Below are 54,262 nucleotides of genomic sequence, written 5' to 3' on the forward strand. Positions count from 1 at the left end.
ATAAGTCTATTCATTTTCTAGCATATTAGATGAAGTTTATGCATAGAAATGCATATCAGGTAGTGCGACCACCTAGCTGCCTGGCTATCTTGATTAAGAGCTAGTCGATTCTTCGGCAGAACCTACCAAAGCTGCGCTATTTTGTGCGCCAGGCCTAAAAGCCGACGCTAACACGCTGCAGAATCATAATCACCTGCATATGAACTGCCTCCCATTTCTTATGTCCAAGAAATGGGAGGCAGTTCACAGCGCTCGTAAAGGATAACTATCCCAGCAACGAAAGCACTTCTCGCTTAGCAGCCAAAAACTCTTCGCTTAGGTCAAACGATGCCAGTTCGGCGTCTTGACCAGCGTCTTTGCCAGAGCCTACCGCCGCCGTATCTGCGCAGCCCTGTGGCTCAACAACGCCCACAATCTTGGTTACCACACCCTGCGCGGGACTTCCCGCCATCACGTAAATGCACGAAGCCATGGCAACTGCCTCGTCAACGTCGTGCGTGATCACCAGTACGGAGAGACCAAACTCTTTTACAGAAGACATGAGCCACGCACGCATTTCTCGCCGTGTGAGGGCGTCAAGCGCCGAGAAGGGCTCGTCCAGCAGCATTATATCTGAGCCGATGAGTGCCGTGCGCAGAAACGCAACCCGCTGTCTCATGCCACCTGAGAGCTCGTGAGGCCAGCTTTGTGCCACGCGCTCAAGTCCACCGCGTTCCAGCATCTCCTGGGCCCGTGCGCGTGCCTCAGAGCGCGAGATTCCCTTCAACTCAAGCGGAAGCGCTACGTTGTCGACGATGCGCTTGCTTGGGATAAGCAAATCCTTCTGGAGCATGTAGCCAATGTGTCCCGGATGCCCTGTGACGTCAGAGCCATGCAGCAGTACCTTGCCCTCCTGCGGCTTCAAAAGTCCCGCAAGTGCGTGGAGCAGTGTTGTCTTGCCGCAGCCCGAGCGACCAACCAGGCAGGTGATTGTGCCCGGCTGCAGCTTAATTGAAATGTCCTTGGCAACTACCTGGCCGTTTCCCCAAACCAGCGTAAGGTTGCGTGCTTCAAGCGCTGGAGCAGTCTGTTGCGACTCGCATGCAGCTGCAGCTACAAGGTCCTTCTCGCCAGGATCTTCTACGGTTGCACCTTCTGTTATGTCAGTAGTTTGCTTATCCAAGGTACTCACTAGTAAATCCTGCAGATGGATCAATCTTATTCTCTAGCAGCTGCTGGTTATTGAGCCAGGTATAGAAACGCTGCCAGCGAGCGGAGTCAATAACGCCCCACTTCTCAGCGTCGTCAATATACTTAGCAGCCAAGAACTTCTGAGAGGCTTTAACCAAATCAGCGTCAAGTTCTGGAACAGCTTTGAGCAGAATCTCTGCCGCCTCATCAGGGTTAGAAACGCAGAACTCGTAACCCTTTCTTGCGGCGCTCAAGAAGGTCTTAACAGCATCTGGATTCTCTTTTGCAAAGCCGTCATTTACCGCAATAACTGGCGTGTAGTAGTCAAAGTTCTGGTCAATAGCTGCAAAGGCAAAGTAGTTGTACGCAAAGTTCTGAACACGAGCGTTTTGAACAGCCCACTGCTCGTACACCCAAACAGCATCAAACATCTTTGCTTTTAAGCCAGATACCTCGTCATCTACCTCGTAAGGTACCATCTTAAGCGTTGAAGGATCTCCGCCATCAGATTCCATAACAGACCTGATAGTAGCCTGTTCAACAGGGAGATTCCACGTTGCGTAAGTGCGGTCATTAAGGTCTCGCGGACGAACAATGTGATCTTCTTCACGGCTCATAATGCCCGAAAGATTGTGCTGAATAATAGCGGCCACCGCGGTATATGGCAGCGGATTAGATGACGAGAGGCTGTTAGCAATATAGTCCTGGTAGGTAACGCCCATCTGAGCGCCGCCTGCACCAATCAGCGCGTCCGCACCGTCAGCAGGTGGCTGCTGAATGGTTACCTTGAGACCAGCTTCGTCAAAGTAGCCTTTCTCCTGAGCCACATAAATGCCGGTGTGGTTGGTATTTGGGGTGTAGTCCAGGGCAAACGTAATCTCTGTAGCTCCACCGTTTTTCTCGCCACCGCCCTTGTTGCTGTTGGACGGAGCGGATGGCTGCTCAAGCGAGCAACCTGAGCAAAGTCCAGCTGTCGAGAAACCCATCGCAGCTAGAAAGCCTTTTCTTGTCAAACCCTTGCAATCAGATACGTTCATGCGGTTAATCACTTCTTTCTTTGAACCAATTGAGATTAGTGCGTGGATTCTCCACTGTCTTGAGAGGTGTCCCAAGGAAGCGCACGCTTTTGGACAAGTTCTACGAACTTCATCAACACCAGCGACAATGCAGAAACCACCACGATTGCTGCAAACATCCTGTCGTACGCAAATGCTTTTCTGACGCGCGTCATGTACACGCCAAGGCCAGCATCACCACCCAGCCACTCTGCAATTACTGCACCAATTACGGCGTAGGTCACACTCATTTTGAGTCCCGAGAAGAACTGCGGTGCAGCAGCAGCCAACTTAACATGCCAGAAAATCTGTGCACGACTAGCTCCCATAGTGATCATTAGATCAACCATGTCGGGGTCAATCGATTTAAATGCCGAGTTCAGCGCCACGGTAATGGGAAAAAACGTTGAAATAGCCACAAGAACGATCTTGGGCAAGAAGCCATAACCCAGCCAAAGCACCAAAAGCGGAGCAATGGTCACAATAGGGATAGTCTGTGAGATGGTGACAAGTGGAGAAAGCAGCTTATCCAGCGTTTTGAAGAAGTCCATAAGAACCGCAAGCGCAAAGCCAATAAGAACTCCTATGGCCAGGCCAACAAGGGATTCTAAAAGCGTAATCCCTGTATGCGTCATAAGAAGCTGAAAGTCTTTAACCAGCGCAAAGACAACCTGAATAGGAGTTGGAACAAGGTAATTTGGGATAATTCCTACAACAATAACAAGCTGCCAAAGCACAAGAAAAGAAGTAAGGGATATGGCTTGCAGTGCAAACTGAGAAAGCTTTTTCATATGCCCTCCTTCTTGTAGTGCGTAAGGACGGCATCGACTCCCTACGCTGGCATTACCCAGATCAGGTTAATGGGTCGCAACATACGGTGCTGCCTCTCAGCCGGGCCATTTCCCAGCTCCCCGTTACAGATATTATAGCGCGGACGCCTCTAACATCAAATAAATAGTTAAACAATCCCCTAAAGCCGCGTGTTCCTGCCCAACAAAACTAACCCAAGAGCTCCTTAAGTCCCAGCTTATCAGCCTCAGTAATTTTTCGCACAACCTTTGCTGGAGAACCAACCGCAAGAGAATTATCAGGGATATCTTTAGTGACCAGGCTGTTCGCGCCAATAACGCAGTTGTTGCCAATAGTTACACCAGGAAGCACCGTTACATTTCCACCAAACCAGCAGTTATCCCCTACCGTAATAGGTAAAGCTCGCTCATACCAAGCGTTTCTCTCCTCAGCGTCTAAAGGATGCTGAACGGTGTATGCCTTAAATTGAGGTCCCACAAAACTATGAGCACCAAAGGTAATAGGCGCACAATCCATCAGGTATGCACCGTGGTTGATAAAGCTGTGCGGGCCAATCTTGATGTTGAAGCCATAGTCAACATGAAAAGGAGAAACTGCTGCGCTTCCCTCTCCCAATTCGCCGAGAAGTTCGGTCAAAATCTGACGACACTTTTCTTTATCGCTTGGGCGAGTTTGATTGAACTCCCAGGCTAGATCCTTAGCACGCCAAAAAGCTGCGTTTTGTTCTGCGTCAGCTTCACCACCGCACCATTCACCTGCACTCATACGCTCAAGCTTTGATTTCTTACTTTCTGAATTTGCGGTGGTCTGCTTTGGATCAATATCGTACATAGCTAACTCCTTGTGCTTCTTTATGTAACAACAAGAAGTGTAATAAAAGAAGAGCCCCTGACGAGGCTCTTCTCGGCTAGTTTAAAGTTCTTGTAACCAACTACATTGCATCAAAAACATTTACCCACTTAAGCAGGAACTCTGTTTCTTTTACACGACCGCGCGCAAGCTCTGCTGCAGCAATAATGCCAAGCCATTCGTTTACATACTGACGTGTGCAGCCCTGCTTGGTGCAATAAAGATTGATGTATTTCTCGGCAAGCTCCTCATCACCATGGAGAAGCAGGTGCAGATAAGTTGTAGCGCAGTCTGCAGCGCCGTTGCCCTGTGTTGCGTGGGCCCAGTCAAGAATTACTGGAGTGCCATCCTCGGCGAGAATAACGTTGGAAGGAACAAAGTCACCGTGGCAGACCTTAGTGTGAGGCTTCATACCGTCAAGCTTAAGCAGAAGCTCATACCTTGTAGCCTCATCAAGAATGTCTGGAATGCTATTAATCATTCGAGTGAACTTGTCTTTTTGACGAGTCAGAAGCGGCGCCTTATGAGCGTGAATGGCCAGCTCAATATCGACAAACTTATTGAGATATTCGTCCTCTTTTTCTGGATGCTCTTCAATAAGCTGCCTTATTGTTTTACCTTCAACTTTTCTGGTTGAAATGGCCCAGCAATTACCAACTTTACTGATCTCTACAAGAGATGGAACGTTGATGCCGGCCTGCTCAGCACGAGTGAGGTTTAAAGCCTCATTCAAGATATCGGCAGAAGGTTTGCTGCCGCTGAACACTTTAACGACTGTGTCACCGTTATCGTACACAACCTTGTTATTACGCTCGACAATTACCTTTTTATCAGCTTTGAGCTCCATAACAACCTCCAATAAGGTACTCATGCAGATACTCACTATCCACCTAGTAGTATTGTCGTTCTTCTCTAACCTTCCCTGGCGAGAAGAACGCTCTTATTGGTTAAACGGTTGGCAAATTCGGTGAACGTAAACATCCCCAGCTAAAACAAGAAATTGTCCAGCTGACAAAAATCCCTCGCTTTCTATGAAAGCGAGGGATTTGCATACTAGGGGTGTATATGTAGCTTACTGATCTTTACGAGTACGAGCATATGCTCCAACACCAACAAAGCCAGCACCAACTGTTGCAAACGAAACCATAGCTACAACACTTGCATCACCTGTATAAGGTGTACGGTGCTTACGCTTCTTACCAGGCTTCTCTGGAGTTGGAGTTGGGGTTACAGGAGCGTCAGCCTTGTTAGTGAGAGTTGTAACATTGCCGTTAACCTCAGGAGTCTGAGCAGTCCAACCAGTTGGAGCAGACTCCTCGAAGGTCAGAGTTACATTATCAGGAAGTCCAGTAAAGGTGTGCTCCCAGTTATTAGCTGCAGAAAGCTCAACAGAGTCAACACGGTAGCCATCAGCAACAAGGTAAACAGTAAGCTTCTCTGGAATAACTGCATCTGGATTTGCAGAAGTATCCCAAACCTTCTTAACAGTTACATCCTGAGTACCCTCTTCACCAGTAATAACGGTACCGTTAGAACCAATACCGCCACCACGCTGTGCAGTGTTGCCATAAATGAGCAACTTAGCCTTATTCTGTGCAGCATTAATTGACTCATGGCGTGGGTTGGATTCAAGTGCAAGCAAATCAGTATTGTTAACGATACTGCTTACTTCTTCAGTAGTGTGACGTGCAGCAGCTGGATCTGCATCACCAAGGATCGAAGGAAGGTTGATAGTAACCGCGCCATCCTTAGTCCAATGTGCAGAGGCACCACCAAGCATATAATCAGAAATAGTAGCACCGGCAGATTCACCTGCACCACGAACGGTTGCAATCTCATCACCAGCACCATTTGCGGTGTTGTTGAAGAATGCTACGCCATTTTTGGAGTGGAACTCAGCTACACCGGTTGGACAGAACCAAGCGCCGCCGCCAATAACTGTTGCAGTGTTGTCCTTAATAAGTGCGTTATTGATATGAAGGACATACGGAACTGAAGCAACGTAAACTGCGCCACCCTGATCATTTGCTGTGTTATTGATAATTTCGCCAGCATTAAGAGTTACATTGGCAGATGCAATATAAACACCAGCGCCAACGCCCTTATCGCCAAGCTTGTTAGTACCGTTACTAGTAGCCTTATTCTGTTCAATAGAACCACCGTTCATGGTAAAACCAGCGCGGTAAATATTTGGCCAGTTATTCCATGGAGCACCAACCCTGGAGTAAGGAACCTTCTGTCCTTTAACAACGCCTACAAATTGATCGTATGTTGCTACACCGCCACCGGCAATACCAGCGGTGTTGTTCTTGATAATACCGTTGTTCATTACAACGTTGCCATTCCAGGTTACGTAGATGCCGCCACCGGATTCAGAAGCAACATTATTAGTAATAGAGCCACCATTGAACGTAAAGTCTGCCTTAGACTTAGAATCATCAAAGTTAGGATTGCCTGCGTAAACGTGGACGCCCGCACCGTCAACAGCCTTGTTGTTAGTGATATAACCACCGTTCATGGTAGCTGTTGTTGTCTCGCCCTTAGGATCACGAGCATACAACATCAAACCGCCAGAAGAGCTAATAGAAGAAGCATCGCCACCAGTGATGGTACCGCCAGTCATAGTGAAATCAGCATTTCTTACCATAACGCTGCCGGAGTACTGATTGGTAAGAGTAGTGTTCTGAATAGTGCCATCACGGAGCTCACCTGTTGCGCCATTTGCAACAGTAACTGCGCCACCAAGAGCACTGTCAACCGTGCTGTCCTGAATGGTGCCGCCAGCCATAACAAACTTTGCACCAGCACCAATGGTGAGAACTACGCCGTTATTTCCAAAATCAGGTTTGGCCTTGCCATTTTTAATAACGCCGCGAAGCAAGGTAAAGCTACCACGGTTCTCAACGGCAAATGCAGTGTTGTTGCCATCAATAGTGGCACCATCAAGAGTAACTGCACCGCCAGAAGCAATCTTGAACATATAGAAGAGATGCTTAGGGTCGGTCATGGCGCTGGTAATAGTTCCACTACCCATCAACCTAATGTTCTTATTAGCTGGAACCTGGACTGGAGCAGTAATAGTAAAGTCCGCATTTACCTGAACGATAGTCTGCGAACCATCTGTTGGAGCAGTAGCAATAGCAGCCAGCAGCTCAGTCTCTGAGGTAACAGGGGTGGTGTCTGCGAGTGCTTGCTTTGCAAGTCCTCCAATGAGCGAGAGTGCTAGCACAAACGTAGCAACAATCGCCATGCTCCAACGTGAAAGCCTTTTCATGGCAAAATTCCTTGCGCTTAGGGAGCCTGTAGTGACAAAACAATAAAATAATTAATATAAAAGAGTAAAACAGTACAACTTTAGCGTACTTTACTCTTCTTTATCTAGCTGTTCAGGCTCTTCTGGGCGATGTTTTAGGCGATCGTATTCCTCTTCGGTCAAAACATCTTCAATTCGCAGGTTAACACCAGAAACTTCAAGGCCTGTCATACCCGTGATTTTCTCGACAATCGTACGTTTAACGTCTTCAAAAATCTGAGGAGCGTAAGAGCCATATTTAATAAGAACGGAAACGGTAACATTTAGCGAGCTATCAGGCAGCACCTCAACAGTAACACCTTTGGCTGTATCAGATGCACCAAGTACATCCTGAACTCTGTTAAGCCAGTTTCCGCGAGCGCCCACCACGTTGGGGACATCGCGAAGAGCCAACGAGACGATCTTCTCGACAACTCCACCAGAAAACGTTAGAGAATCTGCATCCTCAAGATCTGCATCGGAGGGAACATCTGTTGTTTCTTCTGCAGGAACAATTTCTTCAGAGGCGGTCTCTTGCGAATTAGTAAGCTCTTCTGCCACAGCTCTCTCCTATCTAATTTCTGTCCGTAAATAAGGAACGAACCTTTGTCAAAATTGTTGCCTTTCCGTCAAAGATCTGACCAATGGCAACTCCTACCAGTACAAACAATGCGACAACTAGCATTTTAAAAAGGCCAAACGTAAACAAAAGAATTGCAAACAAAAGGCCTAAAAATCCACCAATAATGGCACCCGGATGGCCAACGACATATTTTTTGCACTGTTCTTGCATCTTTTGGAAAAAGCTTTTATCCATTGTCTTTGACCTCCTTTGCATCTGGCTCTGAAATGCTCAATCGAATGTCTTGACCAGCCTGCTGCGTAGCAGCTTGATTGGAAGACTGTTCATACGTTTGCTCTTCAACAATCTCTGGCTCTGACACAACCTCTTTTGCCTGGGATAAAGACGAGCTTTCTTCATCTTTTGGCGAGAAGGAACTTGGTTTGATAAAAGAAAGATTGATGCTAGAAACACAAGGTCCGCACACGATAGCAAGACCAGACTGAAGTGCGTTGTAAAACTCAGAGCCCTTTGCAGTAACATCAACAGGCTCTTTAGGGAGAATATCAATCTGTATAGCTACAGAATTATTTTTAGAAATCTGCACGTTAACACGGTGGGCCAAGCACGTTCCGTCTTCTTCAATGATATGTGCTGCCTGAGAAGAAATAGCATCTTTTGTGACGGAGATTGTTCCGCCCTCAACAGTGGCAACCGTGAGCTTGACCGTTTTTCTAATAAAGAAAGCTCTAAACAAAACCACTACAAGGCCAAAGATGCTAATTGCTGCACAAGCGTTAAGCGCAATAAGATAGGGCTTGGTGAACAAGAGGTTAGTTGCCTGATGTGTCCAAGGACCAAACCACGTTAAGGCAAGAGCTAAAAATACAAAGGCACTTGCAAGAACATAAAGTATGTAGCAAAAACGCTTGAAGCCGCTCATGGCACCTCCACTTTCTTGTATATAAACAGTTTAACCCCAATACCGGACAAAAAGAGAATATAAAAACTGCCTCCCGGCGGAAGGCAGTTTTTAGTCTTTATTTACCGTTTACAAGAAACAAACTTAAGCGTTCTTCATAACAACAGAGCGGACAACTCCTGCTGCATCGTCGCAGGAATCCAAGACGGTCTCCATGCGGTCAAAAATACGAAGCCAAGCAACGGTGTGACGGCCAGGCATCTCGTCACGGAACAAGCGAGAGAGTGCGTTGTGGTAGATAAGATCGCCCTCGTCCTCAACGTGTCCAACAGCAATGGCCTTCTCCATAACGGTAGGGTCTTTTTTGTAGTCGCTCAGAACGCTCAGCATCTCCTGAACTGTCTTGCATGCGCGAAGGGTAAGCTCAGCAAGTTGCATGGCCTCTTTACGAGTATCGTCAACATTGAAGAGGTCAAGACGCTCTGCAACAGAGTTCATTCCGTCAACAATGTCATCAAGACGAAGCGCCAAATCGGAGATGTCCTCGCGCTCAAATGGAGTGACAAAGGAAGCGTAAAGCTCCTTCATAATGTGCTGGACCTTCTCGTCACACTCACGCTCATAGACCTTCATCTGAGGAATACGGGCAGCAGTCTCGGGATAGCCTTTCATAATGACTGCATACTCTTCAGCGGTTTCTACAATTTTGTCGCCAAACTCACGGAACATGGTGTAGAAGACGTCCTCTTTTGGCTTACCTAGCATGAATCCTCCAATAAATTAAGTGGTTCAATAGAACTCGTAAAAGACAGTAAAACGTGCTTAGAAAATCATCAGGAACAGTTTTGCAAAAAGAAAACCAATGAATCCGCAGCCAGGGAAGGTAAATACCCATGCTGCAACCATTTCTTTTGCAACGCCCCAGTTAACTGAACGAATATTTTTTGCAGCACCCGCGCCCATCATGGCGGTCATTTTTGTATGAGTTGTTGAAACAGGAAGACCGGTCAGTGTGGAAAGCAGCAAAGATGCAGATGCCGAGAAGGACGCGGCAAAGCCCTGATAACGCTCAAGCTTTACCATTTCCATTCCGACTTTTTTAATAATCTTTCTTCCGCCAATTGCAGTGCCGATAGACATAAGAGCAGCGCAGAGCACCTGCAGCCAAAGTGGAAACACATCTGCTCCAGCAGCTCCATGACCAGCAGAAAGCGCAATTGCAAGCATGGCAATGGACATGAACTTCTGGCCATCTTGTGCGCCATGCATAGCCGCAACAAATGCTGAGCCAACAACCTGCAAGTGACCAAACATTTCGTCGGCACGCTGTCGATCAACATTTACGCAAAGCTTATTAATTGCCTTAACAATGACCCAACCTGCGGCAAAACCCAGTGTGGTCGAGAAGAACAGTCCAATAAGAACCTTGCTCCACTCTGCCCAGTTGACAGCATTAAAGTCACCATGAATAGCAAGAGCAGCACCAGTAAGTCCTGCAATAAGGGCGTGTGACTCAGAAGTTGGAATACCTAAAGCCCAAGCTCCTACTGCCCAGGTAACAATACCAACGCAGCCTGCGGCCAGAGCAACAAGAGCCTCATGGTTGTTGCTACCAAAGTCAACCATGCCCAAGATAGTGTCTGCAACTGCAGTTGAAATGAGGCACATGGCCACCAAACCAACAAAATTGCATACAACGCTCATGATAATTGCATTGTTTACTTTGATTGAACGAGTTCCAACAGCCTCTGCAATAGCATTTGCTGCATCAGTTGCACCGTTTACAAAGATGCATCCAAAAACAAGGACAATGACGAGGGCCAAAAAAGGATTGGCGACCATCATCTCAAAAAAGTGTCCGAGGGTTATCATTCGGTACCTTTCAAACCACTTTCATAACGGGACAATGATAATCGAAATATCGTTCAATTATGTTTAAAACATTCGAATAGCTAAATCAGCGTAAGTTGTTTCTTACGCAATCCACTCCCACTTATGAAAATTACAAGCTGACCCAGGAGAGCTACCTAGTTGTCCCAAATGAGTTACTCAAAAATGCGCGCCTCATTACTAGGCAAGCTTTTTGATAATAGCTGCAGTAATACGAGCAGAACGCTCAGAAGCCTCGCGCTCAAACGTCAAATAATCAACGCTTGAAGTAGTGCCGGGCTTATCGGACATAAGTCTAATCACCACAAAAGGCGTGTGGTTAAGCCAAGCAACCTGAGCAATCGAAGCGCCCTCCATCTCGCAACAATCCGCACCAAACGTTGTGTAAATATGATCTGCGAGCTCTGATGAGCTGACAAACTGATCTCCTGAAGCAACACGTCCAGAAATAACCTGCAGTTCAGGAGCTACTTCTTTAGCTGATGCAAGAGCGTGTTCAACAAGACCCTCATCTGCTGTAAACGAGAAGACCGGAAGACCTGGAATTTGACCAGCGGCAAAATTGAGAGGACCAACGTTCATATCGTGCTGAACTAAATCAGAAGAGATAACAATATCCCCTACCTGCAGCTCAGGACTAAGAAGTCCTGCAATACCAGTATTAATCATATGCGTTACCGCAAATGTATCAATCAGAATCTGTGTGCATGCTGCGGCATTGACTTTGCCAATTCCTGACTGAACAACAACTACAGGAACTTCTCCCAAAAGACCTTCGACAAACTGCATACGAGCCTGCTCATAGGTGCGCTCAATGGTCATCTGCTCTTTTAACAGAGCAACCTCGGGCTCCATGGCACCAATAATTCCAATTTTCATGTTAGGCTCCTACTCCTGCAAGCCAACTGGAACCAGCCAGGGCTCGTACAATTTTGTCTCGCACACTCATATCATTCGCATCATCTTTAATGTGTGCGTGAATTACAACGGTAATGCCAGCATCAACAATGCTTGCGGCCTCGACTTCAATAGGGAACGTTCTATCAAGCTGAGATGCAACAGTTTCTTGGATTGTCTCAATAATTTCTTGAGTGACTGCCTCTAAATCTGCTGATGGTTTAAGCACAATAGTTACAGGAACCTCGGTTACATCCCACCTTGTCCTATGCACCAGTGCCGTTTTATTGAGCACCGAGTTAGGGATGATATCCACTTTACCGCCGCGGTCACGCACAATGGTGGAGCGCCAGTTCATGTCAATGACCTCGCCAGAAATATTGCCAATGCTTACCTGGTCTCCTGGCTTAACCACGCCTCCCAGCATAAGACCTAAGCCGCCTACCAGGTTAGAAATAGTGTCCTGAAGACCAAAAGACAAGGCGATGGAGGTAACTCCCAAGGCGGTCACAAATGCTGTCGGCTGAATACCAAAAACAGGCTGCAACACCGCGAGAATAGCAAACGCCCAGATGATTCCTCGGATTATGTTGACAAAGATAGATGCCGACGGCAGTTTAGATGAATCCAAAGCCTTTCTTGAGAGCTTTATTGCAAAATGCTCAATCAAGAATGCAATGAAAAACACAACTACAAAGGTAACTACCCTAAAAATAAAATCTTGTGGAGTGAGGCCCAAAATCAAGCCGTCATGCATCAACACCATGGCTATCCCTCAATTTTGACTATCGGAGCAAAGCCCTTCATAAGCTTCTTTGTCTTATTAGTACGCGTAAACTTGACCTCAATGGTATCGCCCTGAACTGCTAAAACAACGCCTGGACCAAAGGTCTTGTGAGACACCTGATCTCCCACGGCAAAACTTGCAGAAGCGCGCGCTGGGTCCTTTTGAATAGGAGCTGGACGTGGGGCTGGAGCGCCACCAGTAGAGCGCGTACGAGAACCAAAAACGTTTCCACCATAGACTTCTGGACCACGGCCAGAGCCAAAGGTGCCATGACGGTCTCCGCGCTTTGCCCAGCCAACACCAGAAAAGCCCGCGGAACCAACACCAATAGCTTTAACGTGCTCCTGAGGAATTTCCCCCACAAAACGTGACACTGGATTTGCCTGAACAGAGCCATAGGTTCTTCTGGTAGACGCATACGTCAAATACAAGCGTTTGCGCGCACGCGTAATAGCAACGTAAGCAAGCCTGCGCTCTTCTTCTAACTGAGCTGCTTCTGCCTCGTAATTTGCATGAGGGAAGATTCCCTCCTCCATGCCAGCAACAAATACTGCTGGGAACTCCAGACCCTTTGCAGCGTGAATGGTCATGAGTGTTACCGCAGAGGTAGAACCATCCAAACTGTCAAGGTCAGAGCGAAGCGCCAGCCATTCCATAAATGCCGGGAGCTTCTCGGCAGCAACCTGCGGATGTAGAGCTTCTTCCTGAGGTGCAGAATCTGGCTCAACAGCAACACCAGCAAGCGCGCCGGTAGCAGCATCAAAGCCTGCCGCACTCAGCGAGGCAGCATCTTGTGCGTCAAGCGCTCCTGCTTCCCTTAGCTGCTGCAGGCTCTCAAGCGTTTCTTCAACGTCATCGTGAGACTCGTCAAACTCTGCCGCAACGCCAAAGAACTCTCGAATGTTCTCGATACGTCCATCAGCCTCAATAGTATGCTCAGCCTCAAGTGCACGAATAAGACCTGAGCGGTCAATAATTGCCTCAACTACCTCATCAAGCTCACCGTCAATATGACGGCCGTGCTCAATAGCAGACGTGAACTCTACCAGCGCATTTCTCACCTTTGCGGTAAGAAGGCTCTCCTCCATCACACATGCTTCACATGCCGAGAAGAACGACAGGCCGTTATACAGTGCGTACGTCTGAATCTTCTGAATGCTTGTTGCACCAATACCGCGGCGAGGCGTGTTGATAACGCGCAGCGCAGCCATATCATCATCGGGGTTTACAACAACCTTAAGGTAAGCCATAACGTCTCTGATCTCTGCACGATCAAAGAATCGAGTGCCGCCCACAATCTTGTAAGGAACACCTGCTCTGAGCAACATATCTTCAAGAATACGAGACTGCGCGTTGGTTCGATAGAACACAGCAATATTGTCGTATGACGTGCCCTTATCGTGCAGCTTTTCTATCTCAGAACCAATCCAGGCACCCTCATCACGCTCATCAGATGCCTGATATACCTGGATCTTCTCGCCATCTCCTTCATCAGTGAAGAGGCGCTTTGGCTTGCGGTGAGAGTTGTGCGCAACAACTGCGTTAGCAGCAGCCAAAATATGTCCTGTTGAGCGGTAGTTTTGCTCTAGCTTAACTACAACTGCTTCCTCATAGTCTTTCTCGAACGCCAAGATGTTTTTGATGTCTGCTCCGCGCCACGAATAAATGGACTGGTCATCATCGCCAACAACCATAAGATTGCGATACTTGGATGCCAAAAGCTTGGTAATTGCGTACTGGACGCCGTTGGTATCCTGATACTCGTCAACGTTGATATAACGGAAACGCTCCTGGTACTTAGCAAGCACGTCTGGATACTTGGAGAGCAACTCAAATGCCTTAACCAGAAGGTCGTCAAAATCCATAGCGTTGGCTTTATCTAAGCGAGTCTGAAGCGCACGGTACACGCGAGCTACCACGTGATCCATAGGACTAGCTGCTTGAGCCTCTACATCATCAGGATACAGAAGCGCATTCTTAGCAGCAGAAATCTTAGAGCGGATGGAGTTGAGTGGGAACTGACGAACATCAATATCTAAATCAGACAGAATGGTCTTTACCAGGCGCTTTGAATCGTCATCATCATAGATGGCAAAATTGGAGCTATAACCAAGACGCTCGCCATCTTCTCTGAGCAGGCGAACACACATAGCGTGGAACGTGCAGACCCACATTCCGCGAATATTGTTAGGAAGCAGCGCCTCAAGACGCTCGCGCATCTCCGCTGCAGCCTTGTTGGTAAACGTGATAGCCAGAATCTGCCAAGGACGAACTCCCTCGTCAGCAATCATGTGTGCAATTCTAAACGTCAAAACACGCGTCTTACCCGAGCCAGCTCCTGCAAGAACCAACAGAGGTCCCTGAGTTGTCATAACCGCCTGATGCTGGGCAGGATTTAAACCTTCAAGATCAATCTGCATTACGCCGTCCTTGTGTCAATCATTCTTAGATTAAAAGTGTACCCCGATAACCGGACATTAATTGCGCCACTTTGCCCTCACTCCACAATTAAAAAACCGGTCCTCAAAAGAAGACCGGTTTATCTGCAAGAACGTGCCTATCAGATCCATGCTCGCGTATAGCGAGAAGATCTTCTAGCCCAAACGCTTGCCTTAGTTCATGGAGTTTGTCTGACGGCTCTTTGCGCGAGCAACAACAGCCAGTGCAATCACACCACCTGCGACACATGCCATAACAATAGCGCTAAGCGAGTGATTCTCATCACCAGTGTATGGAAGCACAGAGCCTCCATAATACGGGATAACTGCAGGATTTGGAGCTCCTGGGAAGCTTGGTGTCAAAGGACCACCAGGGTTGCCTGGGATGCTTGGAGTACCAGGATTCTCTGGAGTTACAGGGTTTTCTGGGGTAACAGGAGCAACTGGCTCTGGCTCCCACTCTGCAACAAGAACAACCTTAGGAGTGGCGGTGGTAAGGGTTACCTGATCTCCTGCCTGGTAGGTAGTACCGTCAAGCTTCCAACCCTTGAAGATATAGCCATCACGAGTTGGGACGGTTGCAGAAACAGTCTCGTTCTTAGGATCAGTAAGAGAATCAGCGGTGTTGCTATCAATACCAAAATAACCGCTCTGTGCTGCAGGAGCACCAGTACCACCGTTTGCGTCGTAGCTCAGTTCATACTCCTGGTTCCAAACGGCAGTCAGGGTATAAGGGCTTCTCATGTTAAAGACCGTAGTCTCAGAAACATAGCGCTTATCGCCAGCTGGGTTGTTGTTTACATCTGCAGGAACAGCAGAAGCACCAACATAGCGGAAGTGGTTATCAACGTAAGAACGCTTCCAGAACTCAAACTTATAGCCATCGCGGACAGGCAGGTCCTCAATGATGTTGTACTCAGCGAAGCCGTAGGTGCGAGGGTTATTTGGAGTCTTGGATTCTGTATAAGTTGCGTTGCCATAGATGGTGCCGCCATTTGCGTCATAAATGAGCTGATTAACTGCAGATGGTGTTGGAGAAGGCGTAGGAGTTGGGGTGGTCTCTGCAGGAATAACGTGGATGTGATAACCAACCCACATGAGGCGAGTGGTGTTACCACCAACGTTAGCAGGGTCCGTTGAATCTCCCTGCATGGTAACAAGGAAGAAAACGGTAGCAGGCTGGTTAGCAGGGGTTACTTGACGGCCAGTGAACTCAAAATAGAACTGACCACCATTATTGGTAACAGTATTGCTGTTTCCATAGAATGCATATGTAAAGTCATTATCAGTAGCTGGAAGCTCTGGATAAGGAGCGGCGGTAACCAGCGTAGTAGTTACGCCAAAAGGTGCAAAACCGGGACGAGTAGTGGTGTAGTGAGAATACGCACCGGTGTCTCTAATGGTCTGACCAACGCGAACGACAATCTCGCCATACTGACCAGGAACAGGGGTCTGGTGGCCAGAATGCTGAGGGTTGTCTGTAAGGACTCTGGATGTATCGGCATTACCGTCAGCCGAGAAAACAGAAACCTTTACACCTGGTGTAGATGTATCAATACTGTCTGCAAATGCAAGTTTTGGTGCAGAAACTGCAAGAACTGCAACAAGCACAAGCGCAAGCGTGCATGCAATTCTCTGAAGCGTCTTAATGTGGCGCATAAATCCTCCTGAAACTATTACAAGTAATTACTTACTCTTACGACCAAAAATCAGCCGTAAGAGCATAGAGGACAAGGCAATTCTTAGTAAATGAGCCAAGAGAGATTACATATATCTTTCATAGGTTTTCCACGCTTTTTCCATATGTTTTGCGCATAAAAAAGCGCGGCGAGAAACTCACCGCGCGTAAATGCATAGGTAGTAATGCTTGTAAGTCAAAAACTACTTAACAAGCAGGAAGTATGCAATAACAGCAATACCCAAAATAATACGGTACACACCAAAAGGCTTGAAATCATGCTTGCGGACATAACCCATAAGCGCACGAACCATAACCAGCGAAACAATAAAGGCTACCAGGCATCCTACACCCAGAATAACTGCCTCGGGAATGGTAAAGGTATTGCCCTTCATAAAGTAGCGTACAAGTCTCAACGCAGAAGCGCCGGCCATAGTAGGAATAGCCAGGAAGAACGTAAACTCAGCAGCCACTGCCCTCGAGCAACCAAGTGCTAAACCGCCCAGGATGGTTGCACCAGATCTTGAAGTACCTGGAACAATTGCAAGTACCTGGAAAACGCCAATTCCAAGCGCGGTCTTCCAGTCCAGGTTATCAATGTCTTGTACGCGGGCCAGGTTGTCGGCAGAGGGGGCCTTAAGGGATGCTGCAGCATCTGGGCTCATGTGCTTGCCTCGAGGCACCTCAACCTTTACTGCTGCAGCGACCTTCTCGCGATGGAGCTCAAGCAGGATGAAGATGATGCCGTAGAAAATAAGAGTTGCAGCAATAACAAAAGGGCTTCCAAGATGCTCTTCAATGAAGTCGTTGAGCGGCAGGCCAATTGCCGCAGCAGGAACGCAGCTGACCACCACTTTTGCCCAGAGTTTCCAGGTAGAGCGCTTCTCGTCTTTGGATTTCTTTGGCGAGAAGGGATTGAGCTTGTGGAAAAATCCCACACATACTGCAAGAATTGCGCCAAGCTGAATAACTACTAGGAACATATTCCAAAAGTCTTCAGAGACATTGAGTGGTAAAAACTGATTGAGCAGCAGCATATGGCCTGTTGATGAGATAGGTAGCCACTCGGTAATACCTTCAACCACGCCAAATAACGCTGATTTAAGCGCTTCAATCCACAAAATTGCCGACTCCACTAAAACCTCCTTGGGGACTGATTACGAACCTATTGTACGCAATCCGTTCGCCCTTTCTTTTCCTACCGTTCACGGTTTTACCTAACGACTTTACTACTTTAAAAGTGCCTTGTTTTCTGCAAAGTTGGCATTTGGAGCCAAAAACAAGTAGAATTGACACCCTCGCACGAGCGGAGAGAAGCGATTATGCGTATTTTTAAGGTCAAGTGTTATCTGACCTTGCGCTTGAAGCCAGAAATGAGCGGATGGCACTAACTGCGCACTAATCGGAAGCCCCCAATCGCGGAGGTCGATTTGAACAAATATATGCGTCACAGACGCTTACCTTCATGCTCTACCCTTATGACAGCACTCCTTGCAGCAGTGCTTGTTGTTAATACCTTTTTGTTTGGCGTCTCAAGAGCTCAGGCAGAGACTCTTGAAGAGCTCCAGGCCAAGGTAGAGCAGACCAATTCTGATTACGATGCCGCCAATCAGCGTGTGGCCGAACTGCAAAAACAGATTGCAGATAATGAGGCGCGTATTGCAGAGATTGAACAGCAACTCCCAGAGCAGCGCCTAAAAGCTGCAGAGTCTATTAGAGCAATGTATCGCATGCAGCAGGGCTCTATGGGAATTATTGATCTGCTTTTATCGGCAGATAACTTTAATGATTTGATTGCTGTTATTCAGTATCTTGAGATTATCCAGAACAAAAATTCAGATGCTATCAACCACCTGGTTGATCTTAGCAAAGAGCTTTCTGAGACCCAGTCATCTTTAAATGCACAGATGGCAGAAGCAGAGGAGCAGAAGAAGGCTGCTGAGGATGCTATGAATGCAGCAATTGCAACAAGAGAGCAACTGCAGGCAGAACAGGCTCAACAGGCAGCAGCAGAAGCAGCAGCCGCAGAAGAAGCTCTAAAAGAAGCTTCTACTGAGACCACCTTTACCAACGCTTCTGGTAATACCACTGAAGTCACCACCCCATCAACTCCTTCAGCTCAAAATGTTGATTGGTCAAGCGATAAGACCAACTTTGTAAGCAGCTGGGGCGCTCGAATTGACGCCTATCTTGCTGGCTCCCCTCTTGCTGGCTACGGCTCAACCTTTGCCGAGGCTGCATGGGCCTACGGCGTTGATCCGCGTTTATCGCCTGCTATTTCTGCAGTTGAGAGTACAAAGGGTAGGTATAACTTCCTCCCCTACAACGCATGGGGCTGGGGCTCTTCAAGCTGGGGTAGCTGGGAAGAGGCTATCTGGGATCACACAGCTGGTCTTGCTGCTGGTTACGGCGGAAGGCTTTCTGTTTCTGGAGCTGCAAAGTACAACCCAGCAAATCCAAACGGCTGGTACTCGGCAGTTCTCACGCAGATGGAACTCATCTAAGCCTCTGGCCACACAACCTTTAGAGAACGTTAAAACCCCGCAGCTTGCCTGCGGGGTTTTTGTTGTTGGGCACGGTTAGGCGGTGAGCACGACCATCGCTAGGATGAGGGCAAAGCCGATGAGGTCGGCAACGCTAAAGGTAGTTCCAAGAACCAGTGCGGTGGTGATGGTTGCCATAACGGGCTCGATAGTACCCAGCAGGACCGCTCTAAGTGAGCCTGCGTCCTTAACGCCCTGCAGGTAGAGACCGTACGCCAAGAAGGTTCCCACCAGCACACCAATAACTACCAGCAAAACACCAAAGGCATCCAGCTGAGGCATATGGTTCCAGGGCTGATAGAACACGGCAATCAGCGTGCCTGAGAACAGAAAAGCTAGGCCGTTAACGGTAAAGCTTCCCCACTTTTCCATCAGAGGCTTTGGCAAAATCGAAAGAGCTGCCTGAGCAAACGCGCACATAACGCCCCAGAAAATACCTGCTGTTGGCAGGCTAAGCGTGCCTGGATTTCCTCCTGTTACCAAGAGATAGGTGCCAATGAGCGCCAAAACAATACCAAGAATCTCTCGACGACGAGGCCAGCGCTTGCCAACCACACAGACAAAGGCTAAAACGCCCAGCATGCCCAACGACTGCATGATTGTTGCAGTTCCAGAATTAGTAGCATTAACTGCATAAATATAAGCAACTTGCGAGAAAAGAATGGCAAACAAGCTAACCACAAATATTTTTGCCAGCTCTTTTGGCTTCCTGATGACAGTTGTGAGATTTTTTCTATCAAACGCAAAAGCAGTTCCTAAGAATAACCAGCAGGCACAAAGCTCACGAATATCAATCAACCACATCGGATCAACGTGATAGGTATCAAGCAGGTATTTTGCAGCGGTTCCAAATGCGCCCCAGGAAGCTCCACCAATCAAGACAAAGAGCATTCCTCGATAGATTTTCTTCTTGTTATCAGGGGTTATTTCAGCATCATCGCTGCCAAGTGCTTCCTCTTCTGCAGAAGCCTCTAAAGCGTCTGCAGCCTTAGAAGACTCCACATCGCTCTCATGAGAAATGAAATCATTCATCTGGGTATAAATCTTTCATTACAAAATACGGATACAAGTGTCACTTTTCCCCTGACGCGGTAGTATCACAATAACAAAAATCCACCTTACCCCGCTTTGTGTGGAGTCTCAAGTCTCCAAACGGTTCAAATGGGCAAGATGGTTCAAAACGGCATTGATGCTCACGTAAGTTTTCGTATAGATTGGCAGCTTATGACATCCAAGTATTCGCAGATGGACAGCGCGTTTTCTGTTGGTACGCTTCATGCAGAAGACAAGAGCTTTGAGGTAATCTCAGCTGAGTGGGTTAACGAGATTTCTGGCTACGCCTACATCTTTAAGCATGTTCCTACAGGTGCTCGCCTTATGTGGTTTGCCTGCGACGATGATAATCGCTCGTTTGCCATTGCTTTTAAGACGCCCCCTGTAGACCACACAGGCGTCTTCCACATCTTGGAGCACTCTGTTCTCTGTGGATCCGATTCCTATCCTGTCAAGGAGCCTTTTGTTAACCTGCTCAAGACCTCTATGCAGACGTTCCTGAACGCAATGACTTACCCTGACAAAACGGTTTACCCTGTGGCCAGCACCAATGTGGCTGACTTGGAAAACTTGATGAGCGTGTACCTGGACGCCGTTCTGCATCCTGCAATCTATAAGCGCAAGCGCATCTTTGAGCAGGAAGGCTGGCACCTAGAAGCTGACGAGCAGGGCAATCTGAGCTACAACGGCGTTGTCTTCAACGAGATGAAGGGCGCCCTCTCTGACCCTGATCGCGTGCTCTACGATTCTGTGAGCGAGGCTCTCTTCCCTGACACCGCCTACGACAAAGAATCCGGTGGTAAGCCTCGTGCAATCCCCGAGCTCACCTACGAGAACTTCCTGGACACCCACGCTCGCCACTACGACCTCTCTAACAGCTACACCTTCCTCTACGGCGACCTTGACTGTGAGCGTGAGCTCTCCTTCATTGCCCAGAGATTTGCAGCTGCCGAGAAACGCGATGCAGGTGCCCCTAATCCGCTTAACCTACAGGCACCCGTGTTGCCCGAGCCTGCTCAGGTCCGCATGAACACCACAGCTGACAACTCCAGCGTTGGCCTGGGCTACGTGCTTGGAACACCTGACCAGCGCAATAAGATGATGGCAGCAGATATCTTGTTTGACACCCTCATGGGCTCCAATGAATCCCCGCTTAAGCGTGCAATTCTTGACGCAGAGCTTGGCGATGACTTTAGCTACTATCTCTCCGACGACCTTGCCCAACCTATGCTCTTCTTGCAGCTCAAAGGCCTTAAGGAGGGCGCAGCTCAGAAGTTCCGTGAGCTGGTAGAAACCACCTGCCAGAAAATTGCCGCTGAAGGCATTGATCCAAAGAAGCTCAATGCTTCCATTGCGCTTGCAGAGTTTAACCTGCGCGAGAATGATCAGCCGTACTCAAACGGTATTGAGTACACGCTGCGTTCGCTTTCAAGCTGGCTCTATGACGACGCACGTCCTCTGGACTACATCCGTTACGAGGACGCCATTGCCTACGTCAAAGAACTTGCAGCTCAAAAGGGCTTTGAGAAGTTGCTGCTGGAGCTCATCTGCAACAGCAAGCACGCAGCTCAAGTTGAGCTTGTCCCCACAGATGAGGGAGAGGCTCAAGAAGAAGCTGCTGAGCTGGCACAACTTCACTCCACGCTCACTGATGAGGATGTCGAGAAGATCCGTGCAGAAGTTGAAGCACTGCGTCTGGAGCAAGAAACACCTGACGCTCCAGAAGACTTAGCCAAGCTGCCGTCCCTCTCGCTCAGTGATATCGGTGCAGGTAGAGAGCGTCCTGCTGGCTTTGAGGTTGAAGCTCCCCTACCGTGCATTGCGCACGAGCTGGATACTCACGGCATCGACTACGTCTACCATTACTTTGATTTGACCAGCGCGGTTACCTTTGAAGAGCTGCCTCTTGTGGGCATTCTTGCTGAGGCGCTGGGAAAGCTTGATACGGCTACACATACCGCATCCGAGCTTGATATTCTTATTGAGAGCAACCTTGGTCACCTCTCGTTCTTCACGGATATCTACGACCACGACACCCTTGACCAGGCATATCCTGCCTTCATTGTTGCTGCAAGCGCCCTTGCCGAGAAAACCCAGGGGCTTGCAAGCATTCCTTCTGAGGTCTGGTCCAGCACATGCTTTGACGACTTGGGCCGCCTCAAGAACATCTTGATTCAGCGACGCATTGCGCAGGAACAGTACTTTGTTGGCGCGGGTCATACCGCTGCACAGAATAAGGCTTTAACCTCCTATTCTGCTGCTAGCCGCGTAAACGATGCGCTGGCAGGTGTTGGCTTCTACGAGTACCTAAAGAACCTGCTTGCCAACTGGGATGAGCGCGCTCCTCAGCTTGCAAAAGACCTGGATGCACTTACTTGTAAGATTTTCCGTGCAGACAACGTTACGGTCAGCTTTACCGGCTCCACCCAGAGCCGCGAGGCATTCTGGCAGACAGCAGGAGTCCTTGGCCTCAAGAAGGGCAACACATCACAATCAGATAACGTAACGCCAACGCTTATTGTTCCTGAGGGCAAGCTGCAGCGCGTGGCCTACCTCATTCCATCAAACGTTTCCTACGTTGGTCTCTCCTATCCAAACGTTGCCCACGCAACCAATGAACAGCAGGGTAACTGGCTAATTGCCACCAGAGTTCTTGGTCTTGATTACCTGTGGAACGAGGTTCGCGTCAAGGGCGGAGCTTATGGCGTTATGTTTAGAAACTCCATCGCTGGCCTGCAGAGCTTTGTCTCCTACCGAGATCCTGCGCTTGATGCAACCCTTGACCGCTATGTTGGCGCAGGTAGCTGGCTCTCTGAGTGGACTCCAGACGCTGACGAGTTTGAAGGCTACGTAGTTGCCTCTGTTGCAGGTGTTGACGCTCCTGTTCCCGCTCGCATGCTTGCTCGCAGGCAGGACATTGAGTACTTCAACCACCGTGACCCAGAGCGTTTGCTTAAACTTCGCGAGAAAATCCTTCACGCCCAGGTTGAAGACATTAAAGCACTGGGAAGCACTATGCCTCAAAGCTATGATGACCTCTCGGTTGTTGTCTTTGGCGCAAAGGATGCCGTTGAAACCTCCAAGCTTGGTCTTGAGGTTGTCGACCTCTTTGGCGGCCAGGAAAACTAGGCCTGGTAGCTGCAATAGCAACGCAAAAACCCTGTCATGTGCACGCATGACAGGGTTTTTCTAGTAAGGTAAAACGTACCGCTCGACGACCTTCTCGCCAGATGACGCGTTTAGGCAGTAGGCTACTCGCTTCTCAGTGCCTGAACTGGGTCTGATTTAGCCGCCCTACCTGCAGGAATAAGACCTGCAAGAAGTGTTAGAACAACGCTAATCAGAATCAAAATGAGCGCACCATTCAGCGGCAAGACCACCAGGTTGTCCACGTTAAACATGGCTTTGACCACAGCATTTGCGGGCAAAATGAGTAGCTGCGTAATGCCAATACCCATAACACCAGAAATAAGACCTTCGATAAACGTCTCCGCGTTGAATACGTTGGCAATGTCTCGCCTGGAAGCACCAATGGAGCGCAGAATACCAATTTCCTTTTTACGCTCAAGGACCGAGATGAACGTAATGATGCCAATCATGATGCTAGAAACAACAAGCGAGATAGATACAAATGCAATCAGCATGGCCGAGATCATATCAACAATCAGCGTAACAGAGCTCATCAGCGCGCCGACAATGTCGGTATAGGTAATTACCTTAGACTCTTCGCCAGCAGCCTTTGCGTCGGCGTTGTACGTATTAAGAATTTCAACAATCTTTTCTTTACTTGCAAAGTCTTTCGGATAAATGTTGATTGACGTGGGCTTATTAAGGTCCGCATATCCCATCTTAGAAAGATTTGACTCATACGTTGCTGGCGTTGCCCTTAACATTGAGGCGGCAATAGCTGCTAGCTGCGATGGGTCAGCATTGAGCTTAAAGGCACTTGCGAGCGTTGCTTGATCTATGTGCATAGCATTGGACATATTTGCCGCGACGCCCTGCATAGCTGTATTGAGAGCGCCTGCAATCTGATTTTGCATCCTGGAAGCAACCTGCGTCATCACGCTGGTTAACGCAGACTGCACGTAAGCACTCATAGCACGCGTAATAGCTGCAGAAAGAGCACTTGCAATCTGTGATTGATAAGCACTCATAAGCCTCTGAGAAACCTCAGCCTGGACGCTTGGAAGATCTGGATTGGTTCCCAGCTTATTTGCCAGAGCACTAACCAGCTGTTGCTGCAGGTCATCGGTATCAACCGCAGAAGAAACGGTTGTCAAAATCTGCGTGCGCACCTGATCTGTTGCTAGGTAGTCTGCCATGGTCTTGCCGGGGTTAGCCGCACTCCAAGAGTTCCATCCCAGAGCAATATTGCCCATGAGCGAAGAAATAGCAGCTTGTCCTCCTGGTTTGAAATTAACGGTAATGCCAGAAAGAATCTGCTGAATGTCTGACGCAGAGAGCTCTGGGAAAGCCGTCGCCAGCGCAGCTGGATCAAGCGAAGACGTAACGGAAGACAGTACATTGCTGTCAGACAGATTAAGCTGTGACGGATCAAAAGCTGGTAGCTGCACGTCAGAAAGGTCAAGCGAGGACATATCCAGCCCAGATAGATTAATTGACGAGAAGTTCAGTGCCTGCGAATTAAAGTTGAACGCTGAAGACAACACATTAGGATCAACAGAAATGAGAGAGCCGATAGAAAGTCCCTCAGAAGTTTGACCGTTCTTCTCGTCCTCAAAGGTTTTACCCGTGAAAACGTCAACGTCCGAACGATTCATCTGGTCCTGAACAATAGGAGATGCCTCTGCATCAGAAATCATCTTCTGAGTCAGTTGTGGCGTGTAGTAAATGCCCTCAGAAAGCGCTCCTGTGGTAGTTGGGTCTTTTGCCTGAACAACACCAACAATATGCAGGTCGGGTGCGTTAGCAATGAGGTCATTCATGTATGACTGATCATCGGATTTGTCTGTCCAGACACCAAGATTTCCGTCCCATACATAGCGCTGATAAGGCATAACCAGCTTAAAGGTTGGAGACATCAGCTGGTCGTAGGTGTATGTATTATGAGACTCTTCGATAGTGCCAGATTCTCCACTTGCAATTTTATCAACGGTAGAGCGCAGGCCAGCGTAATCACGCAGGCCAAGCGTGTACTCCAAAAAGTCATCCATGGTGCCGTTTGGACGCAGTACCAGAACAGCCTCATTCCAAGCAGTGGGCCATCTACCAGCACGAACCGTATAGCGGTCCTCGTAAATGGAAGGATTTCCCGGAAGCTCACTAAACAGCGTGGTACTTGCAAATGAAGCAAGCGGACTATATGATGGAATCTTAGGCGACACCTTAGAGAAGGTAACATCTGGCTGCACCTGAACAGGATCAGAAGAGCCAGAGTCCGCGCCTGCTGGCAGGTAGATGAAAGGACTTACGGAATAGCCATAGGTAATAGCACTGGCATACGTGTTAATGCCGCCGCCATTATTGTCGAGAAACGCCTTCAAGCTGGTCAGATCATTGGATCCGATACTCTCTGCCTCCATCCCCAACCTATTATTGGTAGGAATAGCACCTTCAGCGGGCTGGTTTTCTAGCTTTGCGGCTTCTGCGTTTTTCTGATTCTGCGTCATCTCACTTTGTGCATCTTGCGTTTGAGAATCAGCCGAGTCAGAACTGCTACCACTTCCAGAAATAAAGGAAGAAATATTAACGGACTGTTCAGAGATGGTGAGTGGATACATTGAAAGCGTATCCTCCTCAACCTTTTTGATGTAACCGTTTGCGCCATTTGCCAGTGCCAGAATTGCCGCAATACCAATAATGCCAATAGAACCCGCAAACGCCGTCATAAGCGTGCGGCCCTTTTTGGTCATGAGATTATTAAACGAGAGACCCAGTGCAGTCAAAAGCGACATAGAGGTCTTGCGAGAAGGCTTGGCTTCTCGACGAGAAACGCTTGCAACATCAAATGGATCTGAATCTGCAGTTACCTGGCCATCTGCCAATTCAACAATACGCGTTGCATACTGATGAGCCAGCTCAGGATTATGCGTAACCATAATGACCAAACGGTCCTTAGCCACCTCTTTGAGCAAATCCATAACTTGCACAGAGGTTGAAGAGTCAAGTGCTCCTGTTGGCTCATCTGCCAGCAAAATCTCTGGATCATTTACCAGCGCACGAGCAATAGCCACGCGCTGCATCTGTCCGCCAGAAAGCTGATTTGGACGCTTGTTTGCGTGTGCTTTAAGGCCAACCTTATCAAGGGCTTCAAGCGCACGTTCATGACGTTCTGTCTTGGAGACACCAGAAAGCGTCAACGCAAGCTCAACGTTACTTACCACGCTTTGATGAGGAATAAGGTTATAGGCCTGGAATACAAAACCAATACGATTGTTTCTGTACGTATCCCAGTCTCGCTCTTTGAACTTCTTGGTAGAAATACCATCTACCAGCAAGTCTCCTGAGTCAAAGCGATCAAGACCACCAATGACATTGAGCATAGTAGTCTTACCCGAGCCCGAAGGACCAAGGATTGCTACAAACTCGTTATCCCTAAACGCAACGGAAATATGGTCCATTGCGGTTTGTTCAAATCCACCAGTGTTGTAACGCTTTGAAATACCTTTAAGCTCAAGCACAAGTTACTTCTTTCTTGTTGGGCTGTATGGGGCGCGGAACTGTACCGTTAGTTGATTGCATCTCCGTCAGCTGCATCGGTGTCAGCTACACCGATCTTCTCGCCAGCGGCTGTCTGAGCTTCCGTATCTTCTGCAAATGGATCAGCAGTGACGTCCTCAATAACCTTCTGCTGAGCCCAGCTCAAGCCGTAGAGCAGGCCAAAGAGCACCCAGAACCATGGCGCGTAGAGCATGACAACCATCAAGAGGGCAAAAAGTCCTCGGAGAAGAGTCCAAGGAAGCACCACAATCAGGAAGAAAAAGAATGGCAGTACAAAGAGGATTGCTGCAAGCGTGCGAAGTACAACTGCCACTGTCTTAGTCAACGAGAAACCCGTATTGCGTGCAATAAACAGACCTACCAGGCCAGCAATGCCAAAATACAGCATGATTGGCGCAACAAAATAGGAATAGAACAGCGGTGTAGAAGGGTCTTGAGGCAGCGTTTGCCTAAGAACCATCAAAACAATTCCCAAAACCGTTAAAACGCCAAGAAATGATGCGTTTCCAATAAAAGTCTTTTTCGTCATAGTTAACTCCTTTGATAAGGGGTATTAAGTATAGTGTAACTAGTACCTTGTTCCCGACCTTGTCTATTTCATACGCGAGATGCCGCTAAAACCACTGCTCTCCATATGTTTCAGGGTCAAACGTTTGAATTAAAGGAGTTTTTCATGACTGATGCAGAACTCAAAGCAAGCGCTGAGGCGTTTGTTAACGAGCACTGGGAAGAGATTATTGAGGATATCCGCTACCTTGTGCAGGTAGAGTCCGTTGAGGATCTGTCTCTTGCAGAGCCTGGTAAACCTTGGGGCCCAAAGTCTTACGAGGCACTTCACCGTGGTCTTGAGATTGCAGAGCGCCTAGGCCTTGAGACCACAGACGTAGACGGCTACCTGGGCTTTGGTGACCTTCCTGGTGAGTCCGAGAAGTACCTTGCTACTATCGCTCACTCCGATATTGTTCCTCTGGGTAAGGGTTGGACGGTAGATCCACTTGACGTTACCCGCCGTGAGGGCTTTATTCTGGGTCGCGGTGTTCTGGACGACAAGGGTCCTCTGGCACTCTCACTCTGGGCAGCACACTACTTTGTTGAACAGGTAAAAAAGACTGGCAAAAAGCTTCCATACACCTTGCGCGCCATCGTTGGCAACAACGAAGAGACCGGCATGGGCGACGTCCCTTACTATCTCTCCAAGTATCCAGAGCCAGCATTCTGCTTCACTCCTGATGCTGAGTTCCCACTTATTTGCGGCGAGAAGGGCGTGTACCACGCACAGTTCACTTCTCCAAAAATTGCTGGCGCAAACAGCGAGAAGATCGTTGAGCTTGACGGTGGTACCGTACCTAACGCAATTCCAGGACTTGCAAGCGCACTTGTTCGCGCTGACGCTTCTACCTTGGCTGATACTGATTCCATCAAGGTTGAGGACGCAGGTGTTGAAGATGATGGCACCAAGCTTGCCCGCATTAACGCAACAGGTAAGGGTGGACACGCTTCCATGCCTGAGGGAACTGTCAACGCAATTGGCCTGCTTGTGACCTATCTGCTTGATAACAACATCTGCGGAGAGGCAGAACGTGACTTCTTGACCTTCTCACAGCAGCTTTGCTCAACTACTGACGGTACTGGAACTGGTATCCAGAGCACTGATGACAAGTTTGGTCCTCTGACCTGCATCTCTGGTACTATCCGTACCAAGGGTGACGTCTACGTACAGACTATTGACTCCCGCTATCCAACCTCAACCACTGGCGAGGCAATTACTGCTCGCATGACTGAGCTTGGTGAGGCTCATGGTTGCACCTTTGAGGTTCTTTCCGATGCAGTTCCTTTCTACATTGACCCAAGCTCTCCTGAGATTACTACCCTTCTTGATACGTTCCATGAGTACACAGGAAGCAATGAGCAGGCGTTTGTTATCGGTGGCGGCACCTATGCACGTCACTTTAAGCGTGCCGTTGCCTTTGGTCCTTATGACAGTAAGGCAGCAAAAGACCTGCCTGAGTGGGTTGGTATGGAGCACGGTCCTGACGAGGGAATCTCTGAGGAATGGCTCAAGCGCGCTCTTAAGATCTACATTGTCAGCATTGCTCGCCTGATGCAGCTTGACCTGTAAAACTACAAGCACAGAAATGTAAGAATAAAGCCTCTGTATTCCATTTGATTTGACTGCCTCCCATTTCTTGGACATAAGAAATGGGAGGCAGTTCATATGCGGGGGATTTGATTCTGCAGCGTGTTAGCGTCGGCTTTTAGGCCTGGCGCACAAAATAGCGCAGCTTTGGTAGGTTTTGCTGAAGAATTGACATGTTCCCAATCAAGATAGCCAGGCAGCTAGGCGGCCGCACTACCCGATATGCATCTCTATGCATAAACTTAATCTAATATGCTGGAAAATGAATAGACTTATATAAGAAATTTAACTATCGATAAATTCTGTATCTACGGAACACACCTAAGTCGGATAATCTGCTCAGATGAGGGCATTTTACACATCTAATGACGATAATCTGCATGATTGAGGTATTTTCTGCGTCATGTATACGTCTTTTTAACAGATTATCCGACTTAGGTGTGTATTGAACTGCCTCCTATTTTTTTGTGTCTAAGAAATGGGAGGCAGTTCAGATACAGAGGCTTTTTGCAAGCAATTGCTTTTTACATGCTACGCATTGGAACAAATCTTCTTCCACAAGCGTAGACCATAGCTATTTGGCAATCCCGCTTCAATACGAATAGCCAAATACCATCCCGTGGCGTTATACACCAACTCAAAGACATCCTGACTATTTATGGCAGGAATGCCCTGCGTTAGTGCCGTAAAGATAATCCTTGCTACGTCAAACAGAACGATGGTGCTCACAATAAGAATATAAGGTCTAATGAAACGTGCATCGTTTGAACCCTTAAGGGCAAGAAGACCTGCAACAAGAGAAAATACTGCACCAACTGTCACCAAGAAAATGGTAAGAATACCCTGTTGCTCAAGAAATTGATTAACAGTTGCCAAGAACGGTTGATTTACAACTCTAGAAAGGTCATGCAGTCCAAGCAGAATCAGAACTAGAAAAAGTGCAATTCCACTCAGCGTGATAGAAACCAGTGCAAAAAAGTGAAGAACTCGCTGATGACGAGAGCGCCAATATGTAGTTCCCACAATACCCTGGTCGTGCTCCTTCTTTACTTTATCCGCAAGATTGGAACAAATTACCACGTAAACTATAGTATTAAGTTGAACAAAGGGATCAAGAATAATCAACTCTCCTCTACCCCAGGCCCATAAAATTCCTACCAGAATAATCAGGCCAATCAGGTAGCAAAGAAATCTGTATGGTTCAACTTTTGATGAGTCTTTAGCTGCGCGTAATCCAAGTACCGAGGTTACAACCTGCAGCACACCAATAAGCAATACAAACACATAGCCTAGAAGCACGTTATTGCTGAACGTAAAATACACACCGCTGAACTCAAGCTGTTCCAAAGGAACAGAAGGCTGTAAGCCCATAACAGTTGCAAAAAGAGACGCTGACGTAGTCAAAACATCTGCCACACCCAAAATAATCAAAACAATTGAGACGATGCGTAAAACATGTTGAGCAGGAGTTCTTGGAACTGTAGCCTTAACTCGGTCGGACGCAGGACGGTCCAATGGTTCATCCTCGTCTACTATAAGGATTTTCTCGGCACGTTCTGCTACTTCAGAAACGTTTTCTGCCAGCTCAGAGGATACCTCAGTGACCTTTTTAGAAAGCTCTCCTACCTTTGAATTTTCAGCCAGCTGAGCAAGCTCAGCGCCGATATCTTTTTTCTGTTCCACTGACACAAAAATCCTCACACTTGTCCAAAATGTTCAAATAAATCATAGCATTAGCTACTTTGCTGTGTTAGTATTTGCAACTGTCCGTGTACCTGCAAGTATGTAAGGAGGCTTGTTCGATGCTTTTTTAATCTTCTCGTGAGCGTGTCACATGTCCACACCACGAGTCTGTCTGACATGTTCCACCACTAATCGAGGAGAAGTATGGAATCGAATAAGCTTTTTGCGGAAACACCACCATTTAAATTATTTATACGAGCAGCCCTTCCAGGTGCCATTGCTATGCTTGCGTCGATGCTCTACGACACTGCAGATGGAATCCTTGTTGGACGCTATCTGGGTCAGGATTCCTTTGGCGCGGTTACCATTGCCATTCCACTGGTTATTCTCTGCTTTGCTGTTGCCGACCTTATTGGCGTTGGAGCCTCTGCGGTCATTGCCGTTGAGCACGGCAAGAAAAATCACCAGACAGCCAATAACATCTTTACCATTGCTTTTATCATGCTCGTTACCACTGGTGTTATCAGCGGCATTTTCTTCTACTTTTTTGCGCCAAACGTTCTAGCACTTATGGGTGCTCAAGGAAAGATTGCCGAACAAGGAACCATTTACCTGCGTGTATGGACCCTTTTCTTGCCGGTAATGTGCATCTCATACGCCGTTGATAACTTCCTTAAGATCTGTGGCAAAATTAGGCGCTCTACCAGCATTGCCTTTATTTCCGCAATTCTGGGAACCGTGCTTGAGTACTACTTCTTAGGTGTTTTGGGATTATCCGTTGAGTACGCAGCGCTGGGTTACTGCATCTCAATTACCTTCTCGTCCCTTTATGGCATCTGGCCCTTTATTGGCAACAAGCAAATCCTTAAGTTTGTAAAGCCACACTTTAATTGGACGCAAATCAAAGAAATCTTTGTAAACGGCTTCCCTATCTTTATGCAGAACATCTCAAGCAGGATTTATTCCCTGCTGATGAACGCTGCCTTACTGAGTCTTGGCGGAGATATTGCCATTGCTTCTTACGGCGTGCTCCTCTATTCCGGCGGCCTTATTCAGCCACTCATTTATGGCCAGGCCGACGCCATGCAGCCAGCCATTGGTTACAACTGGGGCGCAAAGAAAAAAGATCGAGTGCTTGCTATCGAGAAGTACATCTTCTCCACAGGCATCATTATTGGCATCTTTGCGTTTTGTGTCTCGTTCTTCTTCTCGGAGTTCTTGGTCAAGCTCTACCTGCCAGAAGGAACACAAGAGCTGCTTAACATGGCCATCCCGGCTATGCGCATTCACGCTTTTATCTTTATTTTTAGCTGGATTACTATGTGCACCGAGAGCTTGGCTATTGCGCTCAAGCAAACAAAGATCTCCAACCTTTTGAGCGTCTTTATGGCACTCATCTTCCCTATCAGCTCGCTTATGGTTCTGAGGCCATTTGGTCTGGACGCGCTCTGGTACGTCTCAGTTGTATCCAACATACTCTCGGCGCTGCTTTCTGTTGGCTGCCTCATCCACATCTATCGCAAGCATTTCAAAGGTGTGAATTCAGACGGTGTTGATGGCGCTGATGCTGTATCCGATGGCACTCAGGAAGAGGACTCCGAACTCACCGATGCAGAGCTCGCCGAGGCAGAGCTTTCAGCTCCCGAGCTCTCCAGCCCAGAAGATCACCTGGACCCAGAATCCATCTCCCGAGCTCAATAGCCTGCTCTCTCACAGCTCCGCGCAACAACTTACTCCTCACAAAAACATGGCGAGAAGATCTTCTGATTCCAAGATCTTCTCGCCATAAACATAAGCGGTTATAGAACGTCTACCTACAGCGCAGCAAGTGCCTGCTCGACGTCGTTGATAAGGTCCTCGGTGCCCTCAATACCGCAGCTCAAGCGTACGGTACCTGGGGTAATGCCTGCTGCCACAAGTTCCTCGTCAGTAAGCTGACGGTGCGTTGAAGAAGCTGGGTGCAAACAGCAAGAACGAGCGTCTGCAACGTGCGTTGCAATGGAGAAGACCTTGAGGTTACCCAAGAACTTCTCGGCAGCCTCACGACCACCAGCAACGTCAACAGTGATAACACCGCAGGAACCGTTTGGCAGATACTTCTGAGCCAGCTCGTAGTACTTATCGCCTGGAAGGCCAGGATAGCTTACGTGTGCAACCTTAGGGTTGTTTACAAGCGCCTCGGCAACTGCCTGGCCATTCTTGCAATGCTGAGCCATGCGAACGTGCAGGGACTCAAGGCCAAGGTTGAGATAGAAAGCACTTTGTGGCGACTGAATAGAGCCGAAGTCGCGCATAAGCTGGACGGTTGCCTTAGTAATAAAAGCGCCACCCTTACCAAAGGTATCTGCATATACAAGGTTGTGATACGAAGGGTCAGGCTGGGTCAGACCTGGGAACTTATCTGCGTGAGCAGCCCAGTCAAAGTTACCACCATCAACAATAGCGCCGCCAACAGCAGAGCCATGACCGTCCATATATTTGGTTGTTGAATGGGTCACAATATCTGCTCCCCACTCAAGAGGACGGCAGTTCACAGGTGTGGCAAAAGTATTGTCAACAATCAGAGGTACACCATGATCATGAGCGGCCTTTGCCCAACGCTCAATATCAAGAACAACCAGTGCAGGATTTGCAACGGTCTCACCAAAGACGCACTTTGTATTTGGTCTGAATGCTGCGTTAATCTCTTCGTCAGTTGCATCTGGCGAGATAAACGTGCACTCAATACCCATCTTCTTAAGAGTGATAGCAAACAGGTTAAAGGTGCCGCCATAGATGGTAGACAGGGAGATAAAATGATCTCCAGCCTCAGCAATGTTAAAGACGGCAAAGAAGTTTGCTGCCTGACCAGAAGAAGTCAGCATTGCAGCAGTACCGCCCTCAAGAGCACAAATCTTTGAAGCTACATTATCCAGCGTTGGATTTTGAACGCGAGAATAGAAATAGCCAGCAGCTTTGAGGTCGAACAACTCTCCAAGCTGCATCGACTCGTCATATTTGAACGTGGTTGATTGAATGATAGGCACTTGCCTAGGCTCACCGCAACCAGGCTGATAACCGCCCTGCACGCAGCGAGTCTCGATGCTCTCAGACATAGCATCCTCCCTCATAATCATCATCCACGCCGCGCAAACGTCAATGCGCTCCAAACGTGGACTATGTGATTATCTAAGGATACTAGTCTCTCTACCCTCAATAACACGCTCAATCAAAACTTTTTCATGTTCTGAAACAATTGCGAGGTCTGAGGTAACATCTCTGAAGTCCATAGAGTCTTTCCACTCTTTGACCAGAGAAATGTTACGCTGAGCTGTGCAAACAGTACTGAGCTCAGAGTCAATGTCTTGCATAATCTGGGTGTAATTTGCGCGTTTCTCGCCCAACATGTCACTGAGGTGGAAAAGAATGTGCTCAACTTCACGAACTTCTCGCCTTGCATGGTGTACCTCAGAGAAGCTGGTCATATCCAGGCCAAACAGGCGCGCATCAATAGTCTCAAGCATGTAATCAAAGCGGCTGCTGACATCCTCAAACGAGATGCCATCTTGCAAGACAGCGTCTGACCATGCGGGCTCAAAGAGCTCATCCAGAGCGCAGCGCAGACTACGACGAACTGCCTTCTTGCGCAGAGCCTCACAGACGCGATCGCGCTCAGTCTCGCGAGCTGCCTCGACAGCACTGACCAGCTTGGAGCCTTGAGAGAGCTCTCCGGACTCCATCAAATCTGCAACGGTATCAGAGAAGCCGTCGATCTCACGAAGACGCGTAGTTGCACCAAGCATCAGCCTATAAACTGGCTCGGCAATCTCAACTGCCTCCTCGTTAAGAAGTGGCGAGAAGAACTTGGTGAGTAGCTGAGTTCCTCTGAGGGCAAACCTAAATGCTGCGATTACTGCAGGATCTTCTGGATGAGCGCGGAACTCCGTGTACGCGTCTTCCAGGTTAGTTGCCGCATGAGCACATGCCTCATCCAGGGCATCAAGCGTCTCCCAAGGCTGAGTGGAAGGACCACTGACCAGCCAAAGAAGCTTACCGTGAGGCTCGCGAACATCTCCAAGCTGCTTCCAGACGCACTCGTGTTGATGACAAAGCGAACCACGTACGTCAATAGCGCACACAGCGCCCTTTGTCAGCGGAAGTTCAAATCCCAGCAGAGTCTCTGCAACATAACCCAAAAATGGAGCGTGTCCGACAAGAATCAGTGTTTCTGCATCAGCGTGCTCAAGCTCTGCCTGAAGTGCAGGAAGATCTTGATCGTAAAGGGAGTCATGAATCTCCAGACCTTCTGCATCCAGAGCCTCTGCCACAATCTCTGCAGTCTCAAGTGCGCGAAGAGCGGGACTTGTCCAAATCTCAGCCTCTTCACCCTCTGGTCCTAACAGACCAAAAATATGAGGATAATTGGCAGATAAAGCCCTTTGACCAGCACGTGTGAGCTCTCGACTCATGTCTTCAGAGCCACGTTCAGATACACCATGTCGTACAAGAACCAAAGTCTTTACCATGTTTACCTCCGCTGGTCATCTGCAGAAAACTGCTTCTTATAGCGTAATAGGACGCCCGCGCAATTTTGCACGGACGTCCTATTTTTACTGCCAACGGGCAAATATATCGGTATATGGCGAGAAAAACTTTTTATCTCGCATCTCTGCTATGCAGTTTTTGCATAACGGCTATGCATAATCTGCACGCAAAAATCCAACATGAAAGACTTGGCAACTGTGGCGGTTAAGTTAGCGCTCTATCCACGCGTCCCTACACCGCCTGTGACCGGCAATCTTAAAAGTCAGCGTTGCCAACGGTACGAGGGTGAGGAATAACGTCGCGGATGTTGTCCACACCGGTGAGGTACATAACAAGGCGCTCAAAGCCAAGACCAAAGCCAGCATGGGTGCAAGAGCCGTAACGACGAAGATCCAAGTAATACTTGTAATCGTCGGGGTTCATGCCAAGCTCAACAATGCGCTTCTCCAGAAGTTCAAGACGGTCTTCTCGCTGTGAGCCACCAATAATCTCGCCAATGCCTGGAACAAGGCAGTCAGCTGCGGCAACAGTCTTGCCGTCATCGTTAAGGCGCATGTAGAAGGCTTTGATTTCTGCTGGATAATCAGTAACAAAGATTGGCTTTCCAAAGTGCTGCTCGGTAAGGTAGCGCTCGTGCTCAGTCTGAAGGTCAATGCCCCACTCAACAGGGTATTCAAACTTCTGACCAGCCTTTACTGCCTCCTGCAGAATCTCAATTGCCTCGGTGTAAGAAACACGAGAGAACTGGGAAGTTGCAACGTGGTTCAGGCGCTCAAGCAGACCCTTATCCACAAACTTGTTCAGCATCTCAAGCTCATCTGGGCAATGCTCAAGCACGTATGCAATAACGTAGCGCAGCATCTCTTCTGCAACGTCCATGTCCTGTGCAAGGTCACAGAAAGCCATCTCTGGCTCAATCATCCAGAACTCTGCAGCGTGACGACGTGTGTTGGAGTTCTCTGCGCGGAACGTTGGACCAAAGGTGTACACATCACCAAAGGCCATAGCAAAGTTCTCTGCCTGAAGCTGTCCAGAAACGGTGAGGTGAGAAGACTGACCAAAGAAATCCTTTGAGTAGTCAACATCGCCCTTCTCGGTACGTGGAACGTTGTTTAGATCAAGCGTGGTAACGCGGAACATCTCTCCTGCGCCCTCAGCATCGGATGCGGTGATGATTGGGGTGTTCACGTAGACAAAGCCGCGATCCTGGAAGAACTGATGGATGGCAAAGGCAGCCACAGAACGGATGCGGAAAACTGCACGGAACATGTTGGTACGAGGACGAAGATGCTGCTGCGTACGAAGGTACTCAAGAGACTGACGCTTCTTCTGCATTGGATAATCTGGGCTGGATGGTCCTTCTATCACAATGGTCTGAGCCTGCAGCTCAATAGGCTGTGGGCGATCGGGAGTAAGCTCAAGGACACCCTGAATAATCAGAGCAGCGCCAACGCCACAGGAAGCAACCTCCTCGTAATTGCCAAGGTTCTCACGATTCATAACAACCTGTAGGTCTTTGAAGCAGCTACCGTCATTAAGTGTGACGAAGCCAAAATTCTTCATATCCCTTACTGAACGTACCCAGCCGGCCACCGTAACTTTTTGGCCACCAAGTTGCTCTGCATCTGCGTACAATGCAGAAATCGTGATGCGCTCCACGGGCATACCCTCCTTGTAACTCACTCTGCAGGCTTATCCTGCGCTCTGCAGGCTTATCCTGCGAGACGAACAAATATCTACTTAGAATACCGCATAACCACATGGCAAACGTTCACTTTTATATATCTGGCAGTATTTACGCTAATCTCACACAGCGAAGTCAACGTGCGCCATAAAACACCGCGCCATAAAACACATATCCGCAATTCGGCTAAACTAGTGCAGTAGAACTTGCCTACAAAGTGCCGCTACGTTAAAAGGCCTGCTAAAGGAGAAACCATGGAAGACTACAAGCGCGAGTTTATTGAGTTTATGGTCCATAGCAACGTACTTAAATTTGGCGATTTTACGCTCAAGAGTGGTCGCAAATCTCCTTTCTTCATGAACGCCGGCGCCTATGTCACTGGTGAGCAGCTCCACAAGCTGGGTCTTTATTACGCTCGCGCCATTCACGACAACTTTGGCCTGGATTTTGACGTAGTTTTTGGTCCTGCTTACAAGGGCATTCCCCTTTCCGTTATCACTGCAATGGGAATCAATGAGCTCTATGGCAAACAGGTTCAGTACTGCTCCAACAGAAAAGAAGCAAAAGATCACGGCGCTGATGCGGGCATGCTTTTAGGAGCAGAGCTCAAAGACGGCCAGAGAGTAGTTATGGTTGAAGACGTCACCACTTCTGGCAAGTCTATTGAAGAGACCTATCCTCTGATTACCTCTATTGCAAACATCGAGGTAGTTGGCCTTATTGTCTCGCTTAATCGAATGGAAGTTGGCAAGGGCGGAAAAGTTGCGGCTCTCCAGGAAGTCTCCGAGCGCTGGGGCATGCCAACCGCAGCCATTGTCTCCATGGATGAGGTTACCGAGGCCCTCTACAACAAAGAGGTTGACGGCAAAGTTATTATCGACGACACCTTAAAGGCCGCCATTGATGCCTACTACCAGCAGTATGGCGTTAAATAAGGCGAGAAAAACCTCTGCGTAGAAATCTGACTTATGACTCTGACTCAACTTAAATACGTTCTTGCTATTGCTAAGGCAGGCACTATTAACGCCGCAGCTAAACAGCTCTTTATCTCGCAGCCTACCCTGAGTAGCGCAGTTAAAGAGCTTGAGGCCGAGCTGGGAATCTCCCTTTTTAACAGGACCAGCAAGGGTGTTGAACCTACCGCAGATGGCGAGGAGTTTTTGAGTTATGCCAGGCAAGTTATCATGCAGACCGACCTTATTGAAGAGCGCTATCTGGGCACCGCCCCTTCTAAGCAGCGCTTCTGCGTTTCTTGCCAGCACTATTCTTTTGCAGTTGAGGCTTTTGTCAACCTGATTAAAGAGCACGGCGGCTCAAAGTACGATTTCCGTATCAGAGAGACGCAAACCTACGAGATTATTGAAGACGTGTCCAAGCTAAGAAGTGAGGTAGGCGTTCTCTACCTCAACTCGTTCAACGAGCGCGTTATTAGAAAAACGCTGCAGGACCAGGGCTTGGTTTTCTCGCCATTGTTTAAGTGCAAGCCAAGCGTCTTTGTGGGAAAAGATAACCCGCTGGCAAAGCGCTCCTCGGTAACACTTAACGATCTTGCCCCCTACCCTCGCCTTTCTTACGAGCAGGGTGAGCACAACGCGTTCTATTTTTCCGAGGAGCTTCTGGCAACGCTTGATCGCGATAAGGACATCATGGTCCGAGACCGTGCCACTATCTTCAACCTGATTATTGGCTTGAACGGTTACACCATCAGCACCGGTCTTATTAACGAGGAGCTCAACGGCCCAAACATTGTTGCAATTCCTCTAGCTGTTGATGATTACATGGAAGTTGGCTACGTAACACACGACGAGAAGAGCCTCTCGCCCTTTGGTGAGCTCTACATCGATGCGCTTAAGCGCTGCTGCCAGGCAGTTACGTGGGTTTAAGGTTCTACACCTCCTTGTTTGCGCTAAAATAATACCTTACGTTTTTGAAGCGCACAGGGAGGCATCATGGGTCTTAAGTATGAAACCGCACGATATGAGGCATCATACGGGGCAATTTCACAACTTCCTTCTCCAGAAACTCCTGAGGTGGCCTTTGTGGGCCGCTCAAACGTGGGTAAATCTTCCCTCTTAAATAAACTTATTGGTCGAAAGCAACTCGCACGAGTTTCAAGTGTCCCAGGTAAAACCGCTAATATCAACTTCTTTGACGTTGATGGCGTCAAATTTGTAGACTTGCCTGGATACGGATTTGCACGAGTTTCTCGCCAAGAAAAACAACGCTGGGCGGACCTCATTGGCGGCTATTTTGAGCAAGAACGCAGCTTTAACCTGGTCATTAGTCTTGTTGATATCAGACACGAAGCTCAAAAGCTTGACCTGCAGATGATTAGCTTTCTCCAAGAGGCTGATCTGCCCTTTGTAGTTGCGTTTACCAAGGCTGATAAGATTGCACGCGGCAAGCAAAACCAAGCCGCGGCTGCTTTGCGTAAAGCATTCCACATTACCCCTGAACAGGCCATTATTACCTCATCCGAGACCGGCCTGGGCATTGACGAGTTGCGCCGCCGCATCGAAGACGCAACTATCTAGGAGCATCATGGATCCAATCCACCAGCAAGAGCAAGAGCACCTCTCCCACGTTTATCAAAAACTTGTTGAGATTCGTGAGGATTTGGACACAACGCTCAATACTACGCAAAAAGATGCAGCTAGAGACCTTCGTCAGATGAGTGAAGAAATCCGCCCAGACTTTGGTGGAGCGGACGAAACCATCGAGACCCTTGCGGCCATTGAGACGCTCAACAGCGTTATTGATACCTACAACCAGTATCACGATTTCACTGTCGAGAAACTCGGTCGAGTCGAAATCCTCTTGAGGCAGCCTTACTTTGCTAAGGTCACGCTCAAGATGCGACCTGGACGTCCTTCTCGCGATGTATACATTGGTGCGGCGGGCATTACGGACAAAGACCGTACGCCGCTTATTGTGGATTGGCGCAGCCCCGTTGCCGAGACGTATTACAACCAAGAGATGGGAACTACGTCGTACCAGGTAGACGGCAAGAAAAGAACGGTTGAACTGGAACTTCGACGACAGTTTGACATCACACGAGACAAGCTGAACCTCTACTTTGACACAACGGTTGCCATTGAAGACTCTCTGCTGCTTGCCGCTCTGAAACGTCAGCACACCGAGAAGCTGCAGGCCATCACCGCAACTATCCAGCGCGAACAAAACGTTGTTGTCAGGCACGAGGATGTGCCCGTTCTACTGGTCAACGGCATTGCAGGCTCGGGCAAAACATCCGTTTTGCTGCAGCGTATTGCGTACCTTCTCTACCAGCAGCGCACCACACTTACCGCAGATCAGGTGTACCTGTTCACTCCTAACGAGATGTTTGGTCGCTACATCAACACTGTTTTGCCTAGCATGGGCGAGCACAATCCGCAGGTATTTACCTGGGATTCTTTCCTCAAGGCTTTAGGTCTGGCCGACCACGCATCGGGTGCCCACAACAACCCTAATTCTCTGAAGAAACTTGAAGAGCAGCTTGCCGTACTTGAGCTCTACGAGGACGACTTCAAGGCCATTTCTGTTGAAGGAACCACGCTTATTAAGCCAGCTCAGGTGGCTAGTTCTGTGGCAAAGTTCTCACAATTCCCTGTGGGACCGCGCCTCATTGCACTTGCCAAAGACGAGCTCCACACCCGCCTGGAGCGCAGACTTGGCCAGATGGCTCACAACGACGAAATCCAGGAAGAGATGCTCTCCCTTGACGTTGAGCAGCAGCTTGAGGTCTTTGGTCGCACCATCAGCCCTTCCGACGAGGAAGAAGTTCTGGCGCGCACCCGCGAGTTCCTCAACTGGCGTTTTGCCTATGCGCACGAGGTCATCGAGTCCGCTTCCTGGCTGCGCATCGACCGTATTGGTATGCGCATGCTCAACGCCTCCGCGCTAAGCGGAGCCGAATGTGTTTACCTGCGTCTTCTTATCACAGGCGCTGGCGAGAAAAACGTCAAGTTTGTCATGATTGACGAGGTCCAAGACTACACCGAAACGCAGCTTATGGTGCTTGGAAAGTACTTCTCGCGTGCGCACTTTCTGCTTTTGGGCGACTCTAACCAGGCAATTTGGGAAGATACCGCAACGTTTGAGCAGATTGAGAAGATCTTTAGTGCAACACACGGCGAGGGCGCTGTTTCTACCTGTAAGCTTCTGACCAGCTACCGCTCCTCTCCCGAGATTACCGCACTGTTTACCTCGCTTTTGAGCGAAGAAGAGCGTGGCCAGACAAGCTCCGTTCAACGCGGCGGCAAAAAACCTGAGTTCTTTGAGGTGGTCGCTGACAACAAAGATACTGAGCGCGCCGAGTACCTGCAAACTATGAAGTCCCTTATTGAGCAGGCACAAGAGTTTGACGGGCTGACCGCCATTGTGTGTACCGAGAAGTCTCGTGTTCGCTGGCTTGCCAAACAGCTAGAAGGGGTTTTTGCAGAGAGCGGAAACGGCACCGCGGACGGCGCGACCGATGGCGTTGCGGACAACGGTGCGGCGCAGGCCAACGGCGCAGCGCAGGCCAAGCTGTGCACCGGCGTCAAAGTGCTCACCAGTCACGATTCCCTACCCGCGAAGGGTGTTGTTCTTCTCGACCTTGCACTAGCAAAGGGCCTTGAGTTTGATCAGGTCATTGTTGCCGACGCACAAGAGGAAGTGTATAAAGCAGACGGAATTTCTCGCCGTAGGCTCTACACCGCCCTGTCGCGTGCGATGCATCATGTGATGGTGGTCTCTCAGGGAAAGATGACTCCGCTGCTCAGCAAATTGCTTTAAAAAAAGCAATTTCTACCTGCGATTTTTTTGAAATTTACTGATTGAAGACGGCTAGTTCGGGTAAATGCTAGTCATCGATAACATTTACCGTTGGAGGTTAGTATGTCCGAAGAATTGATTCCTGGTGTCATGAAGAACATCGATGCAAAGACTGTGGTAACCCTTAAAGACCAGGTTGCATGCCTTTCTGGCCAGGTCATCAGTAAGACTCTTGCGCAAAACGATGCCGTCAGCGTTACCCTTTTTGGTTTTGGCGCAGGTGAAGAGATCGCAAGCCATCGCGCGGGCGGCGACGCATTTGTCACCATTCTTGAGGGACGCGCAAGCATTACCATCGATGACGATGTCTACACCCTTGAAGCTGGTCAGTCTATTGTGATGCCACTTGGTCACCCACATGCGCTTCAGGCTCCAGAAGAGTTCAAGATGCTGCTGGTTGTTGTGTATCCTCAAAAATAATTTATATATTTACCTAACAATTCCGCAGAATTCTACATAATTCTGCAGGCATTTTCTATTTGACCAGGTGGACAGTGCATCTGCCTGGTCAAATACTATCTCTACTCGGTCAAATAGTATGTGTAATTACAATACACACCACATAACAGAATGGGTATACTATTTATGTCTGTGCAATCAGCAAAATGTTAAACCTAAAGAAAGGTGAGCTATGAGCCAGATTTTTGATGTTCACGCACGTGAGGTCCTCGATTCCCGTGGCAATCCAACCGTTGAGGTTGAGGTTGTTCTTGACGACGGTTCCTTTGGTCGTGCAATCGTTCCTTCCGGCGCTTCCACTGGTGAGTTTGAGGCTGTAGAGCTTCGCGACGGCGACAAGAGCCGTTACCTGGGTAAGGGCGTTCTGAAGGCAGTCGAGCACGTCAACACTGAGATCCGCGACCTCGTTATTGGTTGGGACGCAGAGGATCAGCGCGGCCTTGACCTCGCTATGATCAAGCTTGACGGCACTCCAAACAAGGGTCGCCTCGGCGCAAACGCTATTCTCGGCGTTTCTCTTGCTGTTGCTCACGCTGCAGCTGCTTCTGCTGAGCTTCCACTTTACGCTTACCTCGGTGGCGCAAATGCTCACACTCTTCCTGTTCCTATGATGAACGTCCTCAACGGTGGCGTCCACGCTGACAACAACGTTGACTTCCAGGAGTTCATGATTATGCCTGTTGGTGCTCCTGACTTCACCACCGCTCTTCGCTGGTGCGCACAGGTTTACCACACCCTCAAGGACACTCTGAAGTCCCAGGGCCTCAACACCGGTGTTGGTGACGAGGGCGGCTTTGCTCCAGACCTTAAGTCCAACGAGGAGCCACTTGAGCTTCTTGCCGAGGCTGTTAAGGCTGCTGGCTTTGAGCTTGGCAAAGACTTCCGCTTTGCTATGGACCCAGCTTCTTCTGAGTTCTATAACAAGGAGACCGGCAAGTATGACCTCAAGGGCGAGGGTCGCTCCCTTACCTCCGAGGAAATGGTTGCTTACTACGAGGAAATGGTCGAGAAGTTCCCAATCGTCTCCATCGAGGACGGCCTTGCAGAGGAGGACTGGGATGGTTGGAAGATCCTTACCCAGCGTCTGGGCAAGAAGATCCAGCTCGTCGGCGACGACCTCTTTGTTACCAACACTCAGCGCCTGAAGAAGGGCATTGAGGTTCACGCTGGTAACTCCATCCTCATCAAGGTCAACCAGATTGGTACCCTGACCGAGTCCCTCGAGGCTATCGAGATGGCTAAGCGCGCAGGTTACACCGCAGTTGTCTCCCACCGTTCCGGTGAGACCGAAGACACCACCATTGCTGACCTTGTTGTTGCAACAAACGCTGGTCAGATCAAGACTGGTGCACCTGCTCGTACCGAGCGTGTTGCTAAGTACAACCAGCTTCTCCGCATCGAGGATGACCTCGCTGAGGGTGCTGAGTACCTGGGCATGGACGCTTTCTACAACCTTCGCTAAACTCGCAGGTTGTAGGCTAGACGGCGCGCGTCCGGCCCGACCGAGCTGCAACGCCGTTTAGACTGCTAGAAGCTACGAAGCCGCATCTCATTTGAGATGCGGCTTTTTTGTGCGCGCGTGCGGCGAGCGGCGGGCACGAGCAGCGGTCAGGCGTCAGGTGCGAGCGTGGCATGGGACAGGGAACGGCGGCGAGACCTGCGGGTTTCTCGCCGCACGCGATGCCTTAGCGGGCGTATGAGTTCCGTAAGCACATCCGTGTCTAGTTCGAAACGCCCGAACACACCTATGTCAGATAATCTGCTGAAAATGCGTATACATTTCGCTCAAAACGCTTATCTCATGCAGAATATCGTCATTAGATGTGTTTTTGATTCTTGATTTTGCAGATTATCTGACATAGATGTGCTTGCTTAACCCTGAAATTTAGGGTAATTAAATCTTTGATATATCTTCATTCATAATTATGTATATCAGATAGAACTTATGCATAATAGTGAATTGAACGTACCTGATTAAATTCAAATCCTATAACAAAAGCTAATCCACGATGTATTTGGGCTATTAAGCCTGACTTTATCTGCAGTTTTTTGAGGATGTTTCGTCAGTCGATATAACAGCACCGCAGCTGCCTACCGCGGTTATACTTGATACGTCAACTTTCAAGAATCCGAGGCGCTATGAACACCACAACAGAGCATGCAATTCACACAATCCTGGTCGGACAGTCGGGCGGGCCGACTGCAGCCATCAATGCATCGCTTGCGGGTGTTATTCGCGCAGCTCACGCCCAGGGCCTCCGAGTGCTCGGGATGCGCAACGGAATCCAGGGATTTCTTGAGGGCAACGTCGTTGACTTAGTGGAAGCACTTGAATTTACAGCATCTGAATCCGGATCGTCCAACCACGCATCCACAAATCCTGGCGAGAAGAACCTCCAGCTCCTAAGAAAAACGCCTTCAAGCTGGCTGGGTAGCTGCCGCTTTAAACTGCCGGAGCTTACTGACAACTCAGAATTCACAGCTATCTCTCCTATCTACCAGCAGATTGATGCGCAGCTCAAGAAATACCAGGTAGACGCCGTGCTATACATCGGCGGAAACGATTCCATGGACACAACGGACAAGTTGTCTCGATACTTTGCCCAGGTAGACAGTGCCGTTCGCGTTGTAGGTGTGCCAAAAACCATCGACAACGACCTCGAGGGCACCGATCATACCCCTGGCTTTGGCAGCGCGGCGCGATTCGTTGCGTCCGTAACCGCCGAGCTCATCCGCGACGGCGGCGTCTACAACAGCAAAAACGTCACGTTTATCGAAGCCATGGGTCGCGACGCAGGCTGGCTCACGGCGGCTGGTGCACTGGCGCAAGATATTTGTGGAACCGCCCCAGATTTTGTCCTTCTGCCCGAGATTCCGCTTGATGAGCACGCACTACTTTCCGCCATTGAACAGCGACTTCGCGAGAAAAACAACGTGGTTGTAGTTGTCAGCGAGGGCGTCCATCACGCAGATGGTAGTTTCCTTTTTGATGCAAAGTCCGTCTCAATTGACACATTTGGCCACCTCGCAGCACAGTCCGGGACAGCACAATACTTGTCGCAGCTGGCCAAAGAGCAGCTGGACGTAAAGTCTCGCGGCATTGAGCTCAATACGCTGCAGCGTTGCGCTTCGCATGCTGCTAGCAAGGTTGACTTGGACGAGGCAGAAGCGCTCGGTGCTGCAGGAGTTGAAGCTGTTCTCCAAGGTAAAACCGGTGTTATGGTAGGCGTTCACCGAACTTCTGATGTCCCATATACTTCGGAGATTCGCGCCACCCCTGTCGCCGATGTTGCTAACAAGGTAAAGCTTGTACCTCGAGAAATGATCTCCGAAGACGGCTTCAACGTTACCGACACTGCCCTGACCTATCTGCGTCCTCTTGTCGCAGGTATGGAGGAGCCGATTTCTACCGACGGACTTCCCCGTTTTCTTGCGGAGCTATCGTAGCGATTCGTTGCGGACGAAACAGCGCCGCGCGGACGCGTGTGATTCGTGCAAACGCGTGCAATCCGTGCGGACGCGTGCAATCCGTTGCGGATGGGTGTGAGCCGCGGCTCACTACTCCCCGAGGAACCTTACCTCAGGGTGAAGCTCGACATCAAACTGGCGCTTGACCTCGGCTTGAACATGCTCGATAACTGCATGAACCTCAGCAGCGGTAGCGTTGTCGTAATTGACCACAAAACCAGCATGCTTATCGGAAACACCGGCGCCGCCAAAGCGATAGCCTTTAAGACCAGCGTCGGTAACAAGCTTGCCTACAAAGTGACCCTCAGGACGCTTGAAAGTTGAACCGGCGGAAGGCAGCTCAAGTGGCTGCTTCTCCTCGCGAGCGCGCGTGAACTCTTCCATCTTTTCACGGATTTTCTCGCCATCTGCGCGATGAAGATTGAACGTGGCGGAAAGCACAATCATGCCCTCATCAGCGATTCTGCTGTGACGATAACCCAGGTCAAGCTCGGATGCGTCCAGCGTAGCAAAGGTGCCATCGGCGAGAAGAACGCGGACGGATTTGAGCACGTCAGCGATGCAGCCGTCGTAAGCACCTGCGTTCATGAAGCATGCGCCGCCCACAGAACCTGGGATGCCACACGCAAACTCCAGTCCAGAAAGGTCCAGCTCACAGGCCATCTCGGACGCCTCTTTGAGGCCAACGCCGGCCTGGCAGGTCATCTCGGTGTCGTCGATGCTTACGCTGGTCAGGCCATCAGCGACGGCAATGATGACGCCGCGATATCCTGCATCAGAAACAAGCAGGTCAGAGCCATAACCGAGAATAAAATAAGGAGCTTCTGCGTCTTTAACCGCAAGGAGAATCTCTTTAACCTCATCGGGATCATCAGGGATGACATAGAGATCCGCAGGTCCACCCACTTTAAAGGTGGTGTGCTCGCTCATTGGCTCGTCTACCAGGACGTTCTCTTCTCCAACAATCGAGCAAAGCTTTCCGGCCAGGCTTTGTAAGTCATAGCCACTTTCAGACATGTAACACGCTCCTTAGTAAGTTACTTTTTATAGTTTATCGCAAGCGAGAAAAACGTGGCGTTGAGGCGAGAAAATCACGTCATTAGGCCGAGAAAATCATGACACTGAAACGAGAAAACGGTTTCTTTTGCACGTCTTTTGCGCGTCTTTTGCACGTCTTTTGCACGTCTTTTGCAATTCTGTCAAAGAAATGTCCATCCCGTTTTACGTGTTATGAGCTGTTAACTCTGCTATAGTACGTATCGATATGTTTCAGAAATGGTTGCAATTACCTACTGGTGGTAAGGTGGCCGAGCTTCAGGGTTTATAACAGCCCAGTGCAAAGAGCCATCAAGTCCGCGACCCGCAAAGGCGGTTAACCTGGTTAAAGTCCAGGACCAACGGTACAGTCCGGATGTCAGAAACGGAGACTTTTATGGCTTCATCCCACTCAACCCACGCAACAACCGCATCTTCTAACGGCTGGTCTACCAAGAGAATTGCTATTCTCGCCATGCTTTGTGCAGCTGCTGCAATCAGCACCATGGTGCTTCAGTTCCCGCTTATTCCAGGCGTGACGTTTTTGAAGTACGATCCATCGGGCGTCTTTGCCCTGCTCGCAGGCGTAGCTTTTGGCCCTGCCGCGGGCGCGATTGTCTCGGTGCTTCCCTACCTTCTGCACCTCACCACGGAGTCAGGAATTTACGGAACTATCATGGCAATTCTGGCAACGCTTAGCTACGTTTTGCCTGTCTCGCTGATTGTGTATAACCGTTCCGAGAAGATCAAGCAGCTGGTATTTGCCCTCGTTGTCGGCAGCGTTATCAGTGTTGTTGCCTGCATTCTTGGCAACCTTGTAGTTACTCCAATCTACACCGGCATGAGCGTAGAGGCAGTGAGCGGACTAATTGTCCCCGCGCTTCTCCCCTTCAACGTGGTGAAGGTTGCTATTAACAGCATCATCTTTGTTGTTATCATGCGCTCGGCTACCTCACTCTTTGAGAGCATCAAAGACGGTGAGTAATCTGGGCAACAATTCCCCTGATTTATACACGTCTGAAAGCACCGCACAAACTCAGGACCTGCCTGTAGCTGCGACGCTTTTGGACGTGACTTTTGTGCACGCAAAAGGCGTGATTGCCTTAGACCACGTCTCGTTCTCTATTCCTGCAGGTAAACGTACCTGTATTGTTGGTGCAAACGGTTCGGGCAAGTCTACCGTTGCCTCAATTCTCTCTGGCCTTTCCGCTCCTGACGAGGGAACTGTTACCTTTCTGGGAACCACCGTTGTCAATGACGGCCAAGTTGACTTTGAGGCGTATAAGGCCATTCGCCCGCAGCTTGGCTTGGTCTTCCAGAATCCTGAGGACCAGATTATTTGCAGCGTTGTCGCAGACGATATTGCCTTTGGTCTAGAGAACCTTCAGGTGCCCAGCGATCAGATAACTCCGCTGGTAGAAGAACAGATTACCCTTGGGACTCTCACCGAGTTTGCGTCCGAAAATCCACAGATGCTCTCGGGCGGCCAACAGCAACGCGTGGCCATCTCGGGCGCTCTGGTCATGAAGCCGCAAATTCTGATTCTTGACGAACCTTCCGCAGCTCTTGACGTTGTTCATAGAAATAACGTTATGGGGCTTGTCGAGAAACTCCGTGCAGCTGGAAAAACTATCGTTCATGTGACGCATTTCATGGACGAAGTGGTTTCCGCTGACCACGTTATTGCCTTAGACGACGGCCGCGTTGCGTTTGAGGGAACACCCGAAGCCCTCTTTAAGCAGCACGAACTGGTTGAATGCCTGCATCTTGAAGAGCCGTTTGCCTATCAGGTGGCGCATGCGCTCAACAACCGCGGAGTTGCCGTGTGCAAATCACCTTCGGCTCAGCGCGTGCTTAACGAGCTGACGGGGCTTCTCGCCACGGGGTCACGAGGCGAGAAGGGCGGCGTGGCTGAAAGCTGCGACGCGATGGCCGCGGGTTGTGACAGCGTGGCTACAGCCGACAGCGTGTCCGAGCCAGCAGCGGTTTCTGTGCGGGACGTGACGTTCTCGTACCAGAAGCCTGTGCTCAAAAACATTTCGGTTGACGTGCAAAAAGGCTCGCATGTTGCCGTGATTGGCTCAACCGGTTCCGGCAAGTCTACCCTGGCGCGCTTGATTTGCGCACTTGATACGCCTGACGCCGGCAGCCTCTGTGTAACTGGATTGGATACTCGACAGAAGCAAAATCGCAGAAAACTTCACGGCATTGTTGGCTACGCCATGCAGCAACCGGAGCGCCAACTTTTTGCACAAACGGTTGCAGAAGACGTGGCATTTGGCCCCACTAACCTGGGACTTTCTGCCTGCGATGTAGCAAGTGCTGTGAATGCTGCTCTGGAGCTTGTGGGGCTTTCCCACAAGGCAGATGCATCCCCTTTTGAGCTTTCTGGTGGTCAGCAGAGACTTTGCGCACTTGCAGGCGTTATTGCTATGCATCCAAAGGTGCTTGTGCTCGATGAGCCTACCAGCGGACTTGATCCCTACTATTGCTCTGAACTCAGAAAAATTATCAACGCCGTTCTTGAGGACGGCTGCACCGTCATTGAGCTCACACACTCGATGGAGGATGCGGCAGAAGCTGACCAGATTATCGTGCTTCATGAGGGAGACCTGGTTTTCTCAGGCTCGCCGCAACAAACATTTACTCATTTCTCAGAGGCAGAATTCCAGGAACTTGGTCTAGGCATTCCTCATGCGCTTGCTTGGGCGCAACGTCTGTCCCGCGCTACGGGAATCAACCTGGGAGAACCTCTGACTTTGTCTGAGCTGGTAGACGTACTGGTTGCTGCGCTACCTACCAACTCTGGCGACACGCGAGCCAACGCTACAAAGACCGACAACCTCTCGCAAGGAGGTTACTATGGCGCTTAAGATTTCTGTGGGCCAGTACTATCACGGGGATTCGCTCATCCATAGGCTTAATCCCAACGTCAAGTGCCTGGCTGCACTCCTTTTGATGCTCGCAACATTTTTTATCCGCAATGCACCACAGCTTGCACTGCTGGTAGTAGGCGTGCTCTGCCTGCTGGCACTCGCAAAAATCCCCGTCAAACAGGTACTTGTGTCAATCATCCCACTTGCCTGGCTGCTCATCTTTCTCTCGCTTTTCAATCTGTTGCTTACGCGAGAAGGAACTGTGCTTGTCTCTTGGTCAATCTTTACCATCACTGATGTGGGAGCATGGAGTGCTTTTCTCTACCCCGTACGCATTTTAGCTGCAATTTTAATGGGCGCACTACTCCTGCTTACCACAACTCAAACGGATCTAGGCAACGCCTTTGAAACAGCATGCTCGCCACTTTCTAAGATTGGTCTTCCCGGCAAAGAAATTGCCATGATTTTCTCGCTTATGCTGCGCTTTATTCCAACGCTTGCGGGCGACGCGGTGTCTATTTCAGAGGCTCAAACTGCTCGCGCAGGAGACGTTGCTTCAGGTTCGCTGCCCAATAGACTCCGTGCGACCTTCTCCATTGTGGTAGCGCTTCTGGCCAGCTCGCTCAGACATGCCAACAACCTTTCTAAGGCACTTGACGCTCGACACTATGTAGCAGGGGCTTCTCGCACGCGTTGGCATCAGCCGACCTTTGGCGCTCGCGAGGCAATTGCCTTGGGCGTAACCGTTTGTTTTATCGCCTTTATCTTTGTGCTGGCGTAAAGCACGCTGGCTTAAGCGTACTGGCGAAAAACCTTCCAACGTAAAACTTTTAACTAAATAATTTGTATTTTTAACGCTCTGTTACAACCCATTTTTCTTTTCTCGACAACCGCCAATTTGGCCACCTAAGTAACGTACAATAAAGCCAGTAAAAGCGTTCAAGGCTTGCATTGAAAGGTGGCCCCATGGTCCTGCGCGTCTACGTCCAAAGAAAATCTGGTTTCGAGGGCGAGGCAAAAGCCCTGCTCAAAGAAGTGAAAGACCTTCTTGGTATTACCGAGTTACAACGCATTGACCTGCTTAACCGCTATGATGTTGAGGGAATTTCAGAGGAACTCTTTGAGTCCTGTATCCCCACCGTTTTTTCAGAGCCACAGTCCGATCTTGCCAGCCGTACCATGCCAGAGTTTTCTTCTGAAGGTGCGGCTGTTCATACGTTTGCTGTTGAGTTTTTGCCTGGCCAGTTTGACCAGCGCGCAGACTCTGCAGCTGAGTGTGTGCAGCTCATCAGCCAGGGAGAACGTCCACTTGTGCGCTCTGCTCGCCTTTACGTGCTAACCGGAAACCTCACTGAGGCAGACGTTGCCGCCATCAAGAACTACCTCATAAACCCCGTTGAGGCTCGCGAGGCTTCCCTTGAGTTGCCCGAGACTCTCAAGATTTCCATTCCAGAGCCTGCTGATGTAGAGGTTCTTGAGGGCTTTAACGCTCTTGACCAGGACGGTCTCAAGGAGTTCATTGCTTCTCACGGCCTTGCTATGGACCTGGCTGACCTCACCTTCTGCCAGCAGTACTTCACCAAAGAGCAGCGCGATCCTACCATCACTGAGATTCGCGTCATTGACACCTACTGGTCAGACCACTGCCGCCATACTACCTTCAACACCGGAATTACCGGTGTGCAGATTGACGATGACCTGGTAAAGGCCGCGTTTGAGAAGTATCTCTCCATGCGCAAAGAGCTTGGGCGAGAAGACCGAGCCGTGTCTCTTTGGGATATGGCAACTATTGGTGCAAAGTACCTTCGCGAGAAGGGCGTCCTCACCAATCTTGATGAGTCAGAAGAAATCAACGCCTGTACCGTAAAGGTCAAGGTGGACGTTGACGGCAAAGATGAAGACTGGCTCTTCCTCTTCAAGAACGAGACTCACAACCATCCAACCGAGATTGAGCCTTTTGGTGGCGCGGCTACCTGCATCGGCGGTGCTATCCGCGATCCCCTTTCTGGCCGCAGCTACGTCTACCAGGCAATGCGCGTCACTGGCGCTGCAGACCCAACCGTTCCAGTTTCTCAGACCCTTCCAGGAAAGCTTCCCCAGCGCACCATCGTGCGCACGGCAGCTGCAGGTTATTCCAGCTACGGCAACCAGATTGGCCTTGCTACCGGCCAGGTTTCTGAGCTTTACCACCCAGGCTACGTTGCAAAACGCATGGAGATTGGTGCTGTTGTAGGCGCAACTCCTCAAAGCCACGTTCGCCGCGAGCGTCCAGAAGATGGCGACATCATCGTTCTTCTCGGCGGCCGCACTGGTCGTGACGGCATTGGCGGCGCAACCGGCTCTTCAAAGGCACACGATGCCGGCTCCATTGAGCGCGACGGTGCCGAGGTCCAGAAGGGCAACGCTCCTGTTGAGCGCAAGCTTCAGCGCCTCTTCCGCCGTGAAGACGCTTGCAAGCTCATCAAGCGCTGCAACGACTTTGGTGCAGGCGGCGTTTCTGTTGCTATTGGCGAGCTCGCCGACGGCCTTGACGTCAACCTGGATGCTGTTCCTAAGAAGTATGACGGCCTTGATGGCACTGAGCTGGCAATCTCCGAGTCTCAGGAGCGCATGGCCGTTGCGCTTGAGGCAAAAGACGTCGATCAGTTCTGCGCATATGCCCGCGAAGAAAACCTCGAGGCAACCATTGTGGCAACAGTCACCGAGGACCCGCGCCTGGTCATGCGCTGGCGCGGTCAGAAGATTGTCAACATCAGCCGCGCATTTCTCGCCTCAAACGGCGCACCTAAATCAATCACCGTGCGCCTGGCCAAGCCTCTTGCCTACCAGCGCACCTGGGCAGGCACAACTCTTGGCGAGAAACTCCACTCACTGGTACGCGATCTAAACGTTGCATCTAACAAGGGTCTCTCTGAGCGCTTTGACTCTACCATTGGCGCAGGTACCGTCCTCATGCCATTCGGTGGCGCTCGCCAGCTGACCCCTGCCCTTTCTATGGTGGCTAAGCTTCCTGTTATGGGTCAGACCAACACCGTCTCGGGCATGGCTTGGGGCTTTAACCCCTACCTCATGGAAGCCGACCAGTTCCGTGGCGCCTACCTCTCTGTTGTTGAGTCCGTTTCCAAGCTGGTTGCTACCGGCTTTAAGTATCAGGACCTCTACCTCACCTTCCAGGAGTACTTCGAGAAGCTCGGTCAGAATCCAAACCGTTGGGGCAAGCCAGCAGCGGCCCTTCTTGGCGCACTGATGGCACAGGTCAACCTTGGTCTTGCAGCTGTTGGCGGCAAGGACTCCATGTCCGGCACCTTTGAGGACCTGGACGTTCCACCAACGCTGGTTTCGTTTGCTACCGGCCTTACCAAGGTAGATAAGATTGTCTCCAACGAGTTCAAGGGTGCAGGTCACAGACTTATCTCTATTGTCCCATCCTACGACGAGTCCGGCCTTCTCCCCGATAACGAGTCCCTGCTCACCGCATACAAGCTGGTCAGCACCCTAGTCCAGTCCAAGAGCGCACTTGCCATTACCACGCCAGGTTACGGCGGCGTGGCCGAGGCTCTCTTTAAGAGCTGCCTGGGCAACAAGCTGGGCGTTGAGCTGGTCCCAGAAATTTCTGCCGACGCGCTCTTCTCGCCAACCTACGGTGCCTTCATCGTTGAGCTGGCAGATGGCGTTTCCGTTGACGACGTCGACGGCGTGTGCGTGGCTCCTCTGGGCGTCACCACGTCCGAGTACGCTTTCAGCGCATGTGGCGAGAAGATCGACCTCTCCGAACTCCAGGAAGCATGGGAGCGTCCACTTGAGGAGGTCTTCCCGTACCGCGGAGGCTCCGACGAGGCTGTAGAGAAAATCAGCTTCGACGGTGCATCCACACGACACTCTTATGCTGGTCCAGCCCTTATCGCACCTGCTCGCCCACGCGTCATCATCCCCGTATTCCCAGGTAACAACTGCGAGTACGACGTTGCGCGTGCTTTTGAGCGTGCAGGCGCTGACCCAACCACGCTGGTCATTAACAACCTGACACCTCAGGACATTGTTGAGTCCGCAAATGCGCTGGCAGAGTCCATCAAGAAGAGCCAAATTGTCATGATTCCAGGCGGTTTCTCCGGCGGAGACGAGCCAGACGGATCAGCTAAGTTCATCTGCGCCCTCTTCCGCGCTCCTCAGGTAACCGAGGCTGTTCGCGAGCTTCTGCAGCAGCGCGATGGCCTTATGCTGGGCATCTGCAACGGCTTCCAGGCACTCATCAAGCTGGGCCTTGTTCCTTATGGCGATATCCGACCCATGGACGACACCTGCCCAACACTGACGTTCAACACCATCGGCCGCCACCAGAGCCAGCTTGTTCGTACCAGCGTTGCATCCACGATGTCTCCATGGCTCTCCAAGTGCACGCTTGGCGACATCCACACTATCGCAATCAGCCACGGAGAAGGTCGCTTTGTTGCTTCCGACGAGTTGCTTGAGACGCTCAAGGCCAACGGCCAGATCGCAACGCAGTACGTTGACGCAGCGGGTACTCCAAGCATGGACTTCTCCGTTAACCCTAACGGTTCCGTCCTGGCTATCGAGGGCATTACCAGCCCCGATGGTCGCGTCCTGGGCAAGATGGGCCACACGGAGCGCTCCGGTGCTGGCCTCTACAAGAACATCCCTGAGCTCACTGCTGGCGACCAGTTCCAGCCTCTGATTGAGGGCGGCGTCGAGTACTTCAAGTAAGGTGGGAGTGCAGCGACGGCAACGCTGCAGGTCAGCGCCGCGTGCGCACACAGGTTGCAAGTGATTTCTACCCGGTATCCATTTCGTGTGGATGCCGGGTTTCTTGTACGTATCCGCTGCTAGTGGACGGGGTTTCTCGCCAAGCGGGCGGTGCAAGCTGAGTGTGAGCCTGCGAGCCTGCTGTAAGCCTGATTTTCTCGCCATGTCTGAACGATTTGCCTGAAAAACA

Annotated in this window: 39 protein-coding genes and 2 riboswitches; of the genes, 15 read left to right on the top strand and 24 right to left on the bottom strand. The window is 49.8% G+C overall.

Annotated elements, in window-relative coordinates; genetic code table 11:
* Positions 1-265: 265 nt before the first annotated feature.
* The 16 genes from HMPREF1492_RS06060 to HMPREF1492_RS06135 form a co-directional block, all read right to left on the bottom strand.
* Positions 266-1,171, bottom strand: a complete 906-nt coding sequence (locus tag HMPREF1492_RS06060) for an ABC transporter ATP-binding protein (protein ID WP_353573411.1) — start codon at positions 1,169-1,171, stop codon at positions 266-268.
* Positions 1,155-2,207 (bottom strand): ABC transporter substrate-binding protein, encoded by a 1,053-nt coding sequence (locus tag HMPREF1492_RS06065; protein ID WP_035437097.1) that lies wholly within the window; start codon positions 2,205-2,207, stop codon positions 1,155-1,157. Before HMPREF1492_RS06065 ends, HMPREF1492_RS06060 begins: the two co-directional genes overlap by 17 nt.
* A 35-nt stretch (positions 2,208-2,242) precedes the next feature.
* A complete protein-coding gene (locus HMPREF1492_RS06070; protein WP_035437021.1) occupies positions 2,243-3,016 on the bottom strand; it encodes an ABC transporter permease in 774 nt (257 codons plus the stop codon).
* A 21-nt stretch (positions 3,017-3,037) separates the two neighbouring features.
* A riboswitch (TPP riboswitch) is annotated at positions 3,038-3,149 on the bottom strand.
* A gap of 75 nt (positions 3,150-3,224) precedes the next feature.
* Positions 3,225-3,866 carry a sugar O-acetyltransferase gene (locus tag HMPREF1492_RS06075; protein ID WP_051479433.1) on the bottom strand — a complete coding sequence of 214 codons (642 nt, stop codon included), beginning with the start codon at positions 3,864-3,866 and terminating at the stop codon, positions 3,225-3,227.
* A 100-nt stretch (positions 3,867-3,966) separates the two neighbouring features.
* Entirely contained in the window at positions 3,967-4,731 is a 765-nt protein-coding gene (locus HMPREF1492_RS06080) for a phosphotransferase family protein (RefSeq protein WP_035437025.1), read from the bottom strand.
* A 225-nt stretch (positions 4,732-4,956) separates the two neighbouring features.
* The gene (locus HMPREF1492_RS06085; protein WP_051479434.1) at positions 4,957-7,158 is read right to left on the bottom strand and encodes a Cna B-type domain-containing protein; all 2,202 of its coding nucleotides are present in this window, start codon (positions 7,156-7,158) and stop codon (positions 4,957-4,959) included.
* Positions 7,159-7,248: 90 nt separating this feature from the next.
* On the bottom strand, positions 7,249-7,737 hold the full coding sequence (locus tag HMPREF1492_RS06090; protein ID WP_035437028.1) for an Asp23/Gls24 family envelope stress response protein: 489 nt from the start codon (positions 7,735-7,737) through the stop codon (positions 7,249-7,251).
* 13 nt (positions 7,738-7,750) lie between these two features.
* Positions 7,751-7,993 (bottom strand): DUF2273 domain-containing protein, encoded by a 243-nt coding sequence (locus HMPREF1492_RS06095; protein ID WP_035437033.1) that lies wholly within the window; start codon positions 7,991-7,993, stop codon positions 7,751-7,753.
* On the bottom strand, positions 7,986-8,681 hold the full coding sequence (amaP, locus tag HMPREF1492_RS06100) for an alkaline shock response membrane anchor protein AmaP (RefSeq protein ID WP_051479435.1): 696 nt from the start codon (positions 8,679-8,681) through the stop codon (positions 7,986-7,988). Before amaP ends, HMPREF1492_RS06095 begins: the two co-directional genes overlap by 8 nt.
* Before the next feature lie 123 nt (positions 8,682-8,804).
* Positions 8,805-9,425, bottom strand: a complete 621-nt coding sequence (locus HMPREF1492_RS06105; RefSeq protein ID WP_035437036.1) for a DUF47 domain-containing protein — start codon at positions 9,423-9,425, stop codon at positions 8,805-8,807.
* 57 nt (positions 9,426-9,482) lie between these two features.
* The gene (locus tag HMPREF1492_RS06110; RefSeq protein ID WP_035437040.1) at positions 9,483-10,532 is read right to left on the bottom strand and encodes an inorganic phosphate transporter; all 1,050 of its coding nucleotides are present in this window, start codon (positions 10,530-10,532) and stop codon (positions 9,483-9,485) included.
* Positions 10,533-10,730: 198 nt separating this feature from the next.
* Positions 10,731-11,429, bottom strand: a complete 699-nt coding sequence (locus HMPREF1492_RS06115; protein ID WP_035437043.1) for a 5'-methylthioadenosine/adenosylhomocysteine nucleosidase — start codon at positions 11,427-11,429, stop codon at positions 10,731-10,733.
* Position 11,430: 1 nt separating this feature from the next.
* Positions 11,431-12,213 carry a mechanosensitive ion channel domain-containing protein gene (locus HMPREF1492_RS06120; RefSeq protein WP_035437046.1) on the bottom strand — a complete coding sequence of 261 codons (783 nt, stop codon included), beginning with the start codon at positions 12,211-12,213 and terminating at the stop codon, positions 11,431-11,433.
* Positions 12,214-12,215: 2 nt separating this feature from the next.
* Positions 12,216-14,654 (bottom strand): ATP-dependent helicase, encoded by a 2,439-nt coding sequence (locus tag HMPREF1492_RS06125; RefSeq protein ID WP_035437049.1) that lies wholly within the window; start codon positions 14,652-14,654, stop codon positions 12,216-12,218.
* Positions 14,655-14,846: 192 nt separating this feature from the next.
* Complete coding sequence (locus HMPREF1492_RS06130) at positions 14,847-16,331, bottom strand: InlB B-repeat-containing protein (protein ID WP_035437051.1); 1,485 nt, start codon at positions 16,329-16,331, stop codon at positions 14,847-14,849.
* A gap of 222 nt (positions 16,332-16,553) precedes the next feature.
* A complete protein-coding gene (locus tag HMPREF1492_RS06135; protein ID WP_084054998.1) occupies positions 16,554-17,486 on the bottom strand; it encodes an undecaprenyl-diphosphate phosphatase in 933 nt (310 codons plus the stop codon).
* Between the two features lie 294 nt (positions 17,487-17,780).
* Here HMPREF1492_RS06135 and HMPREF1492_RS06145 point away from each other — a divergent pair, with 294 nt between their 5' ends.
* Positions 17,781-18,854 (top strand): coiled-coil domain-containing protein, encoded by a 1,074-nt coding sequence (locus HMPREF1492_RS06145; RefSeq protein WP_232215629.1) that lies wholly within the window; start codon positions 17,781-17,783, stop codon positions 18,852-18,854.
* 75 nt (positions 18,855-18,929) lie between these two features.
* Here HMPREF1492_RS06145 and HMPREF1492_RS06150 read toward each other — a convergent pair whose 3' ends face one another.
* Positions 18,930-19,925, bottom strand: coding sequence for a DMT family transporter (locus HMPREF1492_RS06150; RefSeq protein ID WP_035437057.1), 996 nt, complete (start codon positions 19,923-19,925; stop codon positions 18,930-18,932).
* 129 nt (positions 19,926-20,054) lie between these two features.
* On the opposite strand from HMPREF1492_RS06150, the gene HMPREF1492_RS06155 reads away from it, so the two are divergent.
* Positions 20,055-23,075: an insulinase family protein gene (locus tag HMPREF1492_RS06155; protein WP_232215630.1), complete on the top strand. Its 3,021-nt coding sequence runs from the start codon at positions 20,055-20,057 to the stop codon at positions 23,073-23,075.
* A gap of 122 nt (positions 23,076-23,197) precedes the next feature.
* On the opposite strand, the gene HMPREF1492_RS06160 is transcribed toward HMPREF1492_RS06155, so the two are convergent.
* Together HMPREF1492_RS06160 and HMPREF1492_RS07315 are read right to left on the bottom strand one after the other, a co-directional pair.
* Positions 23,198-26,590 carry an ABC transporter ATP-binding protein/permease gene (locus HMPREF1492_RS06160; protein ID WP_035437058.1) on the bottom strand — a complete coding sequence of 1,131 codons (3,393 nt, stop codon included), beginning with the start codon at positions 26,588-26,590 and terminating at the stop codon, positions 23,198-23,200.
* Positions 26,591-26,637: 47 nt separating this feature from the next.
* Complete coding sequence (locus tag HMPREF1492_RS07315; RefSeq protein WP_051479436.1) at positions 26,638-27,159, bottom strand: hypothetical protein; 522 nt, start codon at positions 27,157-27,159, stop codon at positions 26,638-26,640.
* A 144-nt stretch (positions 27,160-27,303) separates the two neighbouring features.
* Here HMPREF1492_RS07315 and HMPREF1492_RS06170 point away from each other — a divergent pair, with 144 nt between their 5' ends.
* Positions 27,304-28,749: a Sapep family Mn(2+)-dependent dipeptidase gene (locus tag HMPREF1492_RS06170; RefSeq protein WP_035437062.1), complete on the top strand. Its 1,446-nt coding sequence runs from the start codon at positions 27,304-27,306 to the stop codon at positions 28,747-28,749.
* Between the two features lie 549 nt (positions 28,750-29,298).
* On the opposite strand, the gene HMPREF1492_RS06175 is transcribed toward HMPREF1492_RS06170, so the two are convergent.
* Positions 29,299-30,450 (bottom strand): hypothetical protein, encoded by a 1,152-nt coding sequence (locus HMPREF1492_RS06175; protein WP_051479437.1) that lies wholly within the window; start codon positions 30,448-30,450, stop codon positions 29,299-29,301.
* Positions 30,451-30,654: 204 nt separating this feature from the next.
* Between HMPREF1492_RS06175 and HMPREF1492_RS06180 the strand changes: the two genes are divergently transcribed.
* Positions 30,655-32,151, top strand: a complete 1,497-nt coding sequence (locus HMPREF1492_RS06180; protein WP_035437065.1) for an MATE family efflux transporter — start codon at positions 30,655-30,657, stop codon at positions 32,149-32,151.
* Positions 32,152-32,264: 113 nt separating this feature from the next.
* Here HMPREF1492_RS06180 and HMPREF1492_RS06185 read toward each other — a convergent pair whose 3' ends face one another.
* The 3 genes from HMPREF1492_RS06185 to asnS form a co-directional block, all read right to left on the bottom strand.
* Complete coding sequence (locus tag HMPREF1492_RS06185; RefSeq protein WP_035437068.1) at positions 32,265-33,545, bottom strand: O-acetylhomoserine aminocarboxypropyltransferase/cysteine synthase family protein; 1,281 nt, start codon at positions 33,543-33,545, stop codon at positions 32,265-32,267.
* 69 nt (positions 33,546-33,614) lie between these two features.
* The gene (locus HMPREF1492_RS07320; protein ID WP_051479438.1) at positions 33,615-34,955 is read right to left on the bottom strand and encodes a CHAD domain-containing protein; all 1,341 of its coding nucleotides are present in this window, start codon (positions 34,953-34,955) and stop codon (positions 33,615-33,617) included.
* A gap of 274 nt (positions 34,956-35,229) precedes the next feature.
* Positions 35,230-36,633: an asparagine--tRNA ligase gene (asnS, locus tag HMPREF1492_RS06195; protein WP_035437071.1), complete on the bottom strand. Its 1,404-nt coding sequence runs from the start codon at positions 36,631-36,633 to the stop codon at positions 35,230-35,232.
* Between the two features lie 279 nt (positions 36,634-36,912).
* Between asnS and pyrE the strand changes: the two genes are divergently transcribed.
* The 7 genes from pyrE (at position 36,913) to HMPREF1492_RS06230 (ending at position 45,379) form a co-directional block, all read left to right on the top strand.
* Positions 36,913-37,593: an orotate phosphoribosyltransferase gene (gene pyrE / locus HMPREF1492_RS06200; RefSeq protein ID WP_035437073.1), complete on the top strand. Its 681-nt coding sequence runs from the start codon at positions 36,913-36,915 to the stop codon at positions 37,591-37,593.
* Positions 37,594-37,626: 33 nt separating this feature from the next.
* The gene (locus HMPREF1492_RS06205; RefSeq protein ID WP_035437075.1) at positions 37,627-38,541 is read left to right on the top strand and encodes a LysR family transcriptional regulator; all 915 of its coding nucleotides are present in this window, start codon (positions 37,627-37,629) and stop codon (positions 38,539-38,541) included.
* A 66-nt stretch (positions 38,542-38,607) separates the two neighbouring features.
* Entirely contained in the window at positions 38,608-39,192 is a 585-nt protein-coding gene (gene yihA / locus HMPREF1492_RS06210) for a ribosome biogenesis GTP-binding protein YihA/YsxC (RefSeq protein ID WP_035437077.1), read from the top strand.
* A 7-nt stretch (positions 39,193-39,199) separates the two neighbouring features.
* Positions 39,200-41,434 carry a HelD family protein gene (locus HMPREF1492_RS06215; protein WP_035437080.1) on the top strand — a complete coding sequence of 745 codons (2,235 nt, stop codon included), beginning with the start codon at positions 39,200-39,202 and terminating at the stop codon, positions 41,432-41,434.
* Between the two features lie 102 nt (positions 41,435-41,536).
* Positions 41,537-41,893 (top strand): cupin domain-containing protein, encoded by a 357-nt coding sequence (locus tag HMPREF1492_RS06220; protein ID WP_035432807.1) that lies wholly within the window; start codon positions 41,537-41,539, stop codon positions 41,891-41,893.
* Positions 41,894-42,104: 211 nt separating this feature from the next.
* Complete coding sequence (gene eno, locus HMPREF1492_RS06225) at positions 42,105-43,394, top strand: phosphopyruvate hydratase (RefSeq protein ID WP_035432805.1); 1,290 nt, start codon at positions 42,105-42,107, stop codon at positions 43,392-43,394.
* Between the two features lie 677 nt (positions 43,395-44,071).
* The gene (locus tag HMPREF1492_RS06230) at positions 44,072-45,379 is read left to right on the top strand and encodes a diphosphate--fructose-6-phosphate 1-phosphotransferase (protein WP_035437083.1); all 1,308 of its coding nucleotides are present in this window, start codon (positions 44,072-44,074) and stop codon (positions 45,377-45,379) included.
* A gap of 111 nt (positions 45,380-45,490) precedes the next feature.
* Here the strand turns inward: HMPREF1492_RS06230 and murB are convergent, their stop codons facing one another.
* On the bottom strand, positions 45,491-46,417 hold the full coding sequence (murB, locus tag HMPREF1492_RS06235) for a UDP-N-acetylmuramate dehydrogenase (protein WP_035437086.1): 927 nt from the start codon (positions 46,415-46,417) through the stop codon (positions 45,491-45,493).
* A gap of 244 nt (positions 46,418-46,661) precedes the next feature.
* Positions 46,662-46,827, top strand: a riboswitch (FMN riboswitch).
* 5 nt (positions 46,828-46,832) lie between these two features.
* On the opposite strand from murB, the gene HMPREF1492_RS06240 reads away from it, so the two are divergent.
* The 4 genes from HMPREF1492_RS06240 (at position 46,833) to HMPREF1492_RS06255 (ending at position 54,033) form a co-directional block, all read left to right on the top strand.
* Entirely contained in the window at positions 46,833-47,420 is a 588-nt protein-coding gene (locus tag HMPREF1492_RS06240; RefSeq protein ID WP_051479439.1) for an ECF transporter S component, read from the top strand.
* Positions 47,413-49,308: an ABC transporter ATP-binding protein gene (locus HMPREF1492_RS06245; RefSeq protein WP_035437092.1), complete on the top strand. Its 1,896-nt coding sequence runs from the start codon at positions 47,413-47,415 to the stop codon at positions 49,306-49,308. Before HMPREF1492_RS06240 ends, HMPREF1492_RS06245 begins: the two co-directional genes overlap by 8 nt.
* Positions 49,298-50,092: an energy-coupling factor transporter transmembrane component T family protein gene (locus HMPREF1492_RS06250; RefSeq protein ID WP_035437094.1), complete on the top strand. Its 795-nt coding sequence runs from the start codon at positions 49,298-49,300 to the stop codon at positions 50,090-50,092. Before HMPREF1492_RS06245 ends, HMPREF1492_RS06250 begins: the two co-directional genes overlap by 11 nt.
* A gap of 185 nt (positions 50,093-50,277) precedes the next feature.
* Positions 50,278-54,033 carry a phosphoribosylformylglycinamidine synthase gene (locus HMPREF1492_RS06255; protein ID WP_035437095.1) on the top strand — a complete coding sequence of 1,252 codons (3,756 nt, stop codon included), beginning with the start codon at positions 50,278-50,280 and terminating at the stop codon, positions 54,031-54,033.
* The last annotated feature ends 229 nt before the right edge of the window (positions 54,034-54,262 follow it).

Origin of the sequence: Atopobium sp. BS2, assembly GCF_000565075.1 — a bacterium.
GTDB lineage: Bacteria > Actinomycetota > Coriobacteriia > Coriobacteriales > Atopobiaceae > Lancefieldella.

Coding starts and splice junctions, on each gene's coding strand:
- HMPREF1492_RS06065 (WP_035437097.1), bottom strand. CDS start 2,207: ATGAACGTATCTGATTGCAAGGGTTTGACAAGAAAAGGCTTTCTAGCT.
- HMPREF1492_RS06070 (WP_035437021.1), bottom strand. CDS start 3,016: ATGAAAAAGCTTTCTCAGTTTGCACTGCAAGCCATATCCCTTACTTCT.
- HMPREF1492_RS06075 (WP_051479433.1), bottom strand. CDS start 3,866: ATGTACGATATTGATCCAAAGCAGACCACCGCAAATTCAGAAAGTAAG.
- HMPREF1492_RS06080 (WP_035437025.1), bottom strand. CDS start 4,731: ATGGAGCTCAAAGCTGATAAAAAGGTAATTGTCGAGCGTAATAACAAG.
- HMPREF1492_RS06085 (WP_051479434.1), bottom strand. CDS start 7,158: ATGAAAAGGCTTTCACGTTGGAGCATGGCGATTGTTGCTACGTTTGTG.
- HMPREF1492_RS06095 (WP_035437033.1), bottom strand. CDS start 7,993: ATGGATAAAAGCTTTTTCCAAAAGATGCAAGAACAGTGCAAAAAATAT.
- amaP (WP_051479435.1), bottom strand. CDS start 8,681: ATGAGCGGCTTCAAGCGTTTTTGCTACATACTTTATGTTCTTGCAAGT.
- HMPREF1492_RS06105 (WP_035437036.1), bottom strand. CDS start 9,425: ATGCTAGGTAAGCCAAAAGAGGACGTCTTCTACACCATGTTCCGTGAG.
- HMPREF1492_RS06110 (WP_035437040.1), bottom strand. CDS start 10,532: ATGATAACCCTCGGACACTTTTTTGAGATGATGGTCGCCAATCCTTTT.
- HMPREF1492_RS06115 (WP_035437043.1), bottom strand. CDS start 11,429: ATGAAAATTGGAATTATTGGTGCCATGGAGCCCGAGGTTGCTCTGTTA.
- HMPREF1492_RS06120 (WP_035437046.1), bottom strand. CDS start 12,213: ATGGTGTTGATGCATGACGGCTTGATTTTGGGCCTCACTCCACAAGAT.
- HMPREF1492_RS06125 (WP_035437049.1), bottom strand. CDS start 14,654: ATGCAGATTGATCTTGAAGGTTTAAATCCTGCCCAGCATCAGGCGGTT.
- HMPREF1492_RS06130 (WP_035437051.1), bottom strand. CDS start 16,331: ATGCGCCACATTAAGACGCTTCAGAGAATTGCATGCACGCTTGCGCTT.
- HMPREF1492_RS06150 (WP_035437057.1), bottom strand. CDS start 19,925: ATGAATGATTTCATTTCTCATGAGAGCGATGTGGAGTCTTCTAAGGCT.
- HMPREF1492_RS06155 (WP_232215630.1), top strand. CDS start 20,055: ATGGGCAAGATGGTTCAAAACGGCATTGATGCTCACGTAAGTTTTCGT.
- HMPREF1492_RS07315 (WP_051479436.1), bottom strand. CDS start 27,159: ATGACGAAAAAGACTTTTATTGGAAACGCATCATTTCTTGGCGTTTTA.
- HMPREF1492_RS06170 (WP_035437062.1), top strand. CDS start 27,304: ATGACTGATGCAGAACTCAAAGCAAGCGCTGAGGCGTTTGTTAACGAG.
- HMPREF1492_RS06180 (WP_035437065.1), top strand. CDS start 30,655: ATGGAATCGAATAAGCTTTTTGCGGAAACACCACCATTTAAATTATTT.
- HMPREF1492_RS06185 (WP_035437068.1), bottom strand. CDS start 33,545: ATGTCTGAGAGCATCGAGACTCGCTGCGTGCAGGGCGGTTATCAGCCT.
- HMPREF1492_RS07320 (WP_051479438.1), bottom strand. CDS start 34,955: ATGGTAAAGACTTTGGTTCTTGTACGACATGGTGTATCTGAACGTGGC.
- pyrE (WP_035437073.1), top strand. CDS start 36,913: ATGGAAGACTACAAGCGCGAGTTTATTGAGTTTATGGTCCATAGCAAC.
- HMPREF1492_RS06205 (WP_035437075.1), top strand. CDS start 37,627: ATGACTCTGACTCAACTTAAATACGTTCTTGCTATTGCTAAGGCAGGC.
- yihA (WP_035437077.1), top strand. CDS start 38,608: ATGGGTCTTAAGTATGAAACCGCACGATATGAGGCATCATACGGGGCA.
- HMPREF1492_RS06215 (WP_035437080.1), top strand. CDS start 39,200: ATGGATCCAATCCACCAGCAAGAGCAAGAGCACCTCTCCCACGTTTAT.
- HMPREF1492_RS06220 (WP_035432807.1), top strand. CDS start 41,537: ATGTCCGAAGAATTGATTCCTGGTGTCATGAAGAACATCGATGCAAAG.
- eno (WP_035432805.1), top strand. CDS start 42,105: ATGAGCCAGATTTTTGATGTTCACGCACGTGAGGTCCTCGATTCCCGT.
- HMPREF1492_RS06230 (WP_035437083.1), top strand. CDS start 44,072: ATGAACACCACAACAGAGCATGCAATTCACACAATCCTGGTCGGACAG.
- murB (WP_035437086.1), bottom strand. CDS start 46,417: ATGTCTGAAAGTGGCTATGACTTACAAAGCCTGGCCGGAAAGCTTTGC.
- HMPREF1492_RS06240 (WP_051479439.1), top strand. CDS start 46,833: ATGGCTTCATCCCACTCAACCCACGCAACAACCGCATCTTCTAACGGC.
- HMPREF1492_RS06250 (WP_035437094.1), top strand. CDS start 49,298: ATGGCGCTTAAGATTTCTGTGGGCCAGTACTATCACGGGGATTCGCTC.
- HMPREF1492_RS06255 (WP_035437095.1), top strand. CDS start 50,278: ATGGTCCTGCGCGTCTACGTCCAAAGAAAATCTGGTTTCGAGGGCGAG.